This is a genomic window from Methanothermococcus okinawensis IH1 (genome assembly GCF_000179575.2).
Lineage (GTDB): Archaea > AGJL01 > Methanococci > Methanococcales > Methanococcaceae > Methanofervidicoccus > Methanofervidicoccus okinawensis.
This window is the reverse complement of the sequence record NC_015636.1, coordinates 1,557,132-1,614,802: the sequence shown is the minus strand read 5'-3', so window position 1 is coordinate 1,614,802 and position 57,671 is coordinate 1,557,132. Positions and strand designations below refer to the sequence as shown.

Annotated in this window: 57 protein-coding genes (1 of these 57 only partly in view); 37 read left to right on the top strand and 20 right to left on the bottom strand. The window is 27.4% G+C overall.

Features of this window, described 5'->3' with window-relative positions; genetic code table 11:
• The 3 genes from METOK_RS07980 to METOK_RS07970 form a co-directional block, all read right to left on the bottom strand.
• Window positions 1–241: the 5' portion of a PIN domain-containing protein gene (locus METOK_RS07980; protein ID WP_013867710.1), read on the bottom strand. The gene continues 158 nt to the left of window position 1, outside the view; 241 of the gene's 399 nt are visible here — the first part of the coding sequence; the start codon lies at window positions 239–241; the stop codon falls past the left edge of the window.
• 16 nt (window positions 242–257) lie between these two features.
• Complete coding sequence (locus METOK_RS07975) at window positions 258–3,251, bottom strand: AAA family ATPase (RefSeq protein WP_013867709.1); 2,994 nt, start codon at window positions 3,249–3,251, stop codon at window positions 258–260.
• Window positions 3,252–3,323: 72 nt separating this feature from the next.
• Window positions 3,324–4,514, bottom strand: a complete 1,191-nt coding sequence (locus tag METOK_RS07970; protein ID WP_013867708.1) for a metallophosphoesterase family protein — start codon at window positions 4,512–4,514, stop codon at window positions 3,324–3,326.
• A 281-nt stretch (window positions 4,515–4,795) separates the two neighbouring features.
• Between METOK_RS07970 and METOK_RS07965 the strand changes: the two genes are divergently transcribed.
• From METOK_RS07965 to sppA, 3 genes are all read left to right on the top strand, one after another.
• A complete protein-coding gene (locus tag METOK_RS07965; protein ID WP_013867707.1) occupies window positions 4,796–5,656 on the top strand; it encodes an RlmF-related methyltransferase in 861 nt (286 codons plus the stop codon).
• A gap of 176 nt (window positions 5,657–5,832) precedes the next feature.
• Complete coding sequence (locus tag METOK_RS07960; RefSeq protein WP_157198889.1) at window positions 5,833–6,456, top strand: winged helix-turn-helix transcriptional regulator; 624 nt, start codon at window positions 5,833–5,835, stop codon at window positions 6,454–6,456.
• 93 nt (window positions 6,457–6,549) lie between these two features.
• Window positions 6,550–7,482, top strand: a complete 933-nt coding sequence (gene sppA / locus METOK_RS07955) for a signal peptide peptidase SppA (RefSeq protein WP_013867705.1) — start codon at window positions 6,550–6,552, stop codon at window positions 7,480–7,482.
• A gap of 22 nt (window positions 7,483–7,504) precedes the next feature.
• Here the strand turns inward: sppA and carA are convergent, their stop codons facing one another.
• A complete protein-coding gene (carA, locus tag METOK_RS07950; RefSeq protein ID WP_013867704.1) occupies window positions 7,505–8,572 on the bottom strand; it encodes a glutamine-hydrolyzing carbamoyl-phosphate synthase small subunit in 1,068 nt (355 codons plus the stop codon).
• A 417-nt stretch (window positions 8,573–8,989) separates the two neighbouring features.
• Between carA and serA the strand changes: the two genes are divergently transcribed.
• Complete coding sequence (gene serA, locus METOK_RS07945; protein WP_013867703.1) at window positions 8,990–10,561, top strand: phosphoglycerate dehydrogenase; 1,572 nt, start codon at window positions 8,990–8,992, stop codon at window positions 10,559–10,561.
• Window positions 10,562–10,713: 152 nt separating this feature from the next.
• Entirely contained in the window at window positions 10,714–11,139 is a 426-nt protein-coding gene (locus METOK_RS07940) for an EamA family transporter (RefSeq protein ID WP_013867702.1), read from the top strand.
• Window positions 11,140–11,271: 132 nt separating this feature from the next.
• Here the strand turns inward: METOK_RS07940 and METOK_RS07935 are convergent, their stop codons facing one another.
• A complete protein-coding gene (locus METOK_RS07935; protein WP_013867701.1) occupies window positions 11,272–11,514 on the bottom strand; it encodes a hypothetical protein in 243 nt (80 codons plus the stop codon).
• 80 nt (window positions 11,515–11,594) lie between these two features.
• Window positions 11,595–12,347: an ATP-binding protein gene (locus METOK_RS07930; RefSeq protein WP_013867700.1), complete on the bottom strand. Its 753-nt coding sequence runs from the start codon at window positions 12,345–12,347 to the stop codon at window positions 11,595–11,597.
• Window positions 12,348–12,521: 174 nt separating this feature from the next.
• On the opposite strand from METOK_RS07930, the gene METOK_RS07925 reads away from it, so the two are divergent.
• Together METOK_RS07925 and METOK_RS07920 are read left to right on the top strand one after the other, a co-directional pair.
• Window positions 12,522–15,731, top strand: a complete 3,210-nt coding sequence (locus METOK_RS07925) for a hypothetical protein (protein WP_013867699.1) — start codon at window positions 12,522–12,524, stop codon at window positions 15,729–15,731.
• 161 nt (window positions 15,732–15,892) lie between these two features.
• Complete coding sequence (locus METOK_RS07920; protein ID WP_013867698.1) at window positions 15,893–18,976, top strand: hypothetical protein; 3,084 nt, start codon at window positions 15,893–15,895, stop codon at window positions 18,974–18,976.
• 26 nt (window positions 18,977–19,002) lie between these two features.
• On the opposite strand, the gene pdxT is transcribed toward METOK_RS07920, so the two are convergent.
• On the bottom strand, window positions 19,003–19,560 hold the full coding sequence (gene pdxT, locus METOK_RS07915) for a pyridoxal 5'-phosphate synthase glutaminase subunit PdxT (protein WP_048058110.1): 558 nt from the start codon (window positions 19,558–19,560) through the stop codon (window positions 19,003–19,005).
• Window positions 19,561–19,894: 334 nt separating this feature from the next.
• Here pdxT and METOK_RS07910 point away from each other — a divergent pair, with 334 nt between their 5' ends.
• From METOK_RS07910 to METOK_RS07890, 5 genes are all read left to right on the top strand, one after another.
• A complete protein-coding gene (locus tag METOK_RS07910; RefSeq protein WP_013867696.1) occupies window positions 19,895–21,466 on the top strand; it encodes a radical SAM protein in 1,572 nt (523 codons plus the stop codon).
• Between the two features lie 358 nt (window positions 21,467–21,824).
• Window positions 21,825–22,613 carry a molybdate ABC transporter substrate-binding protein gene (modA, locus tag METOK_RS07905; protein WP_013867695.1) on the top strand — a complete coding sequence of 263 codons (789 nt, stop codon included), beginning with the start codon at window positions 21,825–21,827 and terminating at the stop codon, window positions 22,611–22,613.
• Window positions 22,614–22,711: 98 nt separating this feature from the next.
• Entirely contained in the window at window positions 22,712–23,500 is a 789-nt protein-coding gene (locus METOK_RS07900) for an ABC transporter permease (RefSeq protein WP_013867694.1), read from the top strand.
• Complete coding sequence (locus METOK_RS07895; RefSeq protein WP_013867693.1) at window positions 23,490–24,251, top strand: Rossmann-like domain-containing protein; 762 nt, start codon at window positions 23,490–23,492, stop codon at window positions 24,249–24,251. The genes METOK_RS07900 and METOK_RS07895 overlap by 11 nt, the downstream gene beginning before the upstream one ends.
• A 185-nt stretch (window positions 24,252–24,436) precedes the next feature.
• Complete coding sequence (locus tag METOK_RS07890) at window positions 24,437–25,483, top strand: ATP-binding cassette domain-containing protein (RefSeq protein ID WP_013867692.1); 1,047 nt, start codon at window positions 24,437–24,439, stop codon at window positions 25,481–25,483.
• A 206-nt stretch (window positions 25,484–25,689) separates the two neighbouring features.
• Here METOK_RS07890 and METOK_RS08755 read toward each other — a convergent pair whose 3' ends face one another.
• Window positions 25,690–25,851 carry a hypothetical protein gene (locus METOK_RS08755; RefSeq protein WP_013867691.1) on the bottom strand — a complete coding sequence of 54 codons (162 nt, stop codon included), beginning with the start codon at window positions 25,849–25,851 and terminating at the stop codon, window positions 25,690–25,692.
• A gap of 301 nt (window positions 25,852–26,152) precedes the next feature.
• Between METOK_RS08755 and METOK_RS07885 the strand changes: the two genes are divergently transcribed.
• The 7 genes from METOK_RS07885 (at window position 26,153) to METOK_RS08675 (ending at window position 32,000) form a co-directional block, all read left to right on the top strand.
• The gene (locus METOK_RS07885; protein ID WP_013867690.1) at window positions 26,153–26,854 is read left to right on the top strand and encodes a 6-carboxyhexanoate--CoA ligase; all 702 of its coding nucleotides are present in this window, start codon (window positions 26,153–26,155) and stop codon (window positions 26,852–26,854) included.
• Window positions 26,855–26,891: 37 nt separating this feature from the next.
• A complete protein-coding gene (gene bioF, locus METOK_RS07880) occupies window positions 26,892–28,010 on the top strand; it encodes an 8-amino-7-oxononanoate synthase (protein WP_013867689.1) in 1,119 nt (372 codons plus the stop codon).
• Window positions 28,011–28,048: 38 nt separating this feature from the next.
• The gene (locus tag METOK_RS07875) at window positions 28,049–28,492 is read left to right on the top strand and encodes a hypothetical protein (RefSeq protein ID WP_013867688.1); all 444 of its coding nucleotides are present in this window, start codon (window positions 28,049–28,051) and stop codon (window positions 28,490–28,492) included.
• A gap of 327 nt (window positions 28,493–28,819) precedes the next feature.
• Window positions 28,820–29,806 carry a KAP family P-loop NTPase fold protein gene (locus METOK_RS07865; protein WP_013867686.1) on the top strand — a complete coding sequence of 329 codons (987 nt, stop codon included), beginning with the start codon at window positions 28,820–28,822 and terminating at the stop codon, window positions 29,804–29,806.
• Entirely contained in the window at window positions 29,803–30,804 is a 1,002-nt protein-coding gene (locus METOK_RS07860; RefSeq protein ID WP_013867685.1) for a hypothetical protein, read from the top strand. The genes METOK_RS07865 and METOK_RS07860 overlap by 4 nt, the downstream gene beginning before the upstream one ends.
• An 87-nt stretch (window positions 30,805–30,891) precedes the next feature.
• Entirely contained in the window at window positions 30,892–31,323 is a 432-nt protein-coding gene (locus tag METOK_RS07855; RefSeq protein WP_013867684.1) for a hypothetical protein, read from the top strand.
• Between the two features lie 101 nt (window positions 31,324–31,424).
• Complete coding sequence (locus tag METOK_RS08675; RefSeq protein WP_013867651.1) at window positions 31,425–32,000, top strand: hypothetical protein; 576 nt, start codon at window positions 31,425–31,427, stop codon at window positions 31,998–32,000.
• A gap of 116 nt (window positions 32,001–32,116) precedes the next feature.
• Here METOK_RS08675 and METOK_RS07845 read toward each other — a convergent pair whose 3' ends face one another.
• On the bottom strand, window positions 32,117–33,238 hold the full coding sequence (locus METOK_RS07845) for a double-cubane-cluster-containing anaerobic reductase (protein WP_013867683.1): 1,122 nt from the start codon (window positions 33,236–33,238) through the stop codon (window positions 32,117–32,119).
• Window positions 33,239–33,512: 274 nt separating this feature from the next.
• Here METOK_RS07845 and cobQ point away from each other — a divergent pair, with 274 nt between their 5' ends.
• Window positions 33,513–35,060: a cobyric acid synthase CobQ gene (gene cobQ / locus METOK_RS07840; RefSeq protein ID WP_013867682.1), complete on the top strand. Its 1,548-nt coding sequence runs from the start codon at window positions 33,513–33,515 to the stop codon at window positions 35,058–35,060.
• A 71-nt stretch (window positions 35,061–35,131) separates the two neighbouring features.
• On the opposite strand, the gene pth2 is transcribed toward cobQ, so the two are convergent.
• Window positions 35,132–35,482 carry a peptidyl-tRNA hydrolase Pth2 gene (pth2, locus tag METOK_RS07835; protein ID WP_013867681.1) on the bottom strand — a complete coding sequence of 117 codons (351 nt, stop codon included), beginning with the start codon at window positions 35,480–35,482 and terminating at the stop codon, window positions 35,132–35,134.
• Window positions 35,483–35,725: 243 nt separating this feature from the next.
• On the opposite strand from pth2, the gene METOK_RS07830 reads away from it, so the two are divergent.
• The 6 genes from METOK_RS07830 (at window position 35,726) to moaA (ending at window position 39,179) form a co-directional block, all read left to right on the top strand.
• Entirely contained in the window at window positions 35,726–36,136 is a 411-nt protein-coding gene (locus METOK_RS07830) for an ankyrin repeat domain-containing protein (RefSeq protein ID WP_013867680.1), read from the top strand.
• An 85-nt stretch (window positions 36,137–36,221) separates the two neighbouring features.
• Complete coding sequence (locus tag METOK_RS07825) at window positions 36,222–36,515, top strand: transposase (RefSeq protein ID WP_048057813.1); 294 nt, start codon at window positions 36,222–36,224, stop codon at window positions 36,513–36,515.
• Window positions 36,430–36,846: a transposase gene (locus tag METOK_RS07820; protein ID WP_013866276.1), complete on the top strand. Its 417-nt coding sequence runs from the start codon at window positions 36,430–36,432 to the stop codon at window positions 36,844–36,846. The genes METOK_RS07825 and METOK_RS07820 overlap by 86 nt, the downstream gene beginning before the upstream one ends.
• A gap of 37 nt (window positions 36,847–36,883) precedes the next feature.
• Complete coding sequence (locus METOK_RS08560; protein WP_157198853.1) at window positions 36,884–37,078, top strand: hypothetical protein; 195 nt, start codon at window positions 36,884–36,886, stop codon at window positions 37,076–37,078.
• 258 nt (window positions 37,079–37,336) lie between these two features.
• On the top strand, window positions 37,337–38,038 hold the full coding sequence (locus METOK_RS07815) for a peptidylprolyl isomerase (RefSeq protein WP_013867679.1): 702 nt from the start codon (window positions 37,337–37,339) through the stop codon (window positions 38,036–38,038).
• Window positions 38,039–38,285: 247 nt separating this feature from the next.
• Window positions 38,286–39,179 (top strand): GTP 3',8-cyclase MoaA, encoded by an 894-nt coding sequence (gene moaA / locus METOK_RS07810; RefSeq protein WP_013867678.1) that lies wholly within the window; start codon window positions 38,286–38,288, stop codon window positions 39,177–39,179.
• Between the two features lie 60 nt (window positions 39,180–39,239).
• On the opposite strand, the gene metG is transcribed toward moaA, so the two are convergent.
• From metG to METOK_RS07785, 5 genes are all read right to left on the bottom strand, one after another.
• The gene (gene metG / locus METOK_RS07805) at window positions 39,240–41,315 is read right to left on the bottom strand and encodes a methionine--tRNA ligase (protein WP_013867677.1); all 2,076 of its coding nucleotides are present in this window, start codon (window positions 41,313–41,315) and stop codon (window positions 39,240–39,242) included.
• Window positions 41,308–42,243: a pantoate kinase gene (locus METOK_RS07800; RefSeq protein ID WP_013867676.1), complete on the bottom strand. Its 936-nt coding sequence runs from the start codon at window positions 42,241–42,243 to the stop codon at window positions 41,308–41,310. The genes metG and METOK_RS07800 overlap by 8 nt, the downstream gene beginning before the upstream one ends.
• Before the next feature lie 120 nt (window positions 42,244–42,363).
• On the bottom strand, window positions 42,364–42,972 hold the full coding sequence (locus METOK_RS07795) for an IMP cyclohydrolase (RefSeq protein WP_048057959.1): 609 nt from the start codon (window positions 42,970–42,972) through the stop codon (window positions 42,364–42,366).
• 108 nt (window positions 42,973–43,080) lie between these two features.
• A complete protein-coding gene (gene queC, locus METOK_RS07790) occupies window positions 43,081–43,782 on the bottom strand; it encodes a 7-cyano-7-deazaguanine synthase QueC (RefSeq protein ID WP_013867674.1) in 702 nt (233 codons plus the stop codon).
• Between the two features lie 314 nt (window positions 43,783–44,096).
• The gene (locus METOK_RS07785; protein ID WP_013867673.1) at window positions 44,097–45,119 is read right to left on the bottom strand and encodes a DUF354 domain-containing protein; all 1,023 of its coding nucleotides are present in this window, start codon (window positions 45,117–45,119) and stop codon (window positions 44,097–44,099) included.
• A gap of 382 nt (window positions 45,120–45,501) precedes the next feature.
• Here METOK_RS07785 and METOK_RS07780 point away from each other — a divergent pair, with 382 nt between their 5' ends.
• The 7 genes from METOK_RS07780 (at window position 45,502) to METOK_RS07750 (ending at window position 49,905) form a co-directional block, all read left to right on the top strand.
• A complete protein-coding gene (locus METOK_RS07780; RefSeq protein ID WP_048057958.1) occupies window positions 45,502–46,212 on the top strand; it encodes a DUF169 domain-containing protein in 711 nt (236 codons plus the stop codon).
• A gap of 69 nt (window positions 46,213–46,281) precedes the next feature.
• The gene (locus tag METOK_RS07775; RefSeq protein ID WP_013867671.1) at window positions 46,282–46,530 is read left to right on the top strand and encodes an MJ0307 family thioredoxin; all 249 of its coding nucleotides are present in this window, start codon (window positions 46,282–46,284) and stop codon (window positions 46,528–46,530) included.
• A gap of 137 nt (window positions 46,531–46,667) precedes the next feature.
• Window positions 46,668–46,880, top strand: coding sequence for a hypothetical protein (locus METOK_RS07770; protein WP_157198888.1), 213 nt, complete (start codon window positions 46,668–46,670; stop codon window positions 46,878–46,880).
• A 64-nt stretch (window positions 46,881–46,944) separates the two neighbouring features.
• Window positions 46,945–47,763, top strand: coding sequence for a sulfurtransferase TusA family protein (locus METOK_RS07765; protein WP_013867669.1), 819 nt, complete (start codon window positions 46,945–46,947; stop codon window positions 47,761–47,763).
• Between the two features lie 40 nt (window positions 47,764–47,803).
• Entirely contained in the window at window positions 47,804–48,133 is a 330-nt protein-coding gene (locus METOK_RS07760; RefSeq protein ID WP_013867668.1) for a DUF5400 domain-containing protein, read from the top strand.
• 673 nt (window positions 48,134–48,806) lie between these two features.
• The gene (locus METOK_RS07755; protein WP_013867667.1) at window positions 48,807–49,244 is read left to right on the top strand and encodes a hypothetical protein; all 438 of its coding nucleotides are present in this window, start codon (window positions 48,807–48,809) and stop codon (window positions 49,242–49,244) included.
• Between the two features lie 103 nt (window positions 49,245–49,347).
• Window positions 49,348–49,905: a phosphatase PAP2 family protein gene (locus METOK_RS07750; protein ID WP_013867666.1), complete on the top strand. Its 558-nt coding sequence runs from the start codon at window positions 49,348–49,350 to the stop codon at window positions 49,903–49,905.
• Here the strand turns inward: METOK_RS07750 and pheA are convergent.
• From pheA to METOK_RS07725, 5 genes are all read right to left on the bottom strand, one after another.
• Window positions 49,882–50,748, bottom strand: a complete 867-nt coding sequence (pheA, locus tag METOK_RS07745) for a prephenate dehydratase (protein WP_013867665.1) — start codon at window positions 50,746–50,748, stop codon at window positions 49,882–49,884. The two genes, METOK_RS07750 and pheA, sit on opposite strands and share 24 nt — an antisense overlap.
• A gap of 143 nt (window positions 50,749–50,891) precedes the next feature.
• Window positions 50,892–51,608: a class I SAM-dependent methyltransferase gene (locus METOK_RS07740; protein ID WP_013867664.1), complete on the bottom strand. Its 717-nt coding sequence runs from the start codon at window positions 51,606–51,608 to the stop codon at window positions 50,892–50,894.
• Complete coding sequence (locus METOK_RS07735; RefSeq protein WP_013867663.1) at window positions 51,601–51,894, bottom strand: hypothetical protein; 294 nt, start codon at window positions 51,892–51,894, stop codon at window positions 51,601–51,603. The genes METOK_RS07740 and METOK_RS07735 overlap by 8 nt, the downstream gene beginning before the upstream one ends.
• Before the next feature lie 226 nt (window positions 51,895–52,120).
• Window positions 52,121–53,095, bottom strand: coding sequence for a methanogenesis marker 2 protein (locus tag METOK_RS07730; protein WP_013867662.1), 975 nt, complete (start codon window positions 53,093–53,095; stop codon window positions 52,121–52,123).
• An 89-nt stretch (window positions 53,096–53,184) separates the two neighbouring features.
• A complete protein-coding gene (locus tag METOK_RS07725) occupies window positions 53,185–54,429 on the bottom strand; it encodes a phosphoglycerate kinase (protein WP_013867661.1) in 1,245 nt (414 codons plus the stop codon).
• Window positions 54,430–54,696: 267 nt separating this feature from the next.
• Between METOK_RS07725 and METOK_RS07720 the strand changes: the two genes are divergently transcribed.
• The 4 genes from METOK_RS07720 to twy1 all read left to right on the top strand — a co-directional run bounded on the left by METOK_RS07720 (window position 54,697) and on the right by twy1 (window position 57,661).
• Window positions 54,697–55,122 (top strand): EamA family transporter, encoded by a 426-nt coding sequence (locus tag METOK_RS07720; protein WP_013867660.1) that lies wholly within the window; start codon window positions 54,697–54,699, stop codon window positions 55,120–55,122.
• 227 nt (window positions 55,123–55,349) lie between these two features.
• Window positions 55,350–55,871: a hypothetical protein gene (locus METOK_RS07715; protein ID WP_013867659.1), complete on the top strand. Its 522-nt coding sequence runs from the start codon at window positions 55,350–55,352 to the stop codon at window positions 55,869–55,871.
• 3 nt (window positions 55,872–55,874) lie between these two features.
• Window positions 55,875–56,444 (top strand): adenylate kinase family protein, encoded by a 570-nt coding sequence (locus METOK_RS07710; RefSeq protein WP_013867658.1) that lies wholly within the window; start codon window positions 55,875–55,877, stop codon window positions 56,442–56,444.
• Between the two features lie 215 nt (window positions 56,445–56,659).
• Window positions 56,660–57,661 carry a 4-demethylwyosine synthase TYW1 gene (gene twy1 / locus METOK_RS07705; protein WP_013867657.1) on the top strand — a complete coding sequence of 334 codons (1,002 nt, stop codon included), beginning with the start codon at window positions 56,660–56,662 and terminating at the stop codon, window positions 57,659–57,661.
• The last annotated feature ends 10 nt before the right edge of the window (window positions 57,662–57,671 follow it).

Below are 57,671 nucleotides of genomic sequence, written 5' to 3'. Positions count from 1 at the left end.
CGGCATATTTTCCAATATTGTAGTCATCTGTTTTATATTTTTTAATCAAAGAGAGTAATATATTTATGGAAAATTTTTCTTTACCCTTTAATTTAGTTTTGAGTTTTTCCAATTCTTCCATTATACAGCTTAGTATTATTACTTCATAATTACTTGAGAACCTACTGAGCTCGTAATCTATATTTATATTGTGCTTAATGGCGTATATTAAAAAATTTGTATCTGGTATTATCTTTATCATTCTATCCCTAAAAATATTAATCGTATATTACAGAGTCTTCTCCAATCTTCTTTATATTTATAATATTATTTGCCACCTGTTCCAGTTCATTGTGGTGAGATATAACAAAAACCTGTGAGATAGTTTTTATATTCCCAAAGACATTTAACAGTTTTTTACGCCTATCTTCATCAAGAAATGCCGTAGGTTCATCCAATATTATACATTGTAAATTATTGCATACAGCCTTTGATATTCCAAGCCTAAGGGCAAGAGATACTGCTATCTGCTCTCCACCGCTTAAAGTTTTTACTGGGAGCTCATCCACTATTATATCGTAATCATTTTTAATTTGGATATGACTGTAAGGGAGCTCGAACTCATTGAATATCTCATTGGTATATTTTTGAATAAGTGGAATATATTTTTCCCTTAAATACTGCTGAAATCCGTTCTTCGAAAAGACATTCTCTCTTATATCTTTTAAATAATCGATATATTTTTCCAACCGTTCCTTTTCTTTTTCTTTATTCAGTAATTTATTTAGATTATTTACATAATTTTGTAGGAGCTCAGTTTTAGAATTTAAATATGACTTTACCTCTACAATTTTATTATTTGCATCATTTAATTTATTAGATATTTTTTCATAATTCTCTTTCAATTTATCATGGTAGGTTTTATCATAATAATCCAAATTATCGATTTTTTCTAAAATATTGTTTTTACTATTGTTTAGTGTGTTTAACTCTTCATTTTTATCGGTTATAATCTCATTTACGGTATTTTCAAGCTTATTAATGTCTGTTTTATATTTTTTAGAGTAATTTTCAAGCACTGCAATGGCATTTTTATAGGTGTTATAAGGTTCTTTATACAGTTCCATTTCCTTTTCCATCTCTGATTTTTTTCTATTCAATTCAATGTAATTCTCTGCCTTTTTCTGTATTTTCTCTATTTCTTTTGAGATATTTTTTAGCTCTTCCTCTTTATTTATTTTATCATTTATTAACCTTAAAATATCCTTTAATTTCTCCAAATTATTATTTAACTCCTTTTCTTTATTATTTACCTTTGTTTTATCGTAATTACCAATTATTTTTAAAAGATTATTTTTATTATTTAATAGCTCTTTTTCATTTGTATTTTTTAAATACTCCACGCAAAAGTTATATTTATTATAATATTTTTCTAAATAATCTTTTTTCTTTTCTAAATCTTTGATTTCTTTTTCAATGTTTTCATATCTGCTAATTTCCTTACGGAGCTCATATAACTCATTTATATAATTATCCAAATCTTTATTTATATTATCTAAATTATCCTTTTTTTCCTTTAATTTACCATATTTAGCTTTTAATTTGTTTATTTTATTAATATTATTATTTAGTTCTTTTGATTTAGTATTGTAATCATTATATTTTTTTTCAAGTTTTTTTAACTGTTTTAATTCTTTTTCAATATTGCTGTGGTATGTGTTTAGGAGCTCCGCCTTTTTATTCTCATCAATATCTGACTGACAAACTGGACATTTATTATCTGTTTCTTCAAGTTTTTTTATGGCATCCTTTATCTGCTTTATTTTAGTATCTTTCTCGGTAATTAATTTGGTGAGATTCGTTATTTTTTCCGTTAAGTCATCGTGCTCTTTTACCAATTCATTTTCGGCATTTATTTTTTTCTCTATTTCATCAAAATTGGTAAGGTCTTTTAGGAGCTCCTCCTTTTTCTTCTTCAAGCTATCTATTTGAGAGTTTATGTTTTTCTTCTTTTCCTTTAATTTTTCAAATACTACAAGTTTTTTACTCAATTCATCCAATTTTTTAGCTATATCGATATATTCTTCATAATATTTTTTATTCTTATCTATTTCTTCCTTATTTTTATTTAATTCATCCAATTTTTTATTTAATTCTGTTAATTCCATTAATTTTTCCATAATATTATGTAGTTTTTCTAACTCTCCTTTAATACTTTCAATATCTTTATTTATCGTATCAATATCTTTATTTTCTGGATTAAGGTTTTTTAAATTCTCATTAATTTTCTTTAAATTATCCTCCAAAGTTTCCTTCTTACCGTTTAATTTATTGAATTTATCGTAATATTTTTTATAAGACTCAATTTTGTTGGATAACTCATTTAATTCCTTTTCAATTTCAATATATTTATTATATCCTTCGTTATTTTCCATTAAAATCTTGTTTTTGTATTTAATATCCTTAATATCATTTTTTAAATTATCAATTTCATTTTTAAGACTCTCTATTTTATGTTCCGTTTCTCTCAATATATTATTTAAATCGTTAAATTCCTTTTCTTTTTTATCATACTGTTTTAATTCCTCTTCCTTTTCTTTCTTTAACTTTTCAATATGTATATAGTTGTTTTTCAATATCTTTAATTCCTTTTCTTTTTCATCTATTTCTTCTTTTATATGTTTTATATTATCTTTTATATCATCGATTTGTTTTAACTCTCCTTTTATATATTCCAATTTACGGCTAAATTCACCAATAGCATTCCCCATCTCTCCCCATACCTTTTCATACCTTTCAATACCGAGAAGTGTCCCAATAAGTCTCTTTCTCTCGGCAGGTCTTAAATTTATAAGACTGTTAATCTCGCCCTGTTTTATATAAATTGCATTTAAAAATACCTTATGGTCTATTCCAAGTATTTCCTTTATTTTATTATTCACTTCACTGTTGGTTTCAGCATAAAGGCTATTATTTATATATAATCTATCTATGTTTCCTCCCTTGCCCCTTCCTCTTACAACTTTATAGGTATTACCTCCAATCTCAAATAGGAGCTCTATTAAAAATTGATTAGTTCCCCTCTTTATTAAATCATCAATATTGACATTGCTTACACTACCTCTTGCATACAGTGCATAATTCATGGCCTCAAATATCGATGATTTCCCGCTTCCATTATGACCTATTATGGTGGTAATCCCTTTATCAAAAGATATTTGAGTGTTCTTATGACTTCTAAAATTTCTAATATTAATAGCCTTTATAATCATTATTCCACCGATTCTATTTATTTTATTTATAAATTTTATTATTCGTTTTATTTACCGTTTTATAGCTTATTTTCATGTCGCATTATTGCCATTTATTATTTTTTTAAAATATTCATCAAGGCAAGAGTAAAGGTCTTTATCATTTAAAACCTCATTATATATCCCATATACAAAATCTATATCATAATTTTTGCTTTTAAGAAATTCCTTAAACAATTCATCCATATTTTTGTTTTGAATATCAATGATGGCATTTTCTATATCAGGTTCACTAATGGATAATCTGCTATAAAGTGCTTTTTTTGCTAAAATACTATGTAAATGCCCAAAAAATTCTTTAACAACACTGCTTATTACAACAGGATTTGATTTTGAGTTTAGTTCATCCATAAAACTTTCAAAATCATCTTTATCCTCAATCCTTTTATCAATTATAAAATCTCTGCATTTTATGTCTATTTTATGCACTTTTATGTCTATTTTATTAACATCCGATTTATCAAAATCTCCTCCACTCATATCCACCAAATAAAATCCTTTTCCATCATTCTCATAATCTCTATATTCATCATAAGACCTAATTTCTGTGGAACCGCTGTATGCAAAAACGCTATTTGTTCCATTTTTTTCTTTTGGACAATCTATATTGTTATTTACTGGTTTAAGAATTCTCTGATGAATATGCCCTCCTGCGTAATAGTTAAATCCTTTTGGAAAATTGTTAAGTTGGAGCTCATACATAGGTAAATTTGAATAGGAATATACACTTTGATGAAATAACAATATTTTTTTATTATACTGTTTTGATTTCTCTTCTATTAATTTATAGTCTTCAAAAAGATTGTTTATTTTACTTTTATAGGTAAAATCAGAGCCCCCAATAAATATCTCCTCATTACCTTTTCTAAAAATATGATATTTTTTATTGCTAAAAGTTTTTAAACTATCCCCTAAAACACCTTTTAATATTCTAAATGGCGAACCTTTGGAGCTCCTCTTTGGTAAATCATGATTGCCGTGGATAATATAAATAGGTATATTGTATCTTTTTAATTTATTAAATCCCTCCATTGCAGTGTAAATTGCATTAATTGATGGTTCTGGGCTTTCAAATAAATCACCGCTGTGGATTACAAAATCTGGTTTTATCTCAATTATTTTATTTATACATTCATTAAATGAATTGTAAAAATCTCTCTCCCTTTCATCCAAGTTATACTGTCTGTATCCAAGATGATTATCGGATATATGGACAAATTGCAATATTACCACCAATTTTAATTTAAATTTACTATTAAATATTAAATAATTATTTAAGTAATTATTAATGTTAATTATTTTATTTTATTATTAATTATTAACTACAACTATTATTTTATTTTTTATCGTTTTATTTATATTTTTTAATCTACTATTATTTTAATAGTTATATTATATTACTTTAATTTACTTTTTAATTTACTTTATTTATTTTAATTTTATTTATTTTAATTTTATTTATTTTTTATTTTTAATTATACTTATTACATCATTAAGGTGAAATTGTGGAATTAGGATTAAAAATAGAAGATGCAGTGAAGTTAAACAGAGAATTACAAAAATATGTTTTTTATAAAAATGGAAAAGCTAAACTAAATTTTAAAAATAAAGAAGCACTGTATTTATACAATAAAACAATTTTAAAATATCTATTTGGCTTAAACATGGAATTTCATAAAGATGCACTTATTCCTACACCGATAAATCGATACTTATTTGTTAAGAATGTATTTGAAAACTATAATAAGGATATACTTAACGCAAATAATGATATAGTTAAAGAAAATGTTAAAAATATCAAATACGACAATAATAACCATCACCCAATAAAAACAGTTTTGGAAATTGGAACAGGCTCTGCTATAATCTCCATCATAATGGCAAAATACTATCACTGTAATATTTATGCAACAGAGACAGTAAAGGAATATATAAATATAGCCAATGAAAATACCTTAAAAAATAATCTAAACAATTATATAATGGTAATTAATTCAAATAATAAAATAATCAAAGGTATAACTAACCTCACCCATAAAAAATTTGATTTAATAATATCCTATCCCCCATTTTATGACTCCAATTCTGTTCCATCAAAACGAAGTTTTGGCGGAGCTCATGCCACAGATATAGAGCTCATAGGTGGTGGAAAATATGGTGAAGAATTTTCTTTAAAAATCATTGAAGAAGGAGTAAATCATCTAAATAAAGGCGGATTGATTGCATTGATGTTCCCACATAAACCTATGGAAAGAAGAAAAGCCGTAATGGATAAAATAAAAGATTCAGGACTTATGTTAAAAACTTATGAAATAAAAACTGGCAAAAGGATAAGACATATTATTAAAGGATATAATATCAAATAGGTAATGAGATAATTAAAGGTAAATATATTAAATAATAATTAAAATAATGTAAATTATGGTGTATAAATAATATGTAATAATATGTAATTAAAATAATATAAAACTGATTATAACAAATTATATTAAAATATTAACAATTAATTAATTTAAATAATTAAATAATTATGGTGAAAACAATGGCAAGATGGACAGCATATAAGATATATCCTGAGGAATTTTTAAATAATGAGGTTAATGAAAAGGCACTAATAATAGATGGTAAAAGAATACATAGGGTTAGATTATTGGGGAAAGTAAAAAATATAGCAATTTCAACCATCATATCCTTTGAATTGGATGGCGTGGTTATTAAAGATTTTGAAAAAAAAGCAGAAGATATTGAAGAGGGGGATTTTTTAGATGTTATAGGTAGAGTAGGAGAATATGACGGTTCAAAATATGTTGCATTGGAAGTGTATAAAAAGAGAAATGATAATAAAGAAAAATGGAAAAAATTGCGAGCTCTTGAAATAGAAAAAACAAGAAAATATATGGAGGATGAAGAATCTGCATCACAGTATGAAGGTGGTGAAAAAAGTGATAATCCCATGGCTGATGAGGTATTGGAAGATATTTACAGCGAAGAAGAATCCCCAAAGGATAAAATACTAAATATTATAAATGAAAATGATGAAATAACCTATGAAGAATTGGTTGAGAAATTAAATATTGATGAAAAAGAACTCGATGATATATTAAGAGAGTTAATTGATGATGGAGAAATATACGAGCCTAAAACAGGAACATACAGAATATTATAAATTTATATTATATTTATATATTAATTTATTAAAATTTGACGTGAGTATAATAATATGAAGTATGTACTATTATGTAATAGATAGTGTGATGTTATGAAAAAGATATATCTCATAGTAGGCATTTTATTTATTTTAATGATTATGGTGGTTATAGCAATAGGTTTGCTTTTAGTGCCGAGCTCCGATAATATATTAAATTTTAAATCCGAAGGAAATATTGCCGTAATAAATATTGATAATGAGCTTGTTTTAAAAAATTCGGGTTCATCTGGATTATTTGGTAATAATAACCCTGATGTTAATGATTACATAGGAGCTCTAAATGATGCAGAAAATAACCCAAATATCAAAGCAATACTTTTAAAGGTAAATTGTCCTGGTGGGGAGGTTATAGCAAGCGAAAAACTTGCAAGAAAGGTTAAAGAGGTTTCTAAGAAGAAACCTGTTGTGGCTTATATTGAAACGCTTGGGGCATCTGGGGCTTATATGACTATTGCACCTGCAAATTATATTGTGGCTGAAAAACACTCTATTGTGGGTAGTATTGGGGTTAGAATGGATGTAATCCATTATTACGGGCTTATGAAAAAACTTGGTATAAATGCAACAGTTATAAAGGCTGGAAAGTATAAAGATATTGGTTCGCCATACAGACCTATGACGCCTGAGGAAAAGGCCTGTTTGGAAAAGATGATAAATGAAACCTATATGGATTTTGTTAAATGGGTTGCAGAAAACAGACATATGACAATAAATGAAACATTAAAGGCTGCCAATGGTAGAATATATTCGGGTAGTGACGCCAAAAAAGTTGGACTTGTTGATGCCGTAGGAACAGAAGAGGATGCTATAAATATAACGGCAAAGATTGCAAATATAAGCAATCCCAAAACTGAGGAATACACACCATCAAAACCTGCTGGAATTTTTAGCATGATGTCCAATATGGTTTATGACTTAGGATACGGCATTGGAAAAGGTTTTGGTGAAACTGAAAAAAGTAATATTGGTATGTATTACGAATAATAAAATAAATAAAATAATAAATTTATTTTTCTAACCCTAATTTAATCATCTCATCAAATAAAAACCTTGCATCGTGGGGACCTGGTCCAGCTTCTGGATGGTATTGAACACACAGTATATTTTTATCTTTTATTTTTAAACCTTCAACCGTGTTGTCGTTTAGATTAATATTAAATATTTCTGCATCTTTCGGCATAGATTCTCTCTTTGTAGCATATCCATGATTTTGAGATGTAATATATACTTTATCGTTATCTAAATTCTTCACTGGCTGGTTTCCGCCCCTATGTCCAAATTTCATTTTATAGGTTTCACCACCGAGTGCTAATGTAATGATTTGATGACCTAAACATATACCTGTAACAGGCACTTTTCCTATTAAGGACTTTACAGTGGATATTGTTTCTTTAACAGAGCTCGGGTCACCCGGACCATTTGATACCAATACAAAGTCTGGATTATATGATAATATCTTTTCTGCTGAGGTATTATAAGGCACACTAATTACTGTGCAGTTCCTTTCCAATAAACAATTTATTATACTTTTTTTGACACCGCAGTCTATTAAAACACATTTAGCTATTTCATTTTTTGCCTTATGGATTACAGGTTCTTTTATTGATACCTCAGACACCAAATCAATTTCGGACAAATCCTTATGGTTTTTAGCCTTTTCAATATACTTTTCAATTTCTGAATCATCAATAGGTTTTGATGAGGTTTTTAGCAGAGCTCTTACAACACCCTTAGACCTTATTCTTTTTGTAATAAATCTTGTATCTATATTATACAATCCTGGAATATTATATTTTTTTAGGAGCTCATCTAATTCATTTCCAGTTAAATCTTTTATAATAAATCCCTCTGCCTTTACACCATCCGATTCAAACCATAATTCTTTTACACCATAATTCCCTTCCAATGGATAAGTCATTGTAATAATCTGTCCTTTATATGATGGATCTGTGAGTATTTCCACATAACCAGTCATGCTTGTGTTAAATACCAGTTCCCCTAAAACTTCCTTTTCAGCACCGAATCCTTTTCCTTTTAAAACTGTTCCATCTTCTAAAACTAAAATTCCATACAATTTCTCACCATTATAATGTTAATAATTTTAATTTTAAATTATATTTTAAATTATATATTATAAAAATATATTATTCATGTTATCAGATTTATCATAAATAAGAATGATAATTACATTAAATGTCATGTCCAAATTATAAATGTTATATCCATATCTAAATTATCCTTAATATATTTAATATTAATCTTTTATTTTATTTTAGATTAATATTTAAATAATCCAAATACTAAATACTGTATGAAATTTAATAATAGAAATAATGATAGAAAATAATGAATATAATGAATATATAACACAATATACATAAAAGAATTTTTATAAAAAAAGAATTTTATAGTTATGAATATTTTATATATTGAGTATGTTAAAGATAATATTAATAAAAGAGGCAAATAAAATTAAAAAGAGAGTGATTTCATGCCAAAGATACTAATAACTGATGCTATTCATGAAGATGCAGTTGAAATATTAAAAAATGTTGGTGATGTAGAGATAGCTACGGGTTTAACGCCAGAGGAGTTAAAAGAAAAGATAAAAGATGCCGATGCCATAGTTATTAGAAGTGGAACAAAACTTACAAAAGAAATAATTGATGTAGCTAAAAAATTAAAGGTTATTGCAAGGGCAGGTGTCGGAGTAGATAATGTTGATTTACAGGCAGCAACTGAAAAAGGAATTATTGTGGTTAATTCACCAGATGCCTCATCGGTATCAGTAGCCGAGCTAACAATAGGATTCATGCTCTCAGCTGCAAGAAATATTCCCCAAGCTACGGCCTCATTAAAAAGAGGAGAATGGGATAGAAAATCATTCAAGGGTGTAGAGCTCTACAGTAAAACCCTTGGTATTATTGGATTGGGAAGAATTGGACAGCAGGTGGCAAAAAGAGCTAAGGCTTTTGGAATGAATATTGTAGGTTATGACCCATACATTCCAGTGGAGGTTGCAAAAAATATGGGTATAAAATTAATGGATGTAAATGAATTATGTAAAGTAAGTGATTTTATTACATTGCATGTCCCATTAACACCAAAAACCAAACATATCATTGGTAAAGAACAGATTTCATTAATGAAAAAGAACGCCATAATTGTAAATTGTGCAAGAGGAGGATTAATTGATGAGAATGCGCTTTATGAAGCATTAAAAGATAAAAAAATAAGAAGTGCCGCACTTGATGTATTTGAACAGGAACCACCAAAAAATAACCCATTATTAACACTAAACAATGTAATAGGAACACCGCATCAAGGGGCATCAACAGTAGAAGCTCAGAAAAGTGCAGGAACAATAGTGGCAGAACAGGTTGTAAAGATATTGAATGGAGAACCTGCTGAAAATGTTGTAAATCTCCCTATGCTACCTATGGAGAAAATGAGCAAATTAAAACCATATATGGCACTGTCGGAGAAAATAGGAAATATGATAATTCAATTATTGGATAAATCGATAGAAAAAGTAGAATTAACATACATGGGTGAGCTCGCAAAAGAAGATACAGAGATGGTAAAAAGGTCATTTTTAATGGGAATTTTATCACCCATATTACTTGCAGGAGTTAATTTAATAAATGCACCTACAATAGCAAAAAATAGAAATATAAAAATTGTGGAAGGGACTATATCAGAAAGTGAATATGGAAATGCCATAAAAATTGTGGCAAAAGGAAAAACAGAAGAAATTTCAATAGTTGGGTCATTGGTAGATGGAAACCCCGTTCTTCGAGAGATAAACGGATATAAAGTGGATATAAAACCAGAGGGAATTATATGTGTAATTAAGCATATAGATAGACCAGGCATGGTTGGTAAAGTTGGTTTATTACTTGGGGATTATGGGGTAAATATTGCAGGAATGCAGGTTGGAAGAAAAGAACCTGGTGGAGAAAGTATAATGGTTCTTAATGTGGACCATATGATTCCAGATGAAGTTATAGAAAAACTAAAAAAACTTGAGAATATTAAGGATGCTAAGATTATTGACTTATAATTCATAAATAATTAAATAATTATATGCTTAAATACATAGATACTTAAACTAAAAAATAAAACATAATATTTTAAAGTATATAATTTACTATTTTATTTTTATTTTATCATTATATTAATTTTAATTTATTTAATTTATTTAATGTATAATAAATGGTGGTAAATATCAACGAAATCATAGCTGGACTTATTGTAGCATTTTTATATGGTGTCGGCACATTTTTTGCAAAGATAGTATCTGAAAAAGACCCATTTTTGCAGTGGATAATAGTAAATATCGTTGGTATAGTATTGTGTGTAGTTATAATTTTAAAAGACCCTCAAAAAATATACCAACTTCACGGAAAAATACTTTTATATGGTGTAATTTCTGCTGTAATGGTTGTGGTAGGCTCACTTCTATTATATTACGCCCTTCATAAAGGAAGAGCAAGTATAGTTGTGCCACTATCATCAATAGGTCCAGCAATTACTACAATATTGGCAGTGGTTTTTCTAAAAGAGCATTTATCCCATTTCCAAATATTTGGGATAGTATTAATAATTGTTGGAATTATATTAATATCCTTAAATAACTAAATATTTAGAATAATAAAAAACATTAAAATATTAAAATGTTAAAAAAGAAGTATTGATTTTAATTTTACTAATTTTATAATTTATATATTTACGATTTTTATTTAATTAATTTTTATTCATTATAATTTATTTTTATAATTTTAATAATTTTTTAGCCCCCTGAGCTCCGATTTGTAATTTCAATGCATCCAATATTTCATTCACATCATCCATATCTTCCGCATCTTCCAAAGCCTTTTGGAATATTTCTTTTTTACCTGGTTCTATAAGGTTTATCAAATACTCCACTGTGGATACTAATTCAATATATCTTCCTTCTTTTTGAGCCTGAGCTCTAACTTCTTCAATGGTTTTTTTTATATTTTCAGATACCACTGTATCACCATAGTTAATGATTTTAATATTATATATGCCTTAATATATAAAATTTTGTTTTATTCATATATATAATAATATCATAGCGATTTAGCAATTTCTTCGACCTTTTTATAAACTTCATTATTTTCATCTATATCAAACAAAGGTTTGCCTATTAAATCGTATTTTGATATTTCTTCATTATAAGGAAGTTTTCCTATCAAATTTAATCCCAATTCTTTGGCGTTTTTTTCCACCATATCTTTGTTTTCATCATTTACTTTATTTGCAACAACATATATCTCTTTAAATTTTATTTCAAGTTCATTAGCAAGTTTTTTTATTCTTTTGGCAGTCCCCAATCCTCTCTTAGAAGCATCACTAACCACTATCATTGTATCTACATTTTGAGTTGTTCTTCTGCTCAAATGCTCCAATCCTGCCTCTGTATCTATAATTACATAATCGTAAGATTTTGCAAGATTATCTATAATTTGCCTTAACCAGTTATTTACACTACAATAACATCCGCTTCCTTCTGGTCTTCCCATAACAAGCAAGTCAAAATTCTCTGTTTCTACTATAATCTCATATATTTTTCCCAGTAAATAATCCTGTTTTGAAATGCCCGCAGGTAATTTATCATCCGCTACTAACTGTTTCAATTCTTCCCTAATGTCTCCAATAGTTAGTTCTACTTCAACTCCAAGTGTCTCAGGCAGGTTCGAATCAGGGTCAGCATCAACAACAAGCATGTTATGGGTCTTTTTTGATAATGCCTTTACAAGTAATGTAGAAAACATAGTTTTGCCAGTGCCGCCTTTTCCACTTATTGCTATTATTTTAGTCAAATTATCACCAATTACCTACATATATACCTGCAAAAAAAAGTTTAAGATGTATAAAAACTATACTATAATGAATAATAACATATATCGACATCGAATTAAGATATTATATACATCTATTATTTTACACATACATATATATTTATTTAATCTTTTAAAAAATAATAGGGGACTTTTATGTATGAAAAGATGATGCAGGAAGAACTTTCAAAATTATTTAAGGAATATTGTGAATTGGATTGGAAAAAGAAATCTGAAGCTGCAAGGATATTAAGTTATATTAATAATGCCAATGAAATTAAGAAGTTAGAGGAACAGATTATAAAATTAGCTCAGGATAATAACTTGGTTACGAGAATAAATTTAATGAACTCTATAAAGAAACTTGTTTTAGACCATCACATTATTAATGAAGATATATTTGTTTTACTGTATTTTTGGGCTAATTCTCCAAATACTACAACATCAGAATTTGCTAAACAAATTATAAACTCATTGAATGTGAATACTATTGTAAGGTATATACATTCATTATCTTTAAAACTTTATTCATCCAATCCCTATGAGGTAACTTATGCCATGGTATCTTTGGGGTTAATATCAACAATCACCCCAGAGCATTTAACAAATACCCTCCCTGAAATTGTATTGGTGTCTAATGGATATGGATATAAAATACTTCAAGTGCTTGCCATTGAAATCCTCGAAGAATTTAAAACATTGGATAAATATCTTTTTAATAAAGTCATTTTTTCGATTTATGATTTATATAATAATAATCAGGTTAAATATGACGATTTTGATATCACGCATATAAATAAAAAAAGTGATTTACTTGAATATGTGTTGTATATATATTTTAAGAAAAATATAAGTAAAAAAGACATTTTAAATTTAATGACTATGTTAAATTGTGTTAATACCAATAATCGGATATCCAATAATTCTATTGTAAATTTGATAACAATGTTAAATATTGATGACGATGTATTTATAAAATCCATGATAATGGCAACATTACACATTCATAGTGATGTTTTATGTCAAATATTGGAAGAAAATAAGGAATTAAGCAATCAATTAATGGATAAAATAATAGCATCATTTGATAATCCAAGTTGGATGGTTAAACTATCTTCTATGTTTTTATTTAAAAGATTAATATTGTTTGACAAACTACATATTAAGGATGAATATTTGGATATGTTCTTTAATAGGATTTTAAAAAATTTTAATGATAAATATGTTATAAAAGGATTTTCTCTTGAAATATTGTATTATCTATTTAAAAACACAGAATCAGAATATATTAAGCGTAAAGTATTTGAAATTGTTGATAAAATTGATTTAAAAAGTATAATGAATGAGGGGCATTTGTGTTATTACAATGGATTATACTTAGCATATGAATTAAAAAGATACGAATGTTTCTCGGCAACATGTTCTCCTAATTTTGATATAACCCTGATAGGTGAATTTAACACCCTGAGTATTGCTGAATATCATGATGTAATCAAGTCTATTAATGCATCTGTGAAACAAAAATACTGGCTTAGCGGATGGTTAAATAGATACTATGCTGGAAAATACCTAGGTAATTTGATATACACTAGACCAGGCCATGCATCAAATATATTGGATATAATATACACATTATTGGATGATAATAACTATATTACAAGATGCATGGGGATTTGGATATTAAGACTGACTACGGAGTTAGGTATTGAACCACCAATGGATGTTATTATCAAATCAATATCGTTATTGGACGACTGGTATTATGAATGCAGGATTGAATACATGTTATTCTACAACACATTATTAAAAAGTTTTCCACATCTTTTAGAAAACCAAAGTCTTAAAAAAAGACTTATCTCAGCAATAACTTCAAGATATCTAACAGATAAAAATGAATTTGTAAAGGATATATGTATAATGTTGTTAAATAATAAACGATTATCTTGTAATTATCCAGAATTTGAATCTTTTAAAAATTATTATCATTTATCAATTCCTGAAAGAATTGAATTACTTAAAAAATGTTGGAAAGTTCCCGAATTAAGAAAAGCTGTAATTATAATTATTAAAACAAGATTAAAATATTATATTAAAAAAAGAGATTATATCACTATTGAAATAGCTTTAAAAAAAATATTTGATGGAGACGAAAATACCTATGAAGAAATAAGTTATATCTTATATGAGCTCATACAGATAAAAGAAAAATCCAATATAGTTAAAAAGATAGTGGATACATTTAAAAATAAGTATCCAAAACTTCCAAAAAATTTAGAAAAACAGTTGTTTCATAATATTAACGACTCAATAATCTCAATTAGAACTTATAAACTTAAAAGATTATTGGCATTTGTTAGGGAAGGAATTATAATAAGCTATGAACTATTAAACAAAATCAAAGAAATAGTAATATATGAATGCGTTAGTGAAAAAAACCTAAATATTGCATCATCCATACTTGAAGAAATAAATGATTTTGAAAGTAGGCGTATAATTAAGGAAAAAAAAGAATTAATGGAGTATATGGAAAATTCGCTATATTTTAAAACATCAATAAGAGATTTAGAGTTAGAAAAAGCCGATTGGAAGGAATACTGCATTAAAATAACATATATCCCCACAATTGGAATACTTGACATATTTACAGAAGATAATCTAAATAATGCTGTAAAAACACTTATACCGTTACTCAATATTGAAGATTTAGTAATTTTGAAGATAAAGATTATAGATTTATTAACTGAAGAGATTTCTAAAAATGAAGAATTGTTAAATGCATTATTGGATAATGACGAAATATTGCCTATATTATTAAAACTATACGTAAATAAAAGATATAATTTTATATCAAAAAAAGCATTAATGTTATTAGAAGAATTATCTTTAAGGCGTGATAATTGGTTAAAAAATAGTTTGATAGATTATTTCAAGGATTATGCGGGTTCTCAAAATTCTTTAAACAATATATTATATATCTTAACTGAAAACATATCTGCCCGTGTTAAAATAGAAATTTTGAATTTCTTAGGATATGCATCAAAAAATAAATTAATCGTTTGCAATAAGGATATGGCATACACCTTTGTAGATATTATATTAAATATAGATAATAATCAACCATGGGCAGTGTTTAAAAATGCAGTTGATATCATTTTTTCATGTCAATATATACAAACGGATAAGAAACTTTTAGATGACCTTATCAAGAAATTTACAGATTATATGGATATCATGGAAGAAGAAGAAAAAAAGGACTATTTAATTATTTATTTAAAAAAATTGTTGGAGATGGGTGGACCCAATATTGTAGAACTTAATGAGGAGGTTATTGAAAAACTTCTTGAATTTGAAAATAAAAATTTGTAATCTTACATTTTTTATAGTTTAATTTAAATATAATAATACAATTATTGATATATTATTTTGATATTATAATGTTAAATAAGAATTATAATTGTAATGATATATTGTTGTAAATTCACCATCATATTATTATATAAATATATATAAATATATAAGGAGATATTATGGACAGAGATGCATCAAAGGAAGAACTTTCAAAATTATTTAAGGAATATTGTGAATTGGATTGGAAAAAGAAATCTGAAGCTGCAAGGATATTAAGTTATATTAATAATGCCAATGAAATTAAGAAGTTAGAGGAACAGATTATAAAATTAGCTCAGGATAATAACTTGGTTACGAGAATAAATTTAATGAACTCTATAAAGAAACTTGTTTTAGACCATCACATTATTAATGAAGATATATTTGTTTTACTGTATTTTTGGGCTAATTCTCCAAATACTACAACATCAGAATTTGCTAAACAAATTATAAACTCATTGAATGTGAATACTATTGTAAGGTATATACATTCATTATCTTTAAAACTTTATTCATCCAATCCCTATGAGGTAACTTATGCCATGGTATCTTTGGGGTTAATATCAACAATCACCCCAGAGCATTTAACAAATACCCTCCCTGAAATTGTATTGGTGTCTAATGGATATGGATATAAAATACTTCAAGTGCTTGCCATTGAAATCCTCGAAGAATTTAAAACATTGGATAAAAACTACCTAATTAACCTATATTATATGGTGTATTTAAAGCATCGTAATAATACTTTCAATAACTTTAACTTTAAGAAGTCAGACCGCTACAAATTTCTTAAATGGTTATATAATCTCTATTTTAAAGAAATGGTTTCAAAAGAAGAACTGTTAGAAGTTATAAAAAATGCACTGAACGACGAAGAAGAATATTTGATAAAATCCATGATAATGGCAACATTACACATTCATAGTGATGTTTTATGTCAAATATTGGAAGAAAATAAGGAATTAAGCAATCAATTAATGGATAAAATAATAGCATCATTTGATAATCCAAGTTGGATGGTTAAACTATCTTCTATGTTTTTATTTAAAAGATTAATATTGTTTGACAAACTACATATTAAGGATGAATATTTGGATATGTTCTTTAATAGGATTTTAAAAAATTTTAATGATAAATATGTTATAAAAGGATTTTCTCTTGAAATATTGTATTATCTATTTAAAAACACAGAATCAGAATATATTAAGCGTAAAGTATTTGAAATTGTTGATAAAATTGATTTAAAAAGTATAATGAATGAGGGGCATTTGTGTTATTACAATGGATTATACTTAGCATATGAATTAAAAAGATACGAATGTTTCTCGGCAACATGTTCTCCTAATTTTGATATAGGAATTATTAAAGAACTTGAAGATATGGATATATCAGAGTTTCAAAAATTGATTAAATCGTTGTATATCAACATGAAAAGAAAAAATTGGTTGGATAGATACTATGCTGGAAAATATTTGGGTAATTTAATATATATAAGACCTAGTTATGGGTCTCGTAAATTTGATTTGATAAATGATATGCTTTATGATAATGTATATTTAGTAAGAAATATGGGACTATGGCTATTGAGAATGAATGTTGAGTTAAATAATAAAATTCCAAATAATGTATTTGTTAAATCCACATATTTATTTGATGATTGGTATTTCGGAAATCGAATTGAATATTTGTTATTTTATAATATATTGATAGAGAATTTTCCAAATATTCTTAAAAAAGAAGAAGTTGAAAAAAATATTATTTCAGCGATTATGACAAAATATTTAACGGATAGACACAGATTTGTAAGGAATATTAGCAAAAAATTATTGGATAATTTGTTGATTAAATACCCAGAATATATAGAATTTTTAGATTACAATAGTAAATCCATCACAGAACAGGTTGATTTAATTAAAAAATATTTAAAATTTCCTGAAACGAGGAAATCCATTATATTACTTGCTAAAATTGGTATAAATCGTCATATTAAAAAAGGAGATTATAATTCCATTGAAATGATTTTAAAAGCCTTTGAAAATAATATCTATAAAGAAATTATATTTATCCTTCCAGAGATAATTGGATTGAAAGACAAATCTGAAACAGCTAAAAAAATTATTAAAGATTATTTATCAAAATATCCTATATTACCACAAGATATGGAGGATATAATATATCGTATTATTAGAGAACCTGTCTTTAAAATAAGAAATACTCAATTAAAAATATTATATAGTTTTGTTAATGAGGGATTTATAATAAGCAATAGATTGTTAAATAGGGTTAAAGAATTAGTAATATACGAATATGTAGCAGAGGAAAATATCAATCTTTCATTATCCATACTTGAAAAAATGAATGAACCTGAAAGTAGGAGCATAATTAAAGAAAAAAGAGAATTAATGGAATATCTAAAAGAACACCCGTTTAATCTTGAAGTTGAAAATATAAATATAAATAAAAATATAGAATGGGAGTATTACAGTAAAATAATATATATTCCTACAAAGAATAGTTTTGAATGTATGGGGTGCAATAGTATTAACGATATTGTAAAAACCATTATCCAAATACTTAACTATGAAGATATGGTAATTTTAAAGATAATGGCTTTGGATTTGTTAATTGAAGAAATTTCCAAAAATGATAATCCATTGAATGAATTGTTATTAACCAATCTATATAATATATTATCAAAATTAGCCTCGTTAGAAGGGTATGAGTTATTATCGGAAAAAGCATTGATATTGCTTGAAGAAATAGCACTGAAAAAAGATAACTGGTTGAAAAATAACTTAATAAATAATCCCGGGGATGAATCCACATTGATAGTCATAAAAAAATTCTTACAGCGTGATGTATCCATCTATGTTAAATCAGAAATTATTGAGGCTTTGGAATATCTATTAAAAAATAAATTTATTGAATGTGATAAGGATGTTGCATATGCATTTTTAGATACTATCATGAATATCGATAAAGACCAGCCATGGATAATATTTAAGAAAGCTGTGGATATTCTAAGGCTCTGCCAGTATATACATGAAGACAAAAAACTTCTAAGTAAAATCGTTAAGAAGATTATGGACTATATTGAAGAATCCGAGTATCCAGCAGTTAAGGAATACCTTATAAACCTTCTTGAATCATTAAATATAAAAGATAAGGTAGATAAAGAGGTTATAGATGAATATATTGAAAAATACACCGAATTGAAGAAATAAATATTAATTTATATATTTTTTAGGTTTTATTTTCCAACAACATTATCTAGGAAATATTTATAAACCTTATATCCATCATCAGAGAGTTCCGGGTGAAATGCTATTGCCATGTATTTACCTTCCACTACACCAACAATATTATCTCCCTCTTTTGCTATAACTTTAACTTTATCGTTTAATATCTTATCTACAATAGGAGCTCTGATAAATACCGCATGGACTTTTTCTCCATCCAATTCAATATCTTCCTCAAAACTTTCTCTCTGGCTTCCATAGGCGTTTCTTTTAATGGTTATGTCCATTAACTCTAAAAGTGGTTGTTCCCTTCCAGTTCCTTTCGAGAGTAATACCATACCCGCACATGTTCCCAATATTGGAAAATCAGATTTTTTCAAAGCTTCAATAAAACCATATTTTTTCATAAGTTTGCCCATGGTGGTGCTTTCTCCACCTGGAATAATAAGGGCGTCAATATCATCTAAATCAGCGGGTGTTCTAATTCTTTTTGGAGTGCAGTTTATTTTTTTAACCATTTCTTCGTGCTCCTCAATGTCTCCTTGGATACCTAATATACCTATTATCATACTCATACTTTCACCATACTATATTATTAATATCAAAATAAAAATTTTACTAAAAATAATAAAAAATAATAAACACCTCAGAGCTCATACGGTTCATCATATTTTATCAGAAACATTTATTCATCACAGGTGTTTTTTAGTATATAATAAAAATTTAAGATTATTATTTTATTTTAATAATATTATATAGTTAGTTTGAACATTATGGTTATTTTTATTATGATAATTATAGATATTCTTACTAATGGTGATACTATGAAACTATTATACTTGATGGTTGGTCGAAAAATTCAAAACTCACTTTGTTCGTTTTGAACAAAACAATGGTGATATTATGAAATTTTTAATACTCGATGGTTATACCGATGAACCTGCTGGACTTGGGGTTCCACCATATATAGGAACCTATCCAAGATATACAGCAGGCGTTCTTTACAAATATAACTATGATGTGCATTATATAACTATCGATAAATTAAGGGAAGAGATTAAAAAAGGATTTGATTTTAATAAATTTGATGCAGTTATTGCAATTTGTGGATTTCATACACCTGGAAAATATTTAAATGCAAATCCTGCAACATTAAAAGAAATTGTATCAATTTTATATGATTTTAGAGGATTAAAGATATTGGGAGGTCCTGTTGCAACAAAATTTGGTTCATCGAGAGAAGGTGGAAAAATAAAGGATGAAAAAAACCTTAAATATTTCTTTGATATTGTAGCAAGTGGAGACCTTGAATTAACCTTGTACGATTTAATTGAAAATAATTTCAGCATTGAAAAAATAAATCCTGAGAAATTAAGATATTACAGTCAAATAAGGGAATTTGCAATTAGAGGGGCTAAAATTGTAAAACAGCATCCCAATTATCCTTATATCATTGCAGAAATTGAAACATACAGGGGTTGTTCAAGACATATAAGCGGAGGATGTAGCTTTTGCACAGAACCGAGAAGATTTGGGAGTCCAGTATATAGGGATGAAAAGGATATTGTAGATGAGGTTAAAGAATTGTATTTAAACGGCGTAAGATATTATAGAATAGGAAGACAGCCCTGTATTTTTTCCTACAAAGCCAAGGATGGCGAAAAAGATGAGGTGCCAAAACCAAATGTTGAGGCTATTGAAAGATTGTTTAAGGGCATACGCAACAACATCAAACCTGAGGTATTGCATATAGACAATGCAAATCCTGCGGTGATAGCAAGGCATGAAAATGAAAGTAGAGAAATTGCAAAAATACTTGTTAAATACTGCACAGGAGGAAATGTTGCGGCTTTTGGTGTTGAAAGTTTTGATGAGAATGTTATTAAAAAGAATAACCTATTAACTACTCCCGAGGATGTTTTAAAGGCTGTAAAAATATTAAATGAAATAGGTGGTAGTAGGAGCTCAGGCGGTCTTCCACACTTACTTCCAGGTATAAACCTATTATTTGGATTAAAGGGAGAAACAAAGGAAACATTTAATATAAATTATAATTATTTAAAACAAATATATGATGAGGGTTATATGATAAGAAGGATAAATATAAGGCAGGTTGTTCCATTCTTCGGCACAGATATAAGTGTAAAAGACGTCAAAAAAGCAAATAAAAGAAAAAAATTATTTTTGAGCTTTAAGGAAAAAATTAGAAAAGAAATCGACAATGCAATGTTAAAAAGGGTAATTCCAAAGGGAACTGTATTAAAAGATGTATTTGTTGAAGTTATGAAAAAAGATTCAAAAAATCCTTCATTATCCAATAAGATAAAAGAAAAAGATGCTCTTTATTTTGGGCGACAGTTTGGAAGCTATCCTATATTGGTTGGAATAATAGGAAAAGATTTAAAACTTAGAAGCTTTGTGGATGTTAAAATAACAGGATATGGTAGAAGGTCCATAACTGGAAGAGTTGTTTAATTATATTTATATATTCTGATTTTATTATTATGTTCTAATTGTTATTCTAATTATCTAATTTTATAATTTTATAATTTTATTTTAAATATTTTTATATATTTATATATTCTTATATATTTTATATTGCCTATTATATGGGTATTAATTCAAATATTTATATTTATTTATAATAATATTATGTAATTTATAATAGTTAATTTTTTATATTATAATTAATATAATATAATTGCAAAATTAGTTATTACCAAAAACTTTATATATTATAAATCAATAGTTTTTAACGAGAATAATACTTCCTTATATTGTATATTATAACGGAAATATACTTCCTTTAATAATAAAATATAATGGTGAGGTTATGAAAAAAATATGGATTATAGTCGCAATGGGTTTGACAATAATAGGTTTAACTTTATCGGGATGCACTGAAAAAGAAAATAATGGCACCAATGAGGCTTCCATTCATGCCTATGTTGGAGCAGGACTGCAACAACCCATGGATGAAATTGGAAAGGAATTTGAAAAAAAATACCACATAAAAGTTAATTATGACTATGCTGGAGGCGGACTACTTTATTCTAAGGTCCTTGCATCAAATAAAGGAGATATATTTATGCCTGGTACATATTTCTATGTTAATGAATTGAATAAAAAGGGCTATATTACAGAGGTTGCCAATATAACAAAACATATTCCAGTAATTGTAGTTAAAAAAGGAAATCCAAAAAATATTACATCACTTGAAGATTTGGGAAAACCAGGAATAAAATTAGCTCTTAATGATGAAGATAATTGCATAGGAAGAACATTTAATAAGATATTATCTAAGGCAGAGAAAGACCATCCTGACATAACCAAAAGAATAAAAAATAACACCGTTGTTAAAGGTGCCACTGTAAAACAGACCTTAATTTATGTCGAGCTTGGTCAAGTTGATGCCGGAGTGGTTTGGAGGGCTGATGCAATAGAGGATAAAGATAAGGTGAATATTATTCCAATAAATCCAAAATACAATATAATTAAGACGGTGCCTATTGCAATATTGAAAACAACCAAAAATAAGAAAAATGCAAGATTATTTTATGATTTTGTAAATACCAAGGGAAAAGAGATATTTAAAAAATACGGATATGAAGTGGTAGAATAAATAAAGTATAATAATTTAATGGAGATATAGAGGGCAATATTATGTAAATATGTATTATTACAATAATAAAATAAAATAATATAAAATTTAGGGATAATATGAGAAATTTATTAAAATTTATTTCATTATCTGCTTTATCAATTTTTGTTATATTTATAATATTTGCTGTGCTAACAATTGTTGGTAAAGTATCCATAGAAACACTTGAAGAGGCAATATTCTCAAAGGAAATTCAATTTGCCATAAAACTTAGCTTAATGACTGCATCAATTGCCACATTAATTGGTGCTATTGTGGGTATTCCTTCTGCATATGCTCTTGCAAGGTATAATTTTAAAGGAAAGGAATTAATAGATAGTTTGGTAGATTTGCCGGTGATACTTCCACCACTTATATCAGGTTTTGCTCTTCTCGTGTTCTTTGGAAATACACTAATTGGAGGAATTGCTGAAAGCATCATAAATATAATATTTAGTCCAATAGGAATAATTGTTGCACAGTTCTTTGTTGCTACTCCATTTATCATTAAAACATCAAAAGCAGTATTTGAAGGTATAGATGAGAAATACGAATATATAGCACAGAGTTTAGGAATTAGCAGGCTAAAAAGTTTCTTTAAGGTAATATTACCAATGGCAAAAAATGGCATTCTTGCAGGTATGATTCTTGCATGGGCTAGGAGTATAGGGGAATTTGGAGCCACATTAATGCTTGCAGGAGCTACAAAGATGAAAACTGAGACATTACCTATTGCCGTATTTCTAAATATATCTGTGGGTAAGTTAGAGCTCGCACTTTCAGTGGCATTTATATTTCTTGTAGTTGCAGTATTAATTATATTCTCAATAAAAACAATAGTTAAAATAGGTGATAATTATGAACCGTGAGAATGAAAATAAAAATAAAAACAGTAATTTTGAAAGCTTTAATCTCCTTAAAAAAGAGTTTAAAAAACTTGTAGAAGAAAATAATCTTTTGAATGAACCTATCGAAGCACATCCCGTAAATGTGCAATTGGATACAACAAGAATAAGTGATTATCCGTTGCTAAATGGTAAAGAGTTTTTATTGAGGGCATTTTTTAAGGGGGCTGTTGGTGATGCATTTACGGGGGATTTAAAGGAATTTAAAGGAACCATTGCAGAGGTATTAGAATCAGATTATAATCCGCTTGTTATAGCAACATTGAATGCCGTTATGAGATATTTGGGACTTACTGAAAAAACAGAACACTGCATAAAAAACGAGCCTGAAATATGTGCAAAAAAACTTTCTGAATATATTGTAAGCGAGCTGGGAACAAATATAAAAATTGGCATAATTGGATACCATCCTGCAATAATTAAGCAGATGGTAGATACATTTGGAAAAGAAAATGTAATGGCAACAGATTTAGATTTTAACAATATTGGAAGAATAAAACATGGGATTGTAATATATCACGCCGATATGAATGAATACCTAATAAAAAATTCAGATATTGTATTATCTACGGGAAGCACCGCGGCAAATGGAACAATCTTTGAAATTTTAGATATGGCAAAAAAATACAATAAAAGAATAATATTTTATGGAACAACAGTTGCAGGAGTCTCAAAAATATTAAATCTTGAAAGATTCTGCGAATGCGGAAAATAAAAATGAAATAGAGTTTAATTACTATAAAAGATTAAAAAGATTTAAAAAAATTAAAATTTAAATAAATATTTAATTTTCCTTCTTTATTATAGAATTATCTTTATTATCCTATGCATTATTACCTTAATTTATTATTATCTTTTTCTCATCCATTGGTTTAAATTTAAATTATAAAATGGGATATTATGCTTGAAATCCAAAATTTAAAAAAGAAATTAAACAACTTTACACTAAAAATCGATAATCTTAAAATAGAAAATAATGATTACTTTGTATTTCTTGGATTAAGTGGAAGTGGGAAGACCACACTTTTAGAAATAATAGCAGGATTTAGAAAGGCAAATGAAGGGAAATTAATTCTTAACGGTGAAGATATTACTAAAAAGCCCATAAATGAAAGAAAAATTGCAATGTGCAATGGTAGATATTTATTTCCACATTTAACTGTAAAAGAAAACATAGGATTTGGTATAAAAGAGAAAAATAATGAAAAACTAAAAATGATTAAAAATATCTGCAAAATATTGAAAATAGAACATTTATTGGACAGATATCCAAAAAATCTTAGTATGGGAGAACAACAAAGAGTAGCCCTTGCAATGGCACTTGTATTAAAGCCAGAAGTAATACTTCTCGATGAACCACTGAGCTCACTTGATAGGCTTATACATGAAAAATTGTTATACGAGCTCAGGGAAATATACAATAAATCAAATATTACCATTATACATGTTACCCATGATTTTAATGAGGCGATAGCCCTTGCAAAACACATTGCGATTATAAAAAATGGAAAAATTGAACAGGTAGGAACCGTTGATGAAATACTTAAAAAACCGAAAAATAAATTTGTAGCAGAATTTACAGGTGTTAGAAACTTGTTGGATGGATATATTGAAGAAAAAAATGGAAAATACATATTCAGCAATGGAAAAATAGATATTTATATGGATTACAAATGTCAATGTGGTAGAGCTCTGATAGGTATAAGACCTGAGGATATAATGATAATAAGTCATTGCAAATGCCATTATAGAAACGAAAATATATACTCTGGAAAAATCGTTGAAATATTCCCTTCAAGTTTATGCACCTACCGAGTAATACTAAATGTTAATGGTCTAAATTTAAATTGTGAAGTGGTTAAGTGCAAAGCCGATAAAATGCGACTCAAAAAAGACTCTAATGTAAATTTTTGTATAACTACTGCAATTCCTATAAAAGAGCTCTGATTTATCATATACTACATTATTAATTATTATAAATTAATGGCAAATGGAAAACAGCAAAACTAAATACTTACCTATGTGGCAATGATTTATAAAACAATAATTTTCCGTTTCTATATTATATTAATATAATTATCCATTTATTATTCTATTATTTACTTTTATTACTAATTTTTATGTTATTATTTATTTTTTTCTATACATAACATTTACAACAATATTGAAGCTATTGTTAATGCACCAACCACATAAGCAAGTATTGCTACTGTTTTGTCTCCTCTAAATGGTCTTTTTAAATCTTTTGAGAACTCTTCAAGGTCTTTCAATTTATCATCATTTTTTACTGGAAGTGTGTTTAACTTTACATTCATAATATCACCGTTTTTTTATTTTATTTATTTTTCCTTGATTATAGTAGTGTATAAACTACTATATATACTTTTTTGCTCATGATAAATCATGACAATTGTTTTTAATGAAAAATAATGACAAATAGGGCTTTTTTAATATAATGATTAATCATGATAAATTAAGATAGTATATAACTCATATGTTAAGATAAAATAATAAAAACATAATAACGATAAAAATAATAATATATAAAATTAAACTAAAAAATAAGATAAAATAAAAATAATTAAAAAATTAAAAATAAAATAAAATGATGATAATATGTTCAGTATAAAAATGAGAGCATCAGAAAATGGGAAACATATATCAGGGGCTGAAACAATTATCAATGGGAATATTGAAACCGTTGTTAATGAATTTATAAAAAGGGCATTATCTCATGAAAACGGAGCTCCGGATTTTATAAATATAAAAATTGAAAAACTGGATAAAAATGATATTACCTATATAAACCATTTGCCGATAAAAACCATAAACTGCAAAAATAAAGAGGAAGCAAGGAAAATAGCAAAAGATATTCTAAATAAAGAAGGAATAAACGATGATTTAATAGAAAAGGCATTTAAAATAATAGATAATGGAGGAATGAGAGGGGCATCTATTCTAAATTTAAAGGGAGAAAGATTAGAACCTGATAAAAAAAGGGGCATAAGGGTTAAAAATATCTCCACAACGGATGAATTAAAGGAAAAAATTTTAAAAAACAATATTGGAACAGATAGAACAGTTGATGCTATTGCAATAGCTTCTAAGGTAATAAATTTAGGTGTGATTGCGGAGCTCTGCACATCAGATAATAAATCATATACTACGGGGTATATAGCCACAAAGGACGGCTATTTTAGAATCACCAATTTAAAGAAGGAAATTGAAAAAGGAGGAAGGGTATTTTTTGTTAAGAATAATATAGATATCGATGATTTAATTTATAAATTGGAAAATAAACCATATATTGTTAAATAAAGAAAAAGATGGATAAAAAAATTTATAATGGGGTATTATGTTCAAAGAACAGATTAAAAAGGAAATTGAAAATATAAAAAATAATAATTTATATAGATTTTTAAGAAAAAAAGATAATATCGATAATATTTTAGATTTCTCTTCAAATGATTATTTATGTCTATCAAAGCATCCAGAGGTAATAAATGCAGTAAAAGATGGATTAAGATATGGATTTGGCTCAACAGGTTCAAGATTAGCATCTGGGAATATAAATCACCAATTATTGGAGGAAAAGATAGCACAGTTTAAAGAAACTGAGGGAGCTCTGATATATTCGTCGGGTTATGCTACAAATGTTGGGGTAATTAGTACATTGTGTAAAAAGGGAGATATTATTTTAAGCGATAGATTAAACCACGCATCCATAATAGATGGTTGCAGGCTGAGTAAAGCGGATGTTTTAATTTATAACCACTGCGATATGGATAATTTAATTCATTTAATTGAGGAGAATCGGAGCTCCTACAATAATTTATTTATCATCACAGATGGAATCTTTTCTATGGATGGGGATATAGCTCCACTGGATAAATTAAAAAATATTGCCGATGAATACAACGGTATATTAATAATAGATGACGCTCATGGTACTGGGGTTTTAGGGAATGGTAAGGGCACTTTAAAACATTTTAATTTAAAACCATCGGACAATATAATCCAAATAGGAACATTATCAAAGGCTGTTGGTGGATTGGGGGGTTTTGTATGTGGTATTGAGGAAGTGATTGAATACCTTATAAATACATCCAGAAGTTTTATATATTCCACAGCCCTTCCGCCGTCTGTTGTTAGCGGGTGTATTAAAAGTTTTGAGATTATGGAAGAAGGAACTTTAACAAAAAAATTGCAAGAAAATATAGAGCTCGCAAATAGAATTTTTAAAGAATATGATTTAATAGAGAAAAATAATTTAACGCCTATTTATCCATTCATTTTTAAAGAAAAAACTATGGATATTGCAGAACATTTAATAAAAAATAATATCTTCTGTGTAGGCATAAGATATCCAACTGTTCCAAGGGGTATGGAGAGGTTAAGGGTTAGTATAAATGTGGGACATAGTGAGGAGGATTTCGGAGCTCTGTGTGAATGTATTAAGGATAAAATAATTTAAATAAATATATAAAATAGTTATTCTCAAAGTTGGGGTGGGTGGTAAATATATTGGTTAATTTTATTAAAAATATTTTGGAAAGATGCGGGATTAAAATTTTTTCATGGTTATTGATAGGATGTTTATTATTATATGGAGCATATCCTGAAATTATACTTAACATATATAATTCAACATTTAAATATATTGTTATGCTTGTTTATGGTTATTCAATTACTGCATTGTCATTTGGTATGGTATTATTTAATAACACAGATGACTATATAAGAACTCATAAATGCAACTCATTTCAAACGACTGAAATGGTATCAAAAAATATTGTAGATATGGTTTTTAATGATTTTATATTTGCACTGTTGTATTTTGTTTTATCGATAGGCTCATGGTATATTTTAACCAATATTATTAAGCTCCTGATTTTTTGTTATTTAACCATGTGCCTATTTATTATATTGGATATTTGGTGGCTGTTATTATGTTAATATTAAATATACTTAATTCAAAAAATATATTATCCTTATTAATAATAATATTTCGTGTGACGCCATTATATATTATCATGCTAATATTAAAATTATCATTATCAAAAATAATATTTTATATATTTGTTATAGCACTATTATATTTATCATGTAATATGATGATTATTGGAATATTATATTGGTTATATTCTTATGATATTAATTTAATGATTAGCATAACTATCGGAATAGTCTTATTTTTGAGTTTTAATTTATATAGGATATTATACAATATGCATCAAATCGACAATATTTCTCATATCATCGACATGCGATATTGTAAAAAAATTGTCTATAAATGAACTCATAAATACAAAAAATTATAGTATAAAAACCGATGAACCGATTCCACTAACTGAAAAAACTGACTTTTTTGAAACTCGTAAAAAAATCGAGGTAATTAAAGAAAGTTTCCAATCTAATATATTGAAGGATTATAAAATAATTGCATTATATGGGAATTGGGGTAGTGGTAAGAGTAGTATAATTAAAACATTAATGGCTGAATTAAGTGAAAATTACACTGAAGAAATTATAAATAATTACGGTAATCTTATAGAGTTATACAGTATCACTAAAATGCTAAAAATGCTAAAAATGCATTTAAAAAATACAAAAGTAAAAAAAGAAAGTTTTATCGCAATTAAATTCGACGCTTGGGATTATGAAAATGAAGAAAATGTAGCATATGCTTTATTAAATAAAATAATTGAAGAATTGGAAAAATATGCAGATATTAAATTTGGAATTAAAGCAATAAAAAATGAAATTTTAAAATCTGGTGCAGTGGTTTTAAAATCTGTTAATGTTAATACAGGATTTTTTAATTTAAATTTTGAATGTGGTAGCGAAAGATATAAAGAAGTAGAAAATTTAAAAAACGGACTTAATAAAATATCTGAAATTCTCAGTAAAAATAATAAACGGCTTATAGTTTTTATAGATGAATTAGATAGGTGTGAAAGAGAAAATATTTTAAAATTTTTGGCATCTCTCAAATTATTTTTTACCAGTGGAGACAATATAAATTACATCTGTGCAGTAGATAAAGAAGCAGTAAAAGAAGCACTTAAACATAAATACAACGATGGAGAAAAAGCAGAGGAATATTTAGAAAAGATTTTTAATTTTTCATTTAACATGCCAAAAACATTTAATGTAAAAAAATTTATTATGCAATATAGGTTTTTTAATAATGATAAAATTGCTGAAAGATTAGCAAAATTTTTTGAAACAATTAATTTTACAAATCCAAGACATTTAAGAAAGTTTTGAATAAATATGATTATTTAGTTAAAATTAAAACATCAGAGAGTATTAATAAGGATTTAAAGAATCTAATTCCAAATCTCATTTGTATTAGTTTGGAAGGTATATTGCCAAATTCAAAATACTATCTTAAAAAATATTATCCAAATCAAAATCACATTGAGAATATGGTAAAAAGGTTAAAAAGCGGTAGTAAAAACTATTTAATTGATACTATTTTCGTTTTATATTTTTTAATTCTCTACGAATTTTATTATAATAAATATTTGGAAATAAAAAATATGGATGATAAATTAAATAATTATACACAATATTTTAAAAATATTGGACGAAGTGATACATCATATATGGATGTAGATGTAAATAATAAATATATAAAAAATAATAAAAAAACCATGGTAAAATATTATATAAATTATGATTTGCTAAACTTACAATCAATATATCTAAACTATAAAATATTATACAATATAAATAATGGTAAAAAATTGATTAAATATTTATTAAAATTGTTATTTTATTCAGAAAATGGAGAATATATAAAATTTACAGAAAATTATATAAAATTGTATCCTAAAATATATGAATTAAAAGAGTTATATAATTCTAATAATATTAACTACAAAGATATTGTATTACCCAAAACTATTGAGAAATTTAATAAGATACATCCAAACTTAGGTTATGCAATAAGAAGTGGTTATATGTTTGATAGTTTAGCATGTAAATTATTATATCCTGAAGATGAGGGTTATTTCGCAGAAAATATATTATCATATATAATTAATATCAAAAAAGAAAAAAATGAAAATGAAAGTATAGATAATTTATTAGATACAGTAAAAGATGGGGAATCCTTTAAATTATATGTTTATCTATCTAAATTATTATTTGGGTATGATAAAAAGATGTTAAAAAAAATTAATGAAAAAATGTTTGAATTATTGTCGGAATTAAATAAAACAGATGTTGAAAAATTAAATAATGAATTACTTAAGAACTGATAGTGTGATTTAACGATATCAACCTTAACATCGAAAAATAAAAATAGTTAAAAGGAACATACTCAAATAAAAAAGTTTAGTGGTAACATGTTAGAAACACTTAATAATGTACTCACTAATTCTATAAATAGTTTAGGATTTAACTATTCAGATGAGTTATCCAGGTTTGCACAGGTTAGAGTGCTAACCCCAATAAAGACCATTAAAGCATTTTCAGAGAGTATTTCAAAAATCCACAGAACTACCATCATCAAAAACATTCAAAAACTATCAAAAAATGAGATTTGCGTATATAACCAATTAGCAAGCCTTCCCGATATCTTGAATGATAAAAGGTTTAGATTCACTGCAATAATTGATTCAACATTCATAAGGAGATGGAGTGAAAAGGTTTATGGATGTATTATTAGATATAATTACATCGAAGAACATAGAAAATTATATCAAGAACAAATAAATTGCTGTATTTATCATAATAAAAAGGGATATACTCAATTTATACTACAACAAAACCTTTAAACAAAAAATCTACAAATATATTTATAGATATTCTTGGGTTCTTATCCAACACCGATATCAGGACGGTAATAGGAGACGCTTTTATAACTACAAAGGATGTTATGAAGGAGTCTAAGAAATTGGGTCTATGTTACATTGGGAAAATTAAGAAAAACATCATAGTTGAGTATTTTGGTAAGAAAGTCCAAATAGAAAAACTATTTAAGAAGGATTTGGAAGAAAATAAGTTTAAATTAAGGACAATTAACGAAACAGAAGTTAAACTATATCATAAAGTGGTTAATATCCCTAATGTAGGTAGGGTTAAAATCGTTGCAGTGCTAATGAAACTTAACAAAAACCCAAGGGGTTTTTGTAAGTCAGCGAATCTTTCAGATTCGCTTCGAAACCAGAAAGAACCCAAGTATTTGGTATGTATAGACCATAAAAAGAAGGCAGAAAATATAATAGGGGAATATATCAAGAGACCTATGATAGAAGAAAAGCATCGAAGGGATAAATCAGTTTTAAAAATTGAAGGGAACTATTTAACATCTAAAAATAGTAATATAGGGTTTATTAGATTTTTAGCAATAGTTTCAAATTGCATAGAATATTTAAGCCATAAATATGGTTTATCATTTTATGAAGTGGTTAAATCGTGTAGTAAAGAACTAATAAAGAGAGGAATACCGTAATCACACTGTCAGTAAATAAAATAATAATAAAAAACTATAAATCCTATAATTTTATTACATTAATAAATTTGTGGTAACTTAGATGTTAATTATAAAAAATAAAAAAGAGAGTGAAATTAAATCATTTCAATAAATGCCTCTAATCTTGTTTTTAACTGTTCTTTATCACTTTCAGAATAGTCTGTTTCAATTCTAATAATGGGGATTCCTTCTTTTTTCAATTCTTCTTCAACTCTAACTCCTTCTACATTGAAAGTGTGGCAGTATTGGAGGCTGTAATAAACAACACCCTCAACATTTAATTCTTTAACCAATTCTTTGATTCTTTTAATCCTATTATCGTTTTTAAATGCTAATGCACAAGTTATATTGAAATATCTCCTTGCTAAATCTTCCACAGTGTATCCTTCAACGAGATTTTCAAACTGTCTTGTTCCTGTGCAGCTCTCTTCTCCTACAACAATACCGCCGCATTCTTCAATTAAATCTACAACTTTTGAGTTTCCTGCTACCATAGGGCATCCTGAAATCAAAATTCTTTTTCCTTTATGTCCTTTGTTGTTGGCCACTCTTTCTTTTAATTCCTCTACTAATTCTTCCAGTATTGCTATCGTGTCATTTACATCAAGTAAATAGGCAAATTGGAATAATTTTAAAGCGTCAGCACCTTTAATTGGCGAAGGGTCTTTTGCCCTTAATTCGTATATTTTGTAGAATAACTTCCTCATTTTATTTACTTTATCTATGGATTCTTTAAGTTTATCATCGGTTATTTTATTGCCCGTGCTTTTTTCTACAAGTTCTTTAAATTCCTCTACTTCACTTAACCATAATTTAAACGATTTTTCATCTTTAAAGTGCGGGATTTGCATTACATGCATTGGAACAAATTTTTCAAGTAATTCAAACATTTTTTTCTTTGCATCGCAGGTTGTTTCTCCAACCACAATATCTGCTGCCTCAAAATATGGACATGCTTTTGTTTTTTTAAATCCATAGGATGATTTTATCAAAGGACATATATTTCTTGGCAAATCTTCCTCAGCTGCTGGAATTGTTGAATCTTTACCACCACATAATCCAACAGGAATACTATCTGCTGCTAAAACTAATTCAATTGGCACAAAAGAGCAGAATAATCCAAATACTTTTTTTCCTTCTTCTTTTTGTTTATATAATTCGTCTTTTCTACTTCTAAATTTATCCATTAATTTATCCATAGCTTTAATATCTCCCATTATATCACCAATATTTTTAATATGTGGTTAGTTATTAATTTTTTTAATTACATTTTTAAATTAAGATGCATTTGCATTAAATATTGCATGTTAAAATGGATTTTATGTATATATAAATATTTTTATTAATTATTTTAATATTATAAATAATATTAGAAAAATTAATGATAAGAAGATTTTAATATATATTGCTTTGAAATAAATATAAGTTAAAATATAGGTCAAAATATAAGTTACAAAAATTCTAAATTCTAAATTCTATTTTGGTGAAATAATGGCAAAATTTATCATGGTTGTTGGAACCTCTTCAAATAGTGGAAAAACTGTAATGGTTTCGGGATTATGCCGAGCTCTTGCAAATAGGGGATACAAAGTTGCACCTTTTAAATCTCAAAATATGAGTTTAAATTCAAGGGTTGCCAAAGAAGACGGAGAAATAGCCGTGGCACAATATACTCAGAGTTTAGCTGCAAAAACAGAACCATCAATTCATTTTAATCCAGTATTGCTAAAGCCTAAGGGAAACTTTACATCGCAGGTAATTGTCCAAGGCAAACCATATAAAAATATGGATTATAATGAATATCGAAAAAATAAAGCATATTTTTTAAATAAAATAAAGGAAAGTCTCGATTATTTGGATAAAAATTATGATTATGTTGTAATGGAAGGAGCTGGAAGTTGCTGTGAAATAAACCTTTTGGATGATGATATTGCAAATCTGAGAATTGCGGAAATGTCCAATGCCAATGCTATTTTGATTTCAGATATTGATAGGGGAGGTGTATTTGCATCCATATATGGAACTGTTGAATTGCTTCCAAAAAAATGGAGGAAGTTGATAAAAGGATTTGTAATAAATAAATTTAGAGGAAATATTGATGTTTTAAAAAATGGATTTGAAAAAATTGAGGAATTAACAAACATACCTGTTTTAGGAGTTATCCCCTATGATGACAGTTTAATACTACCTGAGGAAGACAGTCAGGCACTTCAAAATAGAAGGGTTTTTGGAGATATAAAAAGTTCTGTGGAAGTAGATGTCTTAAAGTTTTCAAAAATCTCAAATTTTACCGATGTAGATACCCTTTCAAAAGATGCAGTTGTGAAATTTATAGACTTTAAGGATGATATTACAGGAGATATTCTTATTCTTCCGGGAACGCGATGTTCCACTGTTGAAATGCAGTTGATGAAGAAATATGGGATGAATAAGAAGATTTTAGAATTTGTAAAAAATGGAGGGATTGTTCTTGGAATTTGCGGAGGATACCAAACAATGGGAGTGAAATTAATTGATGAAGAAAATACCGAGGGAAATATTAAATCGATAGAAGGTCTTGGACTTTTTGATATGGAAACGCACTTTGGAAATGAAAAAGCCATAAAAAATTCAGAAGGTATTTTGGAAGTAGATGGGTTAAAATTTAAAGTTTCAGGATATGAGCTCCATGAAGGTATTACCATATCAAATGAAAAACCACTTATAAAATTGATTAAAGGCTTTGGAAATGATGGAAATGGATTTGATGGAGCTATAAAAATAATAGAGCATAAAAAAGATAAAAAAGAAGATGCCAATCACGGAAATAATACTATTAATGATAATACTAATATTATTGATAAATCCTATATATTTGGAACATACCTCCATGGAATCCTCGACAATTACCAGTTTAGAAACTATTTGGTAAATTTAGTAAGGGTGAAGAAAGGTCTTAATCCAATAACCACCGATAATTATGGCAACACTTTTGAAGAAAATATGGATAAATTGGCTAAAATTATCGAAGAAAATATAGATTTGGAAAAAATTATATAATAAGCATAAATTATAAGTATAACATTATAATTATATTATAATTATAATATACTTTAATTTAATTAATTTAATTACAATAATTTTAATTTACCAGTTATTTTTTCAATTTTTTCCTCTTTTTCTGGACCTATTGCAACTGCGGTGTAAGTTCCAGGAACGAGCTGTGTTCTTCCAGCGTCCCTTATTAAACTACATGGAAGTCCTTCAATATTTGCATCTCTAAATACTTCAAGGAGCTCTTTTTCAGAATTTACCTTCACAACAGCTTTTTTCTGTCCCTCTCTTAACCATTCCTTAACTACATTTGGGCATATTTTCTGAGCTCTGATAAATGCCTCGATTGAAGCATGACATGCCTGAGCTGCTATTTTTCCTTTTCCCATTTTTAAATCATTTCTTACAACAATTACCTGTTTATACATAAATAACCTCATTTTTCATTTATATATTTTTCATATTATTTTTATATTTATTTTTTAATTATATTTCAAATTTTAACTTTTTTAACACTTTTATTATTTTTATATTTATTTTTATATTTATTAATTTAAATTATATAAAAAAACATTTATATATAACTTAAAATTATAATAACATATAGGAATTATAATTCCTTTTTTTATATATTATAAAGGAATATTACTTCCTAAAAAATAGGTGATATTATGGATATAGATATGGAGCTAATAGAAGCATCAGAAAATGGAGATATTGATAAGGTAAAGGAATTATTAAAAAAAGGAGCAAATGTAAATGCCAAAAATAGATTTGGAGGAACTCCACTTATGGCAGCTACCTCACAAAATCATTACGACATCGTTAAATTGTTAATAGAAAATGGTGCAGATGTAAATATAAGAAATCGTATAGGAAGAACACCATTGATGTCAGCCATAGAGCTCAGCTATACAAAAATAGCAAAATTATTAATAGAAAATGGTGCAGATGTAAATATAAAAGATAATTTTGGATTAACTGCTATTATGGTGGCAGAGGATTATATCCAACCAGATATTGTTAAAATACTAATAGAACATGGAGCAGACACCGAAGGAACAAAACATCTTTATGAATAGTAACTAAAGAGTGTGGTGCATAATTAAAAAACTTAAATATAAGAAAGTGAGTATAGTCCAAATAAAAATCAAAAAAGTGACAAAAATGAATCCTGTTGAAATAGTTATTACTTCAATAGATAAATACCTTACTGATAAAATCAAGCAACCAAATCGTAGAGGACCTAATGGTTATGAGTTAGTACTTAAGTTGAGATTGTTAGTTTATGGAGTTTTAAAAGGATTACATTACACTAGGGAGTTATGGAGACATTTAAAGAAGAATCCTGACATTTCAAAGGAGTTGGGCTTTGATGCAGTTCCACATAGAACAACCATATATAGGTGGAAAAAAATCGTTAGACAAAGAATTAAAGGAACTAACTTCCTTATTGGGTGATACTTACTTATGTTTGAATGATTCTAAATGGCTTGTAATGGATTCTACGCCTATAATCGATGAGGAAGATGAGGATAGTGAGGTAGGATATAATAGCAAGGGAAGGTTTGTAGGATTTAAATTACACTTATCCTGTGATGAACACTTAGTGCCATTAAGGGCAGAATTTACTAAAGCCAATATTCATGATGTAACTGTTTCTGAAAGTTTATTATCTCCTGTAAAATATGGTAGTGCAGATTCTGCCTATGATTGTAAGAATTTAAAACTAACAGCATGGCAAGTTCATGGTGTTATGTTAGGAACTGGACAATCCAAGAAGATTAGGTAAAGATAAGAAAAGGAAAATGAATAAAAAATTTGCAAACATGAGAAAACGAATAGAACAACTGAATTCAATAGTAAAAAACCAGATTATGAACAGATTCTGGACGAACATTAAAGGTTTTAAGAAGAAATACATTTTCTGCATGTTATCAGTTGCAGTGGCACAAGTATTAGCTATTTATACATTAAAAACTTATGTTAATCCATTCATAAGGATTAAAGAAGTTAGGGTGTAAATTCAAATGTATGAATTATGCACCATGCTCATATAAAAATATAAAAAATTATATAAAAAATAATATATAAGTAATAACCATAAAAAATAAAATAAAAAATAATTAAGAAATATCTAAAAATAAATAAAAAAAATATTACATTACTTAATTTAACTAGTTTTTGAAAAATTATATATAGTGGTTATATATATTTTATTTGCTTATTCAAAAGTTCATTAAAAACGGATATATCTTAAATAAACTAAAAGGTGTGATTAGATGGAAAAAGGAAAACTCGTAAAGATAAGTTATAATGGATATGTAAATGGAAAATTGTTTGACACCACAGATGAAGAATTGGCTAAAAAAGAAGGCATATACAGCCCAACAATGATATATGGACCAGTTACTGTTTCAGTAGGTTCAGGCATGTTAGTTCCTGGTTTAGATGAAGCATTGTTGGAAATGGAAGTTGGAGAAGAGAGAGAGTTAGAATTACCTCCTGAAAAAGCATTTGGTAAAAGAGACCCTTCAAAAGTTAAAATTGTTTCAATTAAAGAATTTAAAAAACACAAGGTAAATCCCGTTGTTGGAATGCCAATTACCATTGATGGAAATGTTGGAAAAGTCGCAAGCGTGAATGGTGGAAGAGTTTTAGTTGATTTTAACCACGAATTAGCTGGAAAACCTGTGAAGTATGTTTTAAAAGTCGAAGAAGTTGTTGAAGAACCAGAAGAGATTGTTAAAGAATTAATAAAATTATATATGCCAAGAACAAATACAGACGATGTAAAGATAAAATTAACAAAAAATACAGCTACAATAAATCTCCCAGAAAATACTGTATTTATGAAAAATCTTCAAATGATTAAAATGGCAATAGCCAATGAAATTATAAAAAGACTTGGTGTTGAAAAGGTATCATTCGTAGATACTTTTTTAAAGAAAAAAGAAGAAAAAAATGAAGAGAAAAAGGAATAAATAACTAATCTTTTTTATTTTTTAATAATATTTTTACTACTTAGTTTATTTTAGTTATTATTTTATTCTTATTTTTATTAGTAAATTAACATGAATTAATTCTTTTTTATATTATATCTTAATCTACCTATTTATCATATCCACTTAATTAAGTTTAAATAAGTTAATAGTAATTAATAGATAATAGTAATTAATAGCCAATAATACTTAAATTTAATTTATATAATTTATATATTAAAGTGATATTATGAAAGACCGATTTGGTAGAGAAATAAGGTCCCTAAGAATTTCAATAACTCCAAAATGTAATTTAAAGTGTTTTTATTGTCATAGAGAAGGGCATGATAGTGAAAATATTAATTTGATGACACCATCGGAGCTCGGAAAAATTGTAAAAACATCTCTTAAATTTGGCATAAAAAAGGTAAAAATCTCAGGGGGAGAACCACTTTTAAGAAATGATTTACCTCAAATAATTGAAAGTATTTCAGATGATAATCTGAAAGATATTTCACTAACTACCAATGGCATTTTTTTAGAAGAATGTGCTCAAAAGTTAAAGGATGCAGGTCTTAATAGAGTAAATGTTAGTATAGATACCCTTAATCCAGAAAAATATAAAAAAATAACATACTGCGGAGACCTTGAAAAGGTAAAAAGGGGCGTAAAAGAAGCAATAAATGTAGGACTAACCCCTTTAAAAATTAATTACTTGGCACTTAGTAATACAGTTGAAGATTTAGATGATTTAATGAACTATTGTAGGGAGCTCGGTGCTATTTTGCAGATAATAGAATTTATACCTTTAAATGAACATTTGAAAAAATACCATGTAGATATAACCCCAATAGAAAATAAAATAGCAGAACAGTGCGATAAGGTAATTACTAGGAAATTCATGCAGAACAGAAAGAAATATTTAGTTAATGGTTTAGAAATAGAATTTGTAAGACCTATGGATAATACAGAATTTTGCAGTCATTGCACAAGGATTAGATTAACTCATGATGGATTTTTAAAACCCTGCCTACTTAGAGATGATAATTTAGTTGATATTTTAACTCCTTTAAGAAATGGAGAAGATATTGAAAAATGTTTTATTGAATGCATCAACAGGAGAGAACCTTATTTTAAAGCATAATTTAAAATATAATATTAAAAAATATAAAAAATAAAAAGAAAAAATAATAAATTTTATTATTTACTGTATTTTGCTTCCCACTGGAACATCCTTATCTGGTGTTAAAAGGGCTACAACATCGTCCCCTGCGGCTAAAACCATACCTTGTGATTCTACGCCACATAATTTAGCAGGTTTTAGATTGCATACCAATACAATTTTTTTACCTACGAGCTCCGATGGTTCATAGTGTCCTTTTATACCTGCAACAACCTGTCTTTTTTCATCGCCAATATCGACAATTAATTTTAATAATTTTTTAGATTTTGGCACTTCCTCTGCCTCTAAAATCTGCCCAATTCTTAATTCAATTTTAGCAAAGTCATCAATACTTATTAAATCCATAGAATCACCTTTTTCATTTATTTTTTTAATTTTTTTACTTTTTTCTTTATTTTTTATTTCTTTTATATTTTCTTTATTCTTTGTTTCTTTTTCATTTTTCTCTTTTTCATTAGTATCTTTTGATTTTAATAGTTTTTCCTTAACCATCTTAATTTTATCGTCTTCAATTTTTGCAAATACAACCTTTGGCTTTTTCAATTTGTTTCCTCTAATTTCTAAATCAAGCTCTTCATTCATTAAATCGAGAAGTTTCATAGATTTATTAGGCATGAATGGATAAAGTAAATAAAGTATATGCTTTACAACTACCGCACAGGTATATAATATTTCTCTTAATCTGTTTTCATTTTCCACAGTCCAAGGTTCCATCTTCTGGAAGTAATTATTTCCATCTTTTGCAAGATGAACAACACCCATTAAAGCATCCTTAAAGTTAAATTCCATTATGTGATTATCTACCTTTTTAACAGTTTCTTTACATCTACTTATCAGTTCTTTATCCTCATCTTTGAGGTTTTCCTCATCAACAATAGGAATTTCCTTAAATTTTCTGTGTGAAAATACAAGAGCTCTGTGTGTGAAGTTTCCTATTATGGCTATTAACTCTGTGTTTATCCTCTTCTGGAATTCATCAAATGAAAAATCACAGTCTCTATTCAACGGTGCATTTACCATCAAGAAATATCTTAAATAATCGGAATCAAAATATTTAACAAAATCATCTACCCAAACAACCCATTTCTTACTTGTGCTCATCTTTCTTCCTTCAAGTGTTAAATAACCACCACTTATTACCGATGATGGAAGGTTATATTCACCGTTGGCAATTAACATACCTGGCCAAAATACCGAGTGATGAACTGTTATATCCTTTCCAATAAAATGCCATATTTTTACATTATTATTTTTGCCATTACTATTTTCTTTATCTTTTTTTAGCCAATAATCCTTCCAAACTTCCCCTAATTGCTTGGTAAATGAGATATAACCAATTGGTGCTTCTAGCCATACATACATTACCTGATTTTCACTATCGGGAATTGGAACGCCCCAGTCTATATCTCTCGATATGTCCCAATCATGGAGCTCCTTTATCCAACTGTATGCCATATTCTTCACATGCTCGGGCATGTCGGAGCTCTCAACATACCTTCTTAAATCATCGGATAATGCACTCAATTTAAAGAATCTATGTATGGTTTTTCTAAGTTCAGGGGTTGTATTGCAATTTACACAGTACGGGTTTATGAGCTCGGTTGGTTCAAGGTGCCTTCCACAAACTTCGCAGTGGTCTCCTCTTGCCTCACCACCACAGAATGGACAAATTCCTTCCACATACCTATCTGCCAAAAATCTATTACATTTAGGACAGTAAAACTGCTCTATCTCTTTTTCATAGATATATCCATTTTCTTTAAGTTTTAAATAGAACTCCTGAGCTGTTTTTATATGAATATCGCTGTGAGTTTTTCCATAGCTATCAAACTCTATATTTAAGTTATCCAAATCTCTCTTTATTTCATTATGATATTTATTTACAATATCCTCAGGTTTAACTCCTTCTTTTTCTGCTGTAATTGTAATAGGAACACCATGATTATCTGTTCCACCAACATGGATTACATCCTTTTTATTTAATTTTAAATATCTCCTCATAATGTCAGCAGGAATATATGTGCTTCTTGCATGTCCTAAATGAAGAGGTCCATTGGTATATGCCAAAGCCGTTGTTATAAGGTATTTTTCACTCATAATTTCCCTCATTATATATTTTACATACGATAGGATTATTCAATATGGACAATACATCATTTAAATCTTTATCTTCACATATACAAAATACAGTATTTCCAAGCATAGCTTGGGAGCTCCCAATAGTAAAACTCAAATCATCACAAAGTGATATAATTTTATCTGTTGCAAGACCTGTATCTTTTGCAAAAGTATATGATAAGCTCATAAAGTTTTTTAATGTAGGATTTTTTAACAGTTTTTGTAGAAGATTATCTGATACATTATTTATCTTGTTAATCCAATCGGCATTGTTAATAATTTTGTTAGTTTCTTTTTTTCCAAGTATCTCAACAACTACATTATAATTATTGATATTTTTTATATTTATTTTTTCCACATTTAAAGGCAATCCTGGTTTTTTTCGTATTACAAAACCTCCTGTATATTGTGCAACAACATCCCCAAGTCCAGTTCCGCATTTTACCTCTGCACCATGTGCAAATTCTAAAATTTTTGATTCTGCATTGTAAATTTTGCATAGTTCGTAGGATACACCCAATGCACAAGCACCCGATGTGCCCAATCCACATCCCAATGGAAAATCTGATTTATGGATTATATTATAATTAAATTCATTTAGATTATTGAAGTTATTATCTAATTTATTACTTAATTTATATTTTATTTTATTATTTTTATTCAATCTGTTGGATTTCTGTGTGTTCAAGTTAGTATGATTTAAATAATTCATACAGTTTTTAATCACTTCAATTGTAGGGCATAATTGTGTTTTATCGCCGTTAAAATATATCTCTTCGTTTCCTTCAACAATATTTGTAGAAACTCCCTTATTCAATGTAATGCCTGCTCCTGTTGAACCTGTTTTTAACAGGTCTTTGTCCTTATATATTTTAAAAAAACCCGTAATATGTGCCGGTATAAACATAAATACACCTATTTATTTTAAAATAGAATAATAGAATATGAATAATAAAATGATAAATATAAAATTATGTGTCCAATATAAATTATTTATGTAAAAATATAACTTCTTTAACCTATTTATCTATTTATTATATGTTTCTATTTTTATCTCCTTATCAATAACTGCTGCTGCACAGCATACAGGATATTCAAATTCTCCATGTTCCATTATGTATTTACAAATCTCCTCTGGTTTTTCTCCACATATATCTATTTTTTGATATTCGTTAATATCACATGCGTTATATACTCCTAAATAAAATCCTTTGCCATTTTCAAGTGAAATTTTTTTTACTCTAATATCTGAATCTTTAACATATCCCATATATACCTCATTTTCATTTAAAACTACTGCTATTCTTGGAGTATTATAGTCATCCTTTTCATAATCCATAGTAATCAATGAATATGCCAATGCATCCCTTATTGGAAGACCAAGTTTAATTTTGTCGGCTATTACATCAGTGTGAGAACCGTTTGTTGCAACTATGGTATTACCTACTACATTTATACAGTTATAGGTGATATAAGGATTGGAAAATATTTCGTTTAAATTATCTGGTATAATTGATACTATATTATTCTTTAAAACAGCTTTTCTATTTGGAAAACTTCTGCTTGAAACCCTATACAATACAAAAGGCTTCCCATTTTCAGTTTTTCCCACTACTAAAAATCTACCAATATACATTTTTATCACCATAATTTTAATATTATAAAATAATAAAATAATATATAATAATAAAATAATATATAACAATGTATTTTTGTATAATATAATTTTTTATATATTAATTTTTTACTCCAAATATTTTGTGGGGTCATTTATACCTGCTTCTTTAAATGCCCTCTTTCTTCTCATGCAACTTTCACATTTTCCGCAGTGTAAAAAGTCTTCACCATTATCACGATAGCAGGAATAACTATATTTTAAAACCTCTAAACCCAAATCCTTTTCAAGTTTCTTTCCAAGTTTAACAATTTCAGTTTTATTTAGATTATATAACGGAGCTCTCATTTTAACCTTGTTTAATGTTCCATATTCTAACACATTGTTAAATCTATCTATGAACTCCTTGGTATTATCTGGAAATGTTGTGCCCTCTTCTCTGTTTAATCCTGTATATATCTCATCAGCTCCGATAAATTCCGCAAATCCCGATGCTATTGAAAATAAAATCATGTTTCTTGCAGGCACCCATACAGATTTCATAGTTTCAGTGGCTTTTTCTATGTTGTCGAGCTCATGCTCTTTTATGGTAGGTATATTCTTATCTTTGGTTAAGGCACTGTTGCTAAATTCTTTTATAAATGGAAGTTTGATGACTTTGTGCTGAGCTCCTAATATTTCAGATACTTTTTTTGAAGCATTTATTTCCCTTAACACGGCCCTTTGGCCATAGTCAAATGTTATGGCGTATAATTTTGAAGTTTCTTTTTTTGCCACCATCATAGATACAACAGAATCCAAACCACCGCTTAAAATACATACTGCTTTCATGGATATTACCTTTTATTTTGCAATAATACTTAATAAGTTTAATAATAAATAATCTAGTGTGGGTCATAATAATTCGTTTCCATTAACTTTTTAATTTTCATTTATATGGAAATGATTAAATTTGTTAAATATCGGTGTTAATATTTAAAGAATATACAAAATGACCCGCCCTAAATAAATAATCTTAAATTATGTAAGTTTTAATAAAATCTAAATATGTTTTTTTATCTATTATAATATTTTATCTATATGTATCATTCACAATATATACTTTTAACCATAATATTTTAAATGTCTATTAGGTTAAAATTTTATTATCTTTTTAAGCATTCACAAACCTTTTCAAACATCAAATCCGTAGGGTCTTCTAATGTTATAGTGTTATTTCTTTTTCCAAGATTGTTTAAAACATAATCAATTATTCTATTAACGGATTTTGTATGAATCATCCTCCCCCTTTTTATTAAATATTTATCTACACCAAGTATGTTTTCAGGATAACAGGAAACTGTTGGAACTCCAAGCACAGCAGCTTCTCTGTTCATTGTTCCTCCTGCACCAATCATAGCATCTGCATAATAAAGCAGTGATATGGAGTCGATAGTTTTTGGAACAACAACATCAAGGGAACGATATAAATTTTCCTGTTTTTTGGTTCTTGGAAATACTACAATATTACAGTCTATTTTTTTATGTAATCTTTTAATTATATCTGGTAAAATATCTTTTTTACCGTTACAATACGATGAATTTGGACTTGACCTCATTACAATAATTGGAAGCTCTTTATTTAATCCTAATTCATCCACTATATTCCTATTTAATGGTAAAATATTTTTTAATCTTGAATTTACATTTGCAACTTCGCAGGTGCCGTCAAATGTTAAAAAATTTCTCCCCCCCTGTTTTCTTAAAATAGTTTTATTTATGCCCTCAGGAGCTATGATATTATTTACAATGGGTAAGGTTAATCTATTTTGAGCATCGGCATATTCATTATCCACTATAAAAATAGAAGGTATATTTAATCCAAATGCCACTCTTGGGAGCTCTACGGAATGTTTTGTAATGGCTACTTTTGGTTTATTATCCTTTATAATCTTTGTTAATTCAATTATTCGTTTTGCCGAGTTTATCAACTTTTCCTCAAGACTATCCCCATGAGCTCCGATTGAAATGTAATTGCTCATGTGATTGTAAAGTTTAATGATATTTTCCAAACTTTGAAATTTTCGCAATGTTATAAAGTAATCAATCCCTTCCTTTTCAAATTTTTTTATGAGTTGAGAAAAATAATGAACATGAGGTGAGTTTGTTAAATCAATCCATACATCCATGCAATCACCAAAAAATAATAATTCATACTTATCCTTCTTAATTAGTTTTTGATATTATAAAATTTACAATCAAATTTTATTTAAGATAGTAATATGCAAATTAATATATAAATGTTATATAAAACCAATTCAACATATTATCTGAATAAACAAAAAATAATTTATTTATATTCTCATTTTAGTATGAGGTATTAATTTTTTTATTTTTATTTTTCATTTTTTAAATCGAAAACTTTATATATAAGATAGTTGTTTATAGTAGTGTATGTGAAATACATAACCATGAATATCGTAAATAATATTATGTATAATTACCATGTATAACTAACATTTAAATATCTTAAATAACACATGTATATTTACAACCAAAATGGGTGATATAATGAATATAAAAGAAATGAATGAGCTCGGTAAAAAAATTCAAAATATGATGGGATTAAAATATCCAGCAGTTGCAGTTAAATTAGTAAAGTCCGAGGATGAAATACCTGAGGGATACGAAAAGTTAGATGGAGAATTAAGGCACTGTGAAATGATACAAAAAGCAAGAAAAGAAAATAAAAAATTTTATGCTACTATCGATAATCATTTATGTAAAGGAGGAGCCTATGCAATGGGACTTCTTCAAAATCCACCAGAACCACTTGCAACAGGAAAATTATATAAAAAATTAGGTAATTTCTCAACAGATGAAGCTGCAATGAAAACTTATGAAGCCATACCAAAAGTAAAAGAACCTATGTATGCAAGTGTCTATGCTCCATTAGGTGATGCAGACTTTATTCCAGATTCAGTTGTATTCCTTGTAGAACCTAAATTTGGATTAAGATTGGCTCAGGGATTATTATACAAAGAAGGCGGAAGATTCCAGGCGGATTTTGCAGGTATCCAATCACTTTGTGCAGATGCAGTAGCAGCTGTAAAACTTAGAGGAGTTCCTAATGCAACATTAGGATGCAACGGTTCAAGAAAATACGCAAAAGTTGCAGATGAAGAGATGATTTTTGCAGTTCCTCCTGAGGATTTAAGTAAAATAGCAGAAGCATTTGATTTCTTTAAGACCGTATGGACTTGTGGTTCAGACAATAAATAAAAAATGATAAAAATAATTAATTAAACATTTATAATATTATTAATTTATAATATTATTAGAGGGATAATTATGGTAAAAATAGAGGTATTCACATCGCCAATGTGCCCACACTGTCCAGCAGCAAAAAGGGTAGTTGAAGAGGTTGTATCTGGAATGGAAGGCGTGGAAGTTGAAAATGTGGATGTAATGAAAGAACCTGAAAGAGCTGCAAACTATGGCATAATGGCAGTGCCTACAATAGTAATTGATGGAGAGGTTAAATTTGTAGGAGCTCCTACGAAAGAAGCTTTAAAGGATGAGCTCGCTAAATATCTATAAATTTAAATTTTAATTGTTTTTTTAAATTTTATAATGTAATTTATAATATAGTTTTAATGGAAAATTGAATGTAATTTTATATAGTTATAACAATTGGTTGTGCATATATGTGTCATAACAAAATTAAATGTGAAATTATGAAATTAATTGTTGTTTGCAAAGATGATAATACAGATAAATTTAATAATGATAAAGAATATAATAATAATGATAATTTAATAATAACCTGTGGTATGTGTAAAGGGGAGGATACCAAAACAACCATTAAGATGATATTGGAGGATTATGGTGATGAAATAGATGAAATAATTTATCCAAATTGTGATATTATAAAACCCAGTTCGAAATAGCTAAATAACGATATATAACTATATAATTAATAATAAAATATTAAATAAATGTTAAGGTGGTTATATGATAAGGGAAATTTCCGTTAAATGTTTAAGAAGTCCAGATTTGTTGGTGAATGCAGTATTGAATAAAATGAAAGAAGGGATGTTAATTGTTGAAACTGATGGGGAGGAACAAGTAAAAGTTATAGAGAACCTTGTAAAAAAACTTGGATATAAGATGGAAATTGATGGAAATAAGATAAAAATTCATGTTGGTGAAATTGTAGCATCAAAAACATTAAATGTGGTTGGAGCTACATGTCCTGGACCTATAATGATGGTTTCAGATATTTTAGAAAAGATGGAAATTGGAGAATTGTTAGAAATAACTGCAAGTAAAAATGCACTTACCGATTTAACAGAAGGGCTAAAAGGTATGGGCCATGAAATAGTTTCAGTGGAGGAGCTCGGTGATGGAACTTATAAGATATTGGTCAAAAAAGGAGAGAAAAAAGAAACAGGAGTAGCATCTGTAAATATTGATGAGGTATTTATTATAAATACCACGGGAACAGGGAATGCAGAGAAAGCATACTCAACATTTATGATGGCAGATGTTGCTAAGAAAATGGGATTAAAGCCAACAATATTCTTAATGTTAGATGGCGTAAGTTTGGCACAGAGGGGAGAATGTGATAAAGTTAAGCATCCTGCATTTCCAAAATTAAGTGAAATGGTAAAAAATGCACTTAACAATGGTATAAAAGTATATGTATGTGAATTAAGTGCAGAATTCAGAGGCATTAATCAGAAAAATTTGGAAGATGGATTCGAAATTGCAGGAGCTCCGACATTTTTTAACTATCTATCAAAACCAAATATCAGGCCAGTCTGGTTATAAAATAGTAAAATAATATAAAATAATATATATTGGTGATATTATGAATGAAATTATTTCCCTAATATCCTTGTCGGTAATTTTTGGAAGCATGCTTTCAGGATTTGCCACATTTAGAATGACTGGAATGAGGTTGATGCCACATTTTGCAGTTCTTATACTTGCATTTATATTCACATTGGCATCCTTATTTATAAATAATAATATTGTATTCTATATTGCAATAGCTTTACAGATAATCACCCCATTTACCATATGTGGAACAATATGTAATATAATAAAAACACAATTCCAAAATACTGGAATATATTCAGCACATTTAGGTTTTATGGGAATTATTTTGATTCTTGCAATTGGAAACTTATTTATTTAATTTAAATATATTTTTTAATTAAGATTTAATTTTAAGATATATATTATTTTTTCATAATGTATCAGTTTTCATTCAATTTTTATTTCTATTTTATTTTTTATTTTTAAAATAAAACTGTTTAATAAATGTTTTATAAAACATATATACTTTTTAATCATGTTATCATTAGAAAAAAGAAAAAAGGTTATATTATGAATGATGTAAAAACAATAAAATACAATATGGAAGTAATCCAATCAAATAATCTCAAAAAATAAACCTGTAATGTTAATAAACAAAGAAAGTATTGAGGTTATATCACTGGTTCCAATGGATAGATATGTTGGAAATATAGAGCATTGGCAATATATGGAGCTTCTCAGAATATGGGAAAAAGATTAAACCTTGATGGCATAAATAAAATAACAATAGAGAATAAAAACGGAAAAAAGTGGTTATTACAAACGATGGGCAAGAATACATAAAACTTTTTACTAAATAATATGTTTATATATTTTAGTTCTTTTTTATATAATTGAAATTTAATATATATTAATATATAAATAACACACCTCATTTTATATAGTTGTAATAATATATTAAAATATATCTAATGAGATGTTTTAGGAACAAATTTAACGATTATTGGGTATGCAATAATACCATATAATAATTAAGATGTTTAGGTGATGTCATGAAAAAAATTGATAGTGTATTTGTATCGACATTATATTATGGAATAAATAAAGCTGTTATTGATATTATGGGCACTGGTGGAATGGTTTTAGGTAGAAGAACATCATATTACATGATTAAATTGCTAAAAGATATGAATATATTAAAGGAAAAGATGAACAACGAAGAAATTAGGGATTTATTTGTTAATACATTTGGACTTTCAGAGGATTTAGTAATAGAAGATAATGAGGACGAGGTAATATTTAATGTTGTAAATCCAACTCTTGATTTGTTTCTTGGAAAGATAATGGAAGAAGGCATCAATCCGTATGTATGTCCATTTATCCACCTACTTTCAAGTATTTATGAAGAAACAGGTAATTCTAAATTGATGTTAAAACAGGTAATTCCAGAACATAACAAGGCAAAACTTATATTCAAAAAAATAAAATAGTAAATTTTATATTATTACGATTATTTAGAAGTTATAACTATATTTTATATATCATTTGATATATTTTTGATATAATTATATACTAATACTTGAAGGCAATAATATGATGGAGCTCCTATATAATTTAGACATCAACCTATTATATGCTATAAACGGCATAAATAATTATTGGTTAAATATTTTAATGATTTTTATAACCAATACTACCTATTTAACCATTGTTCTAATTATGGCACTTATATTCTCAAAAAATAGGTATGTATTTTTAAATATATCAATCGTTATGGTATTAATCGCCATCACTGCCTATGGTTTAAAATATGGTATAAATGAACCAAGACCTTATTATGTATTAAATAATCTCCATTTGTTAGTGCCTATGGAAAATGAACCATCATTCCCAAGTGGGCATACAACATTTGCATTTGGATTATGGACTGCAATAATATTAAATTTAAAAAAAATGAATTTAAAAAAAGAATTAAACAATATCATTCTGACTGTTTTGTTAATATGGGCATTCTTTGTAGCTTTCAGTAGAATATATGTAGGAGCTCACTATCCACATGATGTTATTGGTGGAATGATATTGGGCATTATCGGAGCTCTCATATATAACAAAGTTTCCAATAGGATTTTAAAAAACATTATAACTTCCTAAATACTTTATATATGAAACATGTTTTTTCAACGATTGTAGGAGCTCATCTTCATCCTTTGGAGTTTCATAATCTATGTAGAATATATAATTCCCAAGTTTTCTTTTTGAAGGTCTTGATTCTATTCTTGTTAAATTAATACTGCGGTTATTAAACTCTTTTAAAACTTTATATAAAGCACCGGGCTTATTTTCTTTTAATTCAATTATTATTGTAGATTTTTTATTATTTTGATATTTTTGATAGTTATTGTTGATATTTTTATAATTATCAATTTGTGTATTTTTGCATTCCAAAGATTCATGTTCATTTCCAATTAAAATAAATCTCGTTGTGTTATTAGGGTAGTCCTGAATATCTTCATCAAGCACTTTTAAATTATATAATTCCGCAGATTCTTTTGAAGCTATTGCTCCATATTCCTCATTTTTCCATTCAAATACTTTTTCAACGGCTTTTGCAGTACTTAAAACTGGTATGGCTTCCCATCCATGTTTTTTTATATAGTTTCTACACTGTGCCAATGCCTGTGGATGTGATAACACTTTTTTTATTTTATTTTTATCGTATCCAATTAAACAGTGGTGTATATCAATATTTACCTCCCCGTATATTTTGACAGGGAATTCTAAAAGTAAATCCTGTGTTAAAGATACAGAACCCTCTATGGAATTCTCAGAAGGAACTACTCCATAGATGTTATCGCTTCCTTTTTTCCTATCCACGAGCTCGAAAACTTCATATATAGAATTACAATAAATAATATCTTTATCATTTATTAGTTTTGAAAATATAGCTGCTGCCTGTCCGCTATAACTCCCCTTAGGACCTAAACAATAAATCATATATTCACCATTTAATTTAGTTTTTAATTTTTAATTTTTATTTATTTAGTTTTTATTTATTTAGTTATTTTTAGTTTTCTTTTTATGATTTTTTTAGTTAGTTTATTGGTTTATTATTATTTTATTACTTCATTATTACCTTATTATTTCTTTTTTAAAATAACATATAAAAATTGACCTTTTCTTTTGAATATCCTGCTTAATTTACCATCTAATCCTTTGTAGAATATATTTAATATCTTTTCTAAAATCGATGTTGGGAGTATTTTTAAAATGGGCGGAATAAAATAAAAAGTTTTGTAATCCTTTAAATAAAATCCTTCAATATCAAAATCTTTTAAGCATAAAGGTTTATGATATATTGTAAAATCATTAAAAATATCTTCATTTATAAAACTTTCACTATTCACAACGACGAATATTGCAGTGCCGTTATTTTTTAAAACCCTTTTTATCTCATTTATTGCATTTTTATAATCTTTTATATGCTCTAAAACATTTATACATAAAACTAAATCAAAAGAACCAGTTTTAAATGGAAGATTAGAAACATCTCCGCAAATTTTGTTTGTTTCTAAATTATGGATATTTTTAAATTTTTTTAATAGGTTATATGAAAAATCGAAATAGATAGTATCTAAATTTTTTGTTAAATTATAAAAAGAACCGAATCCACAGCCACAATCCAATATTACAGTATTTTTCCTTTTATATATTGTTTTAAAATCATCAGAATTGGTTATTATATTGGTAAGTAGTTTTTCTTCCATTTTCATTAATATTTTAACATATTTTGGAAGCGTTTCTACATTCCAATCTTCATAAAAATTTTTTATTTTTTTATCCTCCCGTTTATTCATAAATCTCACAATTTAAGCTATATACATAGGTATCCTCGGGAAATAATTTTTTAATTTTTTCTTTAATTTCATCGAGCTCAGCCCTACTTAAACTTTTATCAATTTCTTTATCAAGTGTAAATCCACACCTATAATAATATGTATCGCCAATTACTGCCCCTATCTCTGGAAATTCTACGGACCTTGCAATAACATCCTCTCCAAGTATATTTAAAATTTCCTTTAATATGTTTTCAAAGTTAATTACTTCTTTATTATAAAATACACCATCAATCATAATTTTCATTTTTTCACCAATAATGTTGTTTTATTAATATTATACCAATTTTTACATTTAGAAATTTTTAAAATACTATAAAAAATATAAAAAATTAAAAACTAATTACGACCTATAAATGTAAAAAAAATAAGGATAAACAATAAATTAACTAAATAAAACTAAAATATAAAGGTATAATAATTATTTAATAATAAAATATAATTTATATAATTAAGTTACATAATATATTAAATCAACATCCACATATATATTCCTTATCAAAATCAAATAAAACTTCCTTATCCTTTCCATCGGTTATTATCAATTGTTTGCTTGCTGTAACTTCACCACATACCTCAGCAGTTATATTTACTAATTCTAAAACTTCTTTTAATCTGTCGATTTTGTCTTCGGGGGCGGTAAATACGAACCCGCATCCAGGATATAATTTTAACCACTTAATAAGTGGAACAGACTCATTTCTTGGTATTTTATTGATATCGACATGAGCTCCTTTTTTTGAAACCTCCAACAGCATGCCGAGTGTTCCCAGAGCTCCGGGGTTGCTTATATCTTTACAGGCATTGGCTAATTTTTCTTCACCAACTATTTCAAGTGCCCTTAATTGGTCTCTAACAAGTTTTTTTGATTTCATCGTTGTAGTATCCCAGTTTAAATCAAAATTTTTATATATTTTTCCATCCAAATCATAGGCAAAAACTATTTTATCTCCGATTTGTGCATTATCGCTTCTTAATATGTTATCCTTTTTAACAATCCCCGTAATTGAAACATCGAGAACATTGTTGTTAGCATCTGGGTGAGTATGACCTCCAACCATAGGCACTCCAAATTTATCCATACCATCCTTTACTCCTTTTAAAACTTTTCTTCCAATATTACAATCCCTTATGCCAATAATATTTGTCATAGCTATTGATTTACCACCCATTGCTGCTATATCATTTGTATTTACCAAAACAGAACAGTATCCGGCCCACCAAGGGTCAGATTCTAATAATTTTCCCCATATACCATCTGCGGCTAACAATATAGCATTTTCATTATCTATGCCGATTACTGCTGCATCATCTCCAAAATCGGAAATAATATCAAAATAATAGTCATTATCTTCAAATTTAAAGTTATTTACAACATTTTTTATTTCTTTTTTTCTTAAAACTCCTTCAAAATTCTTTAATTCACTTGCTATCTTTTTTAAATTCATGAAATCCCCTTTTTAAATTATAATACACTACGATACAATAAATAATATGACAAAATAAAAATAATAAAATAATAAGGACTATACTTATATTACTTTTTATATTTTTGGTATGATTCTTTTAATAGTTCAATAACAGGAAGTTTTTTTCCAGCTAAAAATTCTATACAGGCTCCTCCTCCTGTGCTTATATGGTTTATTTTATCTGAAACGCCTACAACACCTGCGGCAGCGGATAAATGACCTCCACCTATTACAGTAAATGCACCTGACTTTGCCATACTTTTTAATAGTTCTTCGGTTCCTTTTAAGAAGTTTTTATTCTCAAAAACTCCAGCAGGACCATTGGCAACTATTGTTTTTGCATTGCATATAAGCTCATCGTATAGTTTTATTGTTTCGCTTCCTATGTCATGTATTGGATAGTTTATTTCTGTATTGATGTCCAATTCCATCTCTTTTCTGTTTCCATTAATATTCAGTGCAGCATCTACTGGCGTTATTATTTTATCACCATGTTTGTCGAGTAAATCTTTTGCAATTTCAACCTGATTTAAATAACCCATGTCCTCAATTAATTTTTTATTTGGACCTATTTTATACCCTTTGGCAATTAAAAATATATTTGCTACAATTCCTGCGGTTAATACTTTATCGGCAAAATTATTATTTAAAACATTTTTTATGACATCGATACTATCGTCAGCTTTTGCACCGCCCAATACAAAAATAGATGGTCTTTCAGGGTTTTGTATAACTCTGCTAAGTGTTTTTATTTCCTTCTCCATAATTCTTCCCGCAATTGCAGGCATATAATATGCAAGACCTACAAGTGATGGCTGAGCTCTGTGGGCTGCTGCAAATGCATCATTTATAAAATAGTCAAATAGTGAATAAATCTTTTTTAACATTATAGTTTTAGCCTGTTTTTTTGGAGTGATATCCTTCCAATTTTTCCACTCACTCATTACTTCCTCGGAATAAAATCTAACATTTTCAAGCAATAATATATCGCCATTATCCATCCTTTTTATTGAATTTATAGCATGAGAACCAAACATATCGTCGATATATTCAACTTCCTTTCCCAACACCTCGGATAACTTTACAGCGTGAGACTCCAATGTTGTGAAATCCTTTTTTCCAGGCCTACTCTGGTGTGCAAGTATTGCAATCTTTGCCCCTTTTTTTGATAGTTCATTTATTGTATCCACACATGCCTTAATTCTTGTGTCATCCAGTATAATTCCATTATTTACATCTATTGGACTATTTATATCAACTCTTAATGCAACAGTCTTTCCGCTAAAATCAAAGTCATCAATGGTTAATAACATCATATCCCTCCAATAAAACCTAATAAGCATTATATGTTTATTTATATTTATAATTTAGATATTTATACCTCTCATATCTAAATATTATCATTTATCATGTGATGATTTTATTATTATATTTATAATTTTATAATTTTTATATACATAATTTTTATTTACTCATAAAGGTAGTTATAATCATAAACTTAAATAATTTTTCCAATTAATTTAATATTGGGATGATTTATTTTATTTTTAAATAACTATTTTAATATATTTGGTGATATTATGAAGGGAGAATTTTTAGCTTTAATTGTGGCTACCCTGTGGGGAATCACACCTTTAATAGAAAAAAAGGCACTCAATTATATTGACCCATTAATGGCTGTTTTTATAATAATATGTATGAATTTTTCAATAATATCCTCAGTTCTCATTATATTTGGTAAGGTTAATATAACCGATTTATCATCTATACCACTAAGGCCTATCGTTTATTTAGCAATAGTTTCAATACTTGCAGGTGTTGTTGCACAATATCTATTTTATAGAGCTCTTAAAATATCGAACCCTTCAAAAGTAGTAATAATTACAAGCATGTATCCATTGATTACAATACTTGCTTCAAGCATAATATCAAGAGAGCCCCCATCTATTAAAATGATAAGTGGTGCTTTTTTAGTATTTATTGGTATTTTTCTTGTTATGGATTGATAACTGTTATATATAGTTATGAATATAAAAAAATGCTATTAATAATATTTAATAGATATTTACAATATATATAAAAAAATTAATTACTAAATAGAACTTATAGAAAAATATTAATATTGATACATCCATAATTTTTAAATAACCGTGTATATTATTTATATATTATATTTTATTTATTTAATATATTAAATGGTTTATTCAATAGTATTTTATTGGGAGGAATATATATGTTTAAAAAAATAAAAAAAGCTATTGGAATTGGAAATGACAAACCCCCTGTTCAGATTCCTGTTGAAGAGGATGAATATATAGTAATTGGTGATGAACCAGCAGCTTATGAATTAAAAGATGACAAAGAAATTCCACTCCAAAAACATGATAAAGAGCTTAATATGGATTTTAAAGAGCCCCAACTAAATTTAGAAAAATCAAAGGATATATCTACAAGTAGCACTGAAAACTCTAAACCTGAGGTAAAAATAATAACCAAAAAAATCATGCCAAAAATACTGACAACAAGAGTAAAATCTCCTGAGGATTTTGAAAATCTAAAAACAATTGTAGAGCATGATATAATTATAATAAATCTTGAAGATGTGCCTGTTGAAGCCATTGAAAAAGAATTCTTGGATTTTAAGAAATACTTAGAAACATTGAATTATAATCTTGGAAAAATTGATGAAAATGTAATTCTTGCAATTAAATCTGGAATAAATATTGATAAATACACTTCAACAGTAGCTGAGTAATTGGTGATAAACATTAAAATAGCAATAACAGGAACCCCGGGAGTTGGGAAATCCACAGTATCTAAATTGCTTGTTAAAAAATTGAATAATACTGAAAAATTTGGAAATTTTGAATATATAGATATAACTGATGCTGTAAAAGAACATAAATTATACAGCGAAAAAGATGAAAAAATGGATTCTTATGTGGTGGATTTCCAAAAACTTGGTAATTATATAAATGAAATAGTTAAATCCAAATCTGAAAATCTCGTTATCGATGGACATGTTAGTCATTTACTTGATGTAGATTATATTGTAGTATTAAGATGCAATCCTGAAATAGTATCAAATAGATTGAAAGATAGAAACTATTGTAAAGATAAAGTTAAGGAAAATGTGGCAGCGGAAATCTTGGATGTTTGCCTTATCGGAGCTCTGGATAATTCCAACTGTAAGTATGTATATGAGCTCGACACCACATATAAAAATGTGAGCTCCATAGTGGGTGAAATAGTTGATGCTATAACTCACAAAAAAACCAAATATGGAATTGTAAATTGGTTGGATACCTATTTTTACATGTTGGATTAATTATAATTAAAATACTAATAAATAATAAATAATAATTAATAATGATTAATAAAAATAATAGTCAAGATAATATTTAATAATAGTTAAATAGTAGTTATAATAAAAAAATTTTAAAATTTTAAATAATTTTTTATTTTTACGAATAATTATATTATAATAATTTATAATTCTAATTTTTAATTTTCTAATATATAATTTAATATTTAGTGATTAATATGAAAATGAATAAAACAGAAAATAGCAATGGCAATAAATATATTCCAAAGGAAATTTATAACATTTTGAGAAAACAGCACTATCAAATAAAAGACCACAGTGCTGTTAAATTGTGCGGGTGGGTTAGAAAATCACTTCTTGAAAATAAAAACTGCTATAAATCAAAGTTTTATGGAATAGCAACCCATAGATGTATCCAATGCACACCATCGGTAATTTGGTGTCAGCAAAATTGTATATTTTGTTGGAGGGTTCTTCCAACCGATTTAAATGATGATAATGATAAATTTAACAAAAATATTTACTACAAATTACCAAAATGGAAAGAACCCGAGGAAGTCATGAACGATATTTTTGAGATGCATAGGACTATTATAATGGGTTATAAAGGTATATTAGATAGGATAGGTGAAAAGAAATTTAATGAAGCTATAAATCCAAAGCATGTGGCTATATCTTTATCAGGAGAGCCCACCATTTATCCTTATTTGGATGAGTTAATTAAGTTATTCCATAAAAAAGGTTTATCTACATTTGTGGTTTCAAATGGTATATTGACCGATGTTATAGAAAAAATAAATCCAACACAGTTATACATTTCACTTGATGCCTATGATTTGGATAGCTATAAAAAAATATGTAGGGGAAAAGAAACTCAATGGGAAAAAATACTAAATACCCTTGATATTCTTGAATCCAAAAAAAGAACCTGTTTAAGAACAACACTTATAAGAGGATATAACGACAATATAGAAAAATTTATTCCGCTTTATGAGGGGGCAAATACAAACTTCATAGAATTAAAATCTTATATGAATGTGGGATATTCGAGAAAAAGATTGAATCTTGATGATATGCTTAGACATGACGAGATAATCAATTTAAGCAAAACTGTTGAAGAAAACAGCTTTTACAAACTTGAAGATGATGCATTTGACAGCCGAGTATCTCTTCTTGTAAATGAAAATAGAAGAATAAATCCAAAAATTAAATTTGAATAATAATTATTAA

What these genes read in the sequence shown, in the direction of transcription:
- METOK_RS07975 (WP_013867709.1), bottom strand. Translation starts at nt 3,251, where the DNA reads ATGATTATAAAGGCTATTAATATTAGAAATTTTAGAAGTCATAAGAAC.
- METOK_RS07960 (WP_157198889.1), top strand. Translation starts at nt 5,833, where the DNA reads ATGGCAAGATGGACAGCATATAAGATATATCCTGAGGAATTTTTAAAT.
- sppA (WP_013867705.1), top strand. Translation starts at nt 6,550, where the DNA reads ATGAAAAAGATATATCTCATAGTAGGCATTTTATTTATTTTAATGATT.
- serA (WP_013867703.1), top strand. Translation starts at nt 8,990, where the DNA reads ATGCCAAAGATACTAATAACTGATGCTATTCATGAAGATGCAGTTGAA.
- METOK_RS07940 (WP_013867702.1), top strand. Translation starts at nt 10,714, where the DNA reads ATGGTGGTAAATATCAACGAAATCATAGCTGGACTTATTGTAGCATTT.
- METOK_RS07925 (WP_013867699.1), top strand. Translation starts at nt 12,522, where the DNA reads ATGTATGAAAAGATGATGCAGGAAGAACTTTCAAAATTATTTAAGGAA.
- METOK_RS07920 (WP_013867698.1), top strand. Translation starts at nt 15,893, where the DNA reads ATGGACAGAGATGCATCAAAGGAAGAACTTTCAAAATTATTTAAGGAA.
- pdxT (WP_048058110.1), bottom strand. Translation starts at nt 19,560, where the DNA reads ATGATAATAGGTATATTAGGTATCCAAGGAGACATTGAGGAGCACGAA.
- METOK_RS07910 (WP_013867696.1), top strand. Translation starts at nt 19,895, where the DNA reads ATGAAATTTTTAATACTCGATGGTTATACCGATGAACCTGCTGGACTT.
- modA (WP_013867695.1), top strand. Translation starts at nt 21,825, where the DNA reads ATGAAAAAAATATGGATTATAGTCGCAATGGGTTTGACAATAATAGGT.
- METOK_RS07900 (WP_013867694.1), top strand. Translation starts at nt 22,712, where the DNA reads ATGAGAAATTTATTAAAATTTATTTCATTATCTGCTTTATCAATTTTT.
- METOK_RS07895 (WP_013867693.1), top strand. Translation starts at nt 23,490, where the DNA reads ATGAACCGTGAGAATGAAAATAAAAATAAAAACAGTAATTTTGAAAGC.
- METOK_RS07890 (WP_013867692.1), top strand. Translation starts at nt 24,437, where the DNA reads ATGCTTGAAATCCAAAATTTAAAAAAGAAATTAAACAACTTTACACTA.
- METOK_RS08755 (WP_013867691.1), bottom strand. Translation starts at nt 25,851, where the DNA reads ATGAATGTAAAGTTAAACACACTTCCAGTAAAAAATGATGATAAATTG.
- METOK_RS07885 (WP_013867690.1), top strand. Translation starts at nt 26,153, where the DNA reads ATGTTCAGTATAAAAATGAGAGCATCAGAAAATGGGAAACATATATCA.
- bioF (WP_013867689.1), top strand. Translation starts at nt 26,892, where the DNA reads ATGTTCAAAGAACAGATTAAAAAGGAAATTGAAAATATAAAAAATAAT.
- METOK_RS07855 (WP_013867684.1), top strand. Translation starts at nt 30,892, where the DNA reads ATGTTAGAAACACTTAATAATGTACTCACTAATTCTATAAATAGTTTA.
- METOK_RS08675 (WP_013867651.1), top strand. Translation starts at nt 31,425, where the DNA reads ATGAAGGAGTCTAAGAAATTGGGTCTATGTTACATTGGGAAAATTAAG.
- METOK_RS07845 (WP_013867683.1), bottom strand. Translation starts at nt 33,238, where the DNA reads ATGGGAGATATTAAAGCTATGGATAAATTAATGGATAAATTTAGAAGT.
- cobQ (WP_013867682.1), top strand. Translation starts at nt 33,513, where the DNA reads ATGGCAAAATTTATCATGGTTGTTGGAACCTCTTCAAATAGTGGAAAA.
- pth2 (WP_013867681.1), bottom strand. Translation starts at nt 35,482, where the DNA reads ATGTATAAACAGGTAATTGTTGTAAGAAATGATTTAAAAATGGGAAAA.
- METOK_RS07830 (WP_013867680.1), top strand. Translation starts at nt 35,726, where the DNA reads ATGGATATAGATATGGAGCTAATAGAAGCATCAGAAAATGGAGATATT.
- METOK_RS07825 (WP_048057813.1), top strand. Translation starts at nt 36,222, where the DNA reads ATGAATCCTGTTGAAATAGTTATTACTTCAATAGATAAATACCTTACT.
- METOK_RS07820 (WP_013866276.1), top strand. Translation starts at nt 36,430, where the DNA reads ATGCAGTTCCACATAGAACAACCATATATAGGTGGAAAAAAATCGTTA.
- METOK_RS08560 (WP_157198853.1), top strand. Translation starts at nt 36,884, where the DNA reads ATGAGAAAACGAATAGAACAACTGAATTCAATAGTAAAAAACCAGATT.
- METOK_RS07815 (WP_013867679.1), top strand. Translation starts at nt 37,337, where the DNA reads ATGGAAAAAGGAAAACTCGTAAAGATAAGTTATAATGGATATGTAAAT.
- moaA (WP_013867678.1), top strand. Translation starts at nt 38,286, where the DNA reads ATGAAAGACCGATTTGGTAGAGAAATAAGGTCCCTAAGAATTTCAATA.
- metG (WP_013867677.1), bottom strand. Translation starts at nt 41,315, where the DNA reads ATGAGTGAAAAATACCTTATAACAACGGCTTTGGCATATACCAATGGA.
- METOK_RS07800 (WP_013867676.1), bottom strand. Translation starts at nt 42,243, where the DNA reads ATGTTTATACCGGCACATATTACGGGTTTTTTTAAAATATATAAGGAC.
- METOK_RS07795 (WP_048057959.1), bottom strand. Translation starts at nt 42,972, where the DNA reads ATGTATATTGGTAGATTTTTAGTAGTGGGAAAAACTGAAAATGGGAAG.
- queC (WP_013867674.1), bottom strand. Translation starts at nt 43,782, where the DNA reads ATGAAAGCAGTATGTATTTTAAGCGGTGGTTTGGATTCTGTTGTATCT.
- METOK_RS07785 (WP_013867673.1), bottom strand. Translation starts at nt 45,119, where the DNA reads ATGGATGTATGGATTGATTTAACAAACTCACCTCATGTTCATTATTTT.
- METOK_RS07780 (WP_048057958.1), top strand. Translation starts at nt 45,502, where the DNA reads ATGAATATAAAAGAAATGAATGAGCTCGGTAAAAAAATTCAAAATATG.
- METOK_RS07775 (WP_013867671.1), top strand. Translation starts at nt 46,282, where the DNA reads ATGGTAAAAATAGAGGTATTCACATCGCCAATGTGCCCACACTGTCCA.
- METOK_RS07770 (WP_157198888.1), top strand. Translation starts at nt 46,668, where the DNA reads ATGAAATTAATTGTTGTTTGCAAAGATGATAATACAGATAAATTTAAT.
- METOK_RS07765 (WP_013867669.1), top strand. Translation starts at nt 46,945, where the DNA reads ATGATAAGGGAAATTTCCGTTAAATGTTTAAGAAGTCCAGATTTGTTG.
- METOK_RS07760 (WP_013867668.1), top strand. Translation starts at nt 47,804, where the DNA reads ATGAATGAAATTATTTCCCTAATATCCTTGTCGGTAATTTTTGGAAGC.
- METOK_RS07755 (WP_013867667.1), top strand. Translation starts at nt 48,807, where the DNA reads ATGAAAAAAATTGATAGTGTATTTGTATCGACATTATATTATGGAATA.
- METOK_RS07750 (WP_013867666.1), top strand. Translation starts at nt 49,348, where the DNA reads ATGATGGAGCTCCTATATAATTTAGACATCAACCTATTATATGCTATA.
- pheA (WP_013867665.1), bottom strand. Translation starts at nt 50,748, where the DNA reads ATGATTTATTGTTTAGGTCCTAAGGGGAGTTATAGCGGACAGGCAGCA.
- METOK_RS07740 (WP_013867664.1), bottom strand. Translation starts at nt 51,608, where the DNA reads ATGAATAAACGGGAGGATAAAAAAATAAAAAATTTTTATGAAGATTGG.
- METOK_RS07735 (WP_013867663.1), bottom strand. Translation starts at nt 51,894, where the DNA reads ATGAAAATTATGATTGATGGTGTATTTTATAATAAAGAAGTAATTAAC.
- METOK_RS07730 (WP_013867662.1), bottom strand. Translation starts at nt 53,095, where the DNA reads ATGAATTTAAAAAAGATAGCAAGTGAATTAAAGAATTTTGAAGGAGTT.
- METOK_RS07725 (WP_013867661.1), bottom strand. Translation starts at nt 54,429, where the DNA reads ATGTTATTAACCATTGATGACTTTGATTTTAGCGGAAAGACTGTTGCA.
- METOK_RS07720 (WP_013867660.1), top strand. Translation starts at nt 54,697, where the DNA reads ATGAAGGGAGAATTTTTAGCTTTAATTGTGGCTACCCTGTGGGGAATC.
- METOK_RS07715 (WP_013867659.1), top strand. Translation starts at nt 55,350, where the DNA reads ATGTTTAAAAAAATAAAAAAAGCTATTGGAATTGGAAATGACAAACCC.
- twy1 (WP_013867657.1), top strand. Translation starts at nt 56,660, where the DNA reads ATGAAAATGAATAAAACAGAAAATAGCAATGGCAATAAATATATTCCA.